This window comes from Pseudoduganella flava, from assembly GCF_007830495.1.
Taxonomy (GTDB): domain Bacteria; phylum Pseudomonadota; class Gammaproteobacteria; order Burkholderiales; family Burkholderiaceae_D; genus Rugamonas; species Rugamonas flava.
The window spans coordinates 573,535-630,126 of the sequence record NZ_VLKW01000003.1 but is presented as its reverse complement, the minus strand read 5'-3'; the positions used below and the strand labels follow the sequence as shown (position 1 = coordinate 630,126).

Genomic DNA, 56,592 nt, shown 5'->3' with positions numbered 1-56,592 from the left:
GTCGCCACCACGGTGATGCAATACCAGGTGATCACGACGGGACGCCGGCTGTGGCAGAAGGATGCCCAGGGCGCCCTCTACGAGTGCGCTATCCTCAGCGACAAGACGGAACTCGACAGTGCCCGCGCGGCGCTGCTGGCGGACATCCGGGAAGACGGGAGGGTGTATGGCAAGTCCGGTACCTGATGAAGTCATTCTGAACAAGGCCGCGACCATCGAGCGCTGCGTGAGCCGGGCGCGCGAAGAGTATGCGAAGGATCCGACGACGTTCCAGACCGACTACACGCGACAGGATGCGGCCATTCTCAATATCCAGCGCGCTTGCGAGGCAGCGCTGGACTGTGGCCAGCACATCATCCGGCGCGAACGGCTTGGCGTGCCACAGAGCTCGCGCGACGTGTTCCGTCTGCTGGCGGAGGCCGGGTGGATCGACCCCGCGCTGGCCGGCGCGATGCAGAAGATGGTCGGCTTTCGCAACATCGCGGTACACGACTACCAGACCTTGCAACTGCCGATCACCGTCGCCGTCATCCGCGATCACCTCGACGACTTCCTTGCATTCACGCAGCGCATGCTGACGCACGGCTCGGCCACCTGACGGCCTACCTCCGCAATACCTTCTCCACCCGCGCACAGCGCAACCGGAACGCATCCGGCATCCCCGACCCCAACAAAGGCCGCAGGTACAGCCGGAATGCATCCGTCACGTCCGTGCCGGAAGATGCGATGAACTCATCCTCCATCGTGCGCGTCTTGCCTGCGACGGCGTTCAACGGCAGCAGCTCGTAATCGGCAGAATAGAAGCCCGTGCGGCGGATCGCCACCGAGCCGTCGCGGTCGCCCCAGAACGCGTACTGCACGGCCTTTTCGCCCACTTCCCGCGCCTCGCGCTGGTCCACGTCCGATACGCAACCGATGAACGAGCGTTGCAGGTAGCCGAATGTGTCGCCGCGCACGCGCTTGATGCCCAGCTTCGCGCGGATCTCGTCGCACAGCAGGTCCGCCAGCGCGCCCGTGCCCGAGAGCTGCACGTTGCCGTGCGCATCGTGCTCCAGTTCCTTCGCCAGCAGGGTGGCGATCGGCGCGCCGCTGGCATCGTGGACGCCTTCCGAGACGGCGATCACGCAGCGGCCATGCCGCTCGTACGTGGCCTTCACGTCGGCCAGGAAGCGTTCGATGTCGAAGGTCCGCTCGGGCACGTAGATCAGGTGGGGGCCGTCGTCCGGGAACTTCTTGCCCAGCGCGGCAGCAGCGGTCAGGAAGCCCGCATGCCGGCCCATCACGACGCCGACGTACACGCCGGGCAGCGATGCGTTGTCCAGGTTCGCGCCGGCGAACGCCTGCGCGACGAAGCGGGCGGCGGACGGGAATCCGGGCGTGTGATCGTTGCCCACCAGGTCGTTGTCGATCGTCTTCGGGATGTGGATCGCGCGCAGCGGATAGCCGGCCGCGCGGGCCTGCTCGCTGACGATGCGCACCGTGTCCGACGAGTCGTTGCCGCCGATGTAGAAGAAGTGTTCGATCTGGTGCGCGCGCAGCACGTTGAAGATCTCGGCGCAGTATTTCTCGTCCGGCTTGTCCCGCGTCGAGCCCAGCGCCGACGACGGCGTTGCGGCCACCAGTTCCAGGTTGTGGCTTGTTTCCTGTGTCAGGTCGACGAAGTCCTCGTCGACGATGCCGCGCACGCCGTGCAGCGCGCCGTACACCCGGGTCACGTCGCGAAAGCGCCGCGCTTCGAGCGCCACGCCCACCAGCGACTGGTTGATGACGGCGGTGGGGCCGCCTCCCTGTGCCACCAGAATCTTGCCGGAACCCATAGCAACCTCCTGTCGGATGAGAGCCCACAGCTTACCCCTTTTTTGCCCTTCATCGTGGCTTCATGTGGCGCTCAGCCGGCCTTCATGTGGCGCCGTCAGCATCGGCCGCATCGCTATTGACCGGAGACTGTATGACTTGCACATCGAATGCGGCGGCGGCCTGCCTGCTGGCCGCCCTGCTGACCGCTTGCGGCGGGAACGGCATCAATCCCCCGTCCGGCTCCCGCTACCAGGCCACGATCGCCCGCACCGCCTACGGCATCCCGCACATCGAGGCGGCCGACGAGGCCGGGCTGGGCTTCGGCATCGGCTATGCCTACGCCCAGGACAACTTCTGCCTGCTGGCGGCGGAGATCCTTACCGTCAGCGGCGAGCGGTCGCGCTGGTTCGGCGCGGACGGCGCCACGTCGGAGAATCTGGAACTGGCCGTTAACAACCTCGACTCCGACTTCTTCTTCCGCCAGATGAACGACGATGCCGCCGTGCTGCGCGCCTGGAACGCGCAGCCGGCCGAAGTGCAGGCGCTGATGCGGGGCTATGCGGCCGGCGTGAACCGCTACGTGGCCGACAAGGGCATCGGCACGCTGCCGGAAGCCTGCCGCAACGCCCGTGGGTGCGCCCCGTGACGACCATGGATCTGGTGCGACTGACGCGCCGCATCGCGCTGACGGCCATGAGCTGGATCGGTCCGATCGGCAGCGCACCGCAGCCGGGTACCGCGACATTGTCCCGCACCAGCGGCAGGCGCGCCTCCCGCGCGCCGCGTGTCAGCGCCAGCAATGCGATCGCCATCGGCGCCGACGCCAGCGCGGACGGCCGCGGCATGCTGCTGGGCCAGCCCCACCTGCCGTGGGGCGACGCGCTGCGCTTCTACCAGCTGCACCTGACGATCCCCGGCAAACTGGATGTGATGGGTGCCACGCTGCCGGGCCTGCCCGTCGTCGGCATCGGCTTCACGAAGGAGTTCGCGTGGACGCACACCACCGACACGTCGGCCCACTTCACGGCGTATGCACTGCAGCTGGACCCGAGCGATCCCACGCACTACCTCGTCGATGGCCAGCCGCGCGCACTGGTGCGCCGCACGCTCGCCGTGCCGGTGAAGAATGCCGACGGCAGCACCGGCACGCGCACCCGCACGCTGTTCAGCACGGAGTATGGCCCGCTGGTCGCCGTGCCCGGCTTGCTGGAGTGGACGCCGACGACCGTGTATGCGCTGCGCGATGCGAACATGGACAACGACCGCGTCGTGACGCAGTGGTACGAGATGAACAAGGCCCGTTCGCTGGCGGAGCTGAAGGAGGCGAACCTGCGCGTGGCCGGCAACCCGTGGAACAACACGATCGCGGCGGACCGCGCCGGCAATACGCTGCTGATGAACGTGTCGCCGATCGCCAACCTGCCGGACGACGCCCTGGCCGGCTGCCTGCTGCCTCAGTACGCGCCGCTCGCACCGGAAGGGCTGCACGTGCTGGACGGCAGCCGCTCGGCCTGTGCGTGGCGCGATGAAGCGGGGGCGCCGCAGCCCGGCACGGTGCCGGCAAACCGGCTGCCCGTGCTGGAGCGGCGCGACTTCGTGCAGAACGCGAACGACAGCGCGTGGCTGTCCAACCCGGCCGCGCCGCTGACGGGCTTCCCGGCGCTTGTGTCGCGCGATGGCGTGCCCCAGGGCGCGCGCACGCGGCAGGTGCTGGCCGAACTGCCGGAGCGCCTGCGCCAGCACCGCCTCACGCTGGACGACCTGCGCGACCTGGCACTGAACGACAAGGTCTATCTCGCGCCGCTGCTGTTGCCCGACCTGCGCGCCTGGTGCGCCAGCGGCCCGGCACAAGCGGAAGTCACGGCCGGCTGCGCCGCGCTGTCCGCGTGGAGCGGCGACGCCGGCTTCGACGCCAATCTCGGCCTGCCTTATTTCGCCGGCATCATGACCGCCGAGCTGCCGGAGAACACGTGGGGCGTGCCGTTCGACCCGCGCGACCCGGTGCACACGCCGCGCGGCCTGAACTGGCGCGACGATGCGGTCGCCGCAGCGCTGGCCAAGGCACTGGCCAGCACCGTGCAGCGCTACGACGCGGCGGGGGTGCCGCGCAGCGCGAAGTTGGGCGACTTCCAGGTCAGCCGGCGCGGCGGCGCTGCGATACCAATCCACGGCGGCCTGGGTGAGCTGGGCATCCTGAACGCGATCGATGTGGACCCCAACGGGCAGGGCGGGCAGTTCGAAGTGAGCGGCGGCACCAGCTACCTGCAGGTGGTGGGTTTCGACGATGCCGGTCCGCGCGCGCTGGCATTGCTGACGTACTCGCAGTCGGCCGACCCGAGCTCGCCGCACCACAGCGACCAGACCCGCCGTTTCTCGAAGCGCGAATGGATCGCGCTGCCGTTCACGGCGGCCGAGATCGCGGCCGATCCGCAATTGCGCAAGGAGGTGATTGTCGAGAAGTGAGGTGACCCGCACGGCGCCGCGCGCGGGATCTGCGGCACGGTGCCCCGCGTGTCGCTGGGCACCTGGCTGCGGCGGCCGTTACTTCTGCGCCGCGGCGCCGATGTTCCGGTCCAGGAAGCGTTCCACGCGGTTCCAGAAGTCGTATTTGTTCTGCGGCAGCGACCAGCCATGCCCTTCGTCTGGATACTGCACCCACTCGACGTCGCGATTGGTCTTCGTTACGGCGGAGCGGAACTTCAGGCCGTGATCGAGCGGCACGCGCTGGTCCACGCCGCCGTAAGCCAGCAGCAGCGGGCGGCTGATGCGGTCGGCCAGGTACAGCGGCGACGTGGCCTGCAGCTGCGCGGCATCCTTCTCGCGGTCGCCGACCAGTTGCGGCAGGCCGTAGCGCTTCCAGTCGTCGCTGGCATCGGAGGCGAAATTCCAGCCGGCCGAATACAGCAGGTTCAGGTCCGTCACGCCCACCCAGTCGATCGCGCACTTGAACAGGTCCGGCTCGCGCGCCACGCCCATCAGCGCCGCGTAGCCGCCATAGCTGGCGCCGGCGATGCACACGCGGTTCGCATCGACGGTGCCGCGACCGATCAGCCAGCGCGCGCCGTCCGTCACGTCGTCCTGCATCGCCAGGCCCCACTGGCGGAAGCCGGCCTTGAAGTGCTTCACGCCGAAGCCCATGCTGCCGCGGAATTCCGGCTCCAGTACCGCGTAGCCGCGCGTGGCCAGGAACTGGCTTTGCGGGTTCCACTCCCAGCTGTTACCGCGTACGTACGGCCCGCCGTGCACCAGCACGACCAGCGGCAGCTTCTGTGCGGGGCGGCCCGGCGGCAGCGTCAGCAGGGCCGGGATCGTCATGCCGTCGCGTGCCTTGTACTGCACCCATTGCTGCGTGCCCATCTGCTTCGGCTCGATGCCAGGTTGCGTGTCGCCCAGCTTCACGGCCTGTTTCGTCGCCATGTCGTACACGTAGTAGGCCTTCGGGAAGCGGTCCGAGTAGGCGGTGACGAGCACGTTCTGCGTCGTCGCGCGGGCCGGCACCGTGATCACGTTGACGGTGGCCGGCAACAGCTTGTCGATGTCCGCCTGCACGGCCTTCATGCCTGCGTCGATCCACTCGACGCCCAGCGCATCGGTGCGCAGTTCGATGCCGAGCAGCTTGCCCCGGCCGAACACCAGCTTGCCGTCGAAGTCGAAGCCGGGCGTGTTGACGATCGGCTCGGCCGCCAGCTTGCCCGTCTTGACGTCGAGCGCGAACACGGCGCTGGTGTCACCGCGGTTGGCCTTGACGTACAGCGTGCCGTCGGGGCCGAATGCCAGCGGCGTGAAGGCGCCGGGCGATACGCCGTAGCTGGGAAACGCCGCCAGCTTGCGCCAGTTGCCCGTGTCCGCGTCGAGGATGTGGATCTCCGTCATGCCGTCTTCGAAGCGCACGGCCAGGCGCGGCTGGCCCGCGTAGTCGAGCATCCATTTCATCGCGTGGCCCGGTCCTGGCACCTGCGTGGACGATGCCGATTTCGTGTCGACCTTCACCAGCGACATCGCGCTCCAGGCCCGGCGCGAGCTGTCGAGCTCTCCGCGCAGCATGTAGGCGGCGTTGGAATCCTGCGGCCCGCGCTCCTCGAGGATGAAGTGGTTCCAGTCCAGCATCGTCGGGCGCACGCGGCTGCCGGTGACCGGCACGGCGCCATGCACGTCGGCCAGCTGGCGTGGGTTCGCGCCGTCGGCGTCGACGGCGAACAGGCCCGCAGCGAGCGTGCGGTCACCCTGGCCGACGGAGCGGTCGACCGTGTTGAACAACAGCCGTTGTTCGTTCACCCACTGCACGACGTTGATGTCCAGGTCGGGGAAATGGGCCACGATGGCGGGCGGCCGGTTCGCACCGGGTTCGAACACGACGAGCTTGGCGCGGGCGCCGTTCATGGCGACCTTCATCGCGACGTAGCGGCCGCCGGGGGACAGCACGGGATCGGCCAGCTTCGGCTCGGCAAAGAACTGCTCGACAGGCGGTGCGGCATGCACTACCGCCGCGGCAAAACTCAGGGACAGCAACAGGAAACGCAGGTATTTCGTCATCGGTCAATCAGGTAGGGCAGGGCCCGCTCTCTCGTTAAAATTATTGTTGCGGCAGTTTGCCGGGGCCCAGGTTGCGCTCCAGGAAGCGCTCCACCCGGGTCCAGAAATCGAAGCGGTTTTCAGGCAGCGACCAGCCGTGGCCTTCCTGCGCGTATTCCACCCATTCGACGTTCTTGTTGGTGGCCTGCACCGCGTCGCGGAAGCGCACGCCGTGTGCGCGCGGCACGCGTCGGTCGGCGCCGCCGTGGGCCAGCAGCAGCGGCTGGCGCAGCCGCGCGGCCTGTTCGACGGGCGACGTGGCAGTCAGCTGGGCCGCGTCCTTCTCCAGGTCGCCGATCAGCTGCGGCATGCCGTAGCGGAGGTATTCGGCCGGCATGTCGGACGCGTGGAACCAGCTCGTGCCGTACATCAGCTTGATGTCGGCCACGCCGGCCCACGCGATCCCGCAGCGGAACAGGTCCGGGTCGCGGATCAGGCCCATCAGCGTGGCATAGCCGCCATAGCTGGCGCCGGCGATGCAGATCCGCTGCGGATCGGCGATGCCCTCGGCGATCGCCCAGCGCGCGCCGTCGGCCACGTCGTCCTGCATCGCCAGGCCCCACTGTTTCAGGCCGGCCGCGAAGTGCTTGTTGCCGTAGCCGGTGCTGCCGCGGAAGTCGGGCTCCAGCACGGCGTAGCCGCGCGACGCAAGGAACTGCCGGTCGGCCGACCAGCCCCACACGGCGCCGCGCACCCACGGGCCGCCATGCACCAGCACCACCATCGGCAGCTTGTCATGGCGCGTGGCGCCCGGCGGCAGCGTCAGCAGCGCAGGGATCGGCAGGCCGTCGCGCGCCGTGTACTGCACGTTGTCCTGCGTGCCCATCTTCTTCGGATCGATGCGCGGATGCGTGTTGCCCACCTTGGTCAGCGCGCCCGTGTCACGGTTGTAGACGAAGTAGACGGCCGGCTGGCGATCCGAGTAGGTGCGCACCAGCACGAACGGCGTCTCCGGCCGGCGCGGCAGGTCGATCAGGTTGACCATGCCGGGCAGCTTCCGGTCGACGGCTTCCTGCAGCGCCTTGGTCTCCGGCGTCAGCCAGGCCGTGTCCTCGGCGTCGCCGATGTAGCGGATGCCGGCGAGCTTGCCGCCGCTGAAGATCAGGTGGCCGGAAAAATCGTGCCGGTCCATCGTCAGCAGCGGCTTCGGATACGGCTTGCCGGCGGCGATGTCGAACATGTACAGGGCCGCCTTGTCGCGCCCTTCGTTGGCGGACACGTACAGCTGCCCGTCCGGGCCGAAGTCCAGCGGCGCGAAGCCGGCGGCGTGGTCGATCCAGGCGTTGGTCGTGTTCAGCGCGCGCCATTTGTCGCCTTCCAGCAGCCACACGGTGCTCTTGCCCTGGTCCAGCGTCATCGCCATGCGGGGCTGGCCTTGCGCGTCCAGCAGCCAGCGTTGTACGTAGCCTGGTTCGGAGACTTCCATGCTGCGGCCGTTGCGCGTGTCCAGCCGCAGCAGCTGGATCGACCGCACGCTGCCGCCGGTGGCGAAGTCCACGCTCTGCACATAGACGGTGTCGGAATTCTGCGCGCCGTGCTGCGGCAGCATGTAGGTGTGCCACGGCAGCAGGTCGCGGCCGCCGCCGGCGCGGATGAAGTGGCCGTTGCGCTCGGCCAGCTCGCGGGCATGCTGGCCGTCGCGGTCCACCGCGTACAGGCCGGGAGCGGAACGCACCTGGCCTGGCGCCAGGTCCTTGTCGGTGCTGTCGAACAGCAGGCGCTGGTCGCTGATCCACTGGAAGTGGCCGATGTCGCCATCCGAGAAGCTGGCGACGATCTTCGATTCGAACGTGGCAAGGTCGACGACGCCGAGCCGGTCGTGACCGCCGGCGGCGCTGACCTTCGCGGCCAGGTAGCGGCCGTTCGGGGACAGCTGGGCGCCGCCGAATTCGGCGTTGTCGAAAAAGGCTTGCACGGGTGGCGGCGCGCTGGCGGCGTTGCCGGAGCAGGACACGAGGATGCCGGCGGCAAGCAGCGCCGCGGACAGCAGGGCTGGAAGGGACATGGCGATTGGTGAAAAAGGGGAGCGCCGAACTTAACACATTGCAACGTCCAGCTTTCTCACCAAATGTCACAACGTCAAGAATCTTTACCGGACGGTATCTCCGACGAGCGGATGTGTCGTATCAATGCCGCACGCCGGGCGTCCGGCGGCGGCGTCAGCAGGCTGACGAGCACCAGCGCGGCGATCCCGGCCGGCACGCCGAACACGCCGGCCGAGATCGGCGCGATGTTGAACCATTGCGCCGCGGCCGTGCCGCCCAGCACCGGGTTCGTGTGCAGCATGTAGAACTGGCAGACGGCAAAGCCCGTCGCCATGCCCGCCAGCGCGCCGTAGTGGTTGGCGCGGCGCCAGAACACGCCGGCCACCAGCACCGGAAACAACGTCGATCCCGCCAGCGAGAACGCGGCGCCGACCAGCGACAGGATGTCGCCCGGCTTCGTCGATGCCGAGTACGCGGCGATGAACGCGACGCCCAGCAGGATCAGCTTCGAGATCGTCACGCGCTTCTGCGTCGACGCCTTCGGGTCGACGATCTTGTAGTACACGTCGTGCGACAGCGCGTTCGAGATCGCCAGCAGCAGGCCGTCCGCCGTCGACAGCGCGGCAGCGAGGCCGCCCGCCGCCACCAGGCCGGAGATCACGTAGGGCAGGCCGGCGATCTCCGGAGTGGCCAGCACGAGCACGTCGCCGTCGATCGCGATCTCGGCCAGCTGCACGATGCCGTCGCCGTTCACGTCCGTGATGCTGATCAGCGGGTTGGCCTTGTCCACGCTGGCCCAGTACGACACCCACGTGGGCAGGTCGCTGAACGCGCTGCCCACCAGCGCCGTGTAGACGTCGTACTTGACCAGCACCGCCAGCGCGGGGATCGTCAGGTAGATCAGCAGGATGAAGAACAGGGTCCAGAACACGGACATGCGGGTCTCGTCGACGGACGGCGTCGTGTACGACCGCATCAGGATGTGCGGCAGCGCCGCCGTGCCCAGCATCAGGCAGAACGCCAGCGCGAGGAAGTTGCGGCGCTTGATGTCCGACTGCTCGCGGGTCGCGCCGGGGAACGGCGTCGCGTGCGGCGTGATGGGGCGGGCGCGCTTCAGGTTCTCGTCGCGCTCGGCGCTCCAGATCGTCACGGCTTCGTCGGCATTCTTCGGGTAGGCGATCAGCGCCCATTCGGCGGCGCGGATCTCCAGCAGCGACGCGTTGCGCAGCCGTACGTTGTCAAGGTAGTGCTGCAATTCCGCGCGGCCCGCTTCCCACGAATCGGGCAGGCCGTTCAGGCGCCGCTGCACCTGCTCGGCGCGCTGGCGGAACACGTCGCGCACGGCGCTTTCCTTGTCGTCGACGGCCAGCGCCGCTTCGCGGGCGGACAGTTGCGGCAGCAGCTTGCCGTAGGCGACCTGCGGGATCGGATTGCCGCTGTGCTTGGCCGACAGCCACATCGCCGGAATCAGGAACGCGACGAGGATGATGATGTACTGCGACACCTGCGTCCACGTGATCGCGCGCATGCCGCCCAGGAACGAGCAGACGAGGATGCTGGCCAGCCCGAGGAAGATGCCGACCGAGAAATCGACCCCCGTAAAGCGCGATGCGATCAGCCCCACCGCATAGATCTGCGCGACGACGTAGGTGAACGACACGAGGATCGTCGCCGCGACGGCGCACAGGCGCACGGCGCGGCCGTCGCCCGGGCCGCCGTAGCGGGCCGCGAGGAAGTCGGGGATCGTGTACTGCCCGAGCCGGCGTAGATATGGCGCGATCAACAGCGCCACGAGGCAGTAGCCGCCCGTCCAGCCCATCACGAACGCCAGGCCGTCGAAGCCGTTCAGGTACAGGCTGCCGGCGAGGCTGATGAAACTCGCGGCCGAGATCCAGTCGGCCGCCGTCGCCATGCCGTTGTACAGCGCCGGCACGCGCCGTCCCGCCACATAGTATTCGGACACGCTGGACGTGCGCGCCAGCACGCCGATCGTGGCATACAGCACGATCGTCGCGAACAGGAACATGTAGCCGATCCACACCCGCGGCATGCCTTCGTTTTCCAGGATCGCCAGCGCGAGCAGGAAGCCGGCGAAGCAGGCCGCGAAGATCGCGTAGTAGCGCGTCAGGCGCTGGAAGAACGGGCGGCCGGTCTTCAAGCGCGCTCCCGCCGTTCCAGCCGGCGCATGCGCCACGCGTAGATGCCGATGATGGCCAGGTAGGCCAGCGACGCGCCCTGCGCCGCCAGGTAGAACGACAGCGGCCAGCCGAAGATCGTCAGCCCGGCCAGCTCGCGCGCGAAGTACACGGCGCAAAAGCCGGTGGCGATCCACGCCACCAGCAGCACGGCCGTCAGGCGGCGCGTGGCGCGCCAGTAGCCGCCAGGTTGCGGGTCGTCGGGTTGGTCAGCCATAGTGCGGTGGCTCCTCTTCTGCCGCGGCGGGCTGCGGCGGGAACGTCAGCCGGAACAGGCTGCCGGGGTATTTCGGGTTGGTGGCGCGCGGGTTGGACAGGATCTCGATGTCAGCGCCATGCTGCTGGGCGATCTCGCGCACGATCGCCAGCCCCAGGCCGCTGCCTTCGGCGCTGCTGCCGAGGATGCGGTAGAAGCGCTCGAACACGTGCACGCGCTCGGCCGGCGGAATGCCGGGGCCCGTGTCCTCGATTTCCAGCACGGCGCAGTCGCCGTCGGCCACCGCGGCACTGCGCACGCGCACCGTCACGCTGCCGCCGTGGGGCGTGTAGCGCAGCGCGTTGTCGATCAGGTTCGACAGCAGCTCGCGCAGCATCAATGGATTGCCTTCGATGAGCACGGGCGCTTCCGGCGCCTCGTAACCCAGGTCGATGCGGTAGTTGAACGAGGCCGGCACCCAGTCGCGTACGGCGTTGCGGGCCAGCTCGGCGAGGTCCAGCGCTTCGAACGCGCTGCCGGCCTGCGGCTGGTTTTCCGCGCGGGCCAGCGCCAGCAGCTGGTTGACGAGGCGCGTCGCCGCCTCCGAGCTTTTCGCCAGCTGTTCCAGCGAGCGGTGGATCTCCTGCTGGTCGGTCTGGCGCAGCGCCAGCTCGGACTGCATGCGCATGCCCGCCAGCGGCGTCTTCATCTGGTGCGCCGCGTCGGCGATGAAGCGCTTCTGCATGTCGATCGATTGCGACAGCCGCGCCAGCATCTCGTTGAGCGAACGGACCAGCGGCGTGATCTCCTCGGGCACCTGATTCGGCGCGATCGGCGACAGGTCGTCCGAAGGCCGCGCGCGGATGCGCTCCTGCAGCTCGGCCAGCGGCAGCAGGCCGCGCGACAGCGCGAACCACACGAGGCCCAGCACGATCGGCAGGATGATGAACTGCGGCAGGATCACGCCCTTGATGATCTCGTTGGCGAGCTTGGCGCGCTTTTCCAGCGTTTCGGCCACCTGCACCAGCGCGAGCCGGGCAGGGCGCTGGCTGTTCTCTTCCAGGTTCACGTACGCATACGCGATGCGGATCGGCGTGCCGTGCAGGTTATCGCTGCGAAAGCGCACGGCGCCGGGGCGGGTGGTGTCGTCTTCAGGCTCGGGCTCCGGGCGGGGCAGGTCGCGGTCGCCGTCGATGTAGCCGCCTTGCGGGCCTAGGATCTGGAAGTAGATGCTGTCGACGTCGTCCGCGCGCAGGATGTCGCGCGCAGGGCCGGGCAGGCGCACGGCCTGGCCGTCGACCTCGCGCACCTGCTGCGCCAGCACGGTGACGGAGTCTTCCAGTGCGTGGTCGAACGGCTGGTTGGCGATCGACTTGGCGACCAGATAGGTGATCGCGATGCTCATCGGCCAGAGCAGCAGCAGCGGCGCCAGCATCCAGTCGAGGATCTCGCCGAACAGCGAGTGCTGGATCTCGCCCTCGCCGTCTTCTTCCAGCGTGGGCTGCCACGGCGCGGCTTCGGACTGCGCGGCGTCGGGCTGTGCGCCGTTCACTTCGCTTCGGCCGCGGCGGCGCTGGAATATTTTTCGAGGCAGTAGCCGAGGCCGCGCACGGTGGCGATGCGCACGCCGCCCACCTCGATCTTCTTGCGCAGCCGGTGCACGTAGACCTCGATCGCGTTGTTGGAGACTTCCTCGCCCCATTCGCACAGGTGGTCGACCAGCTGTTCCTTCGACACGAGCCTGCCCGTGCGAGCCAGCAGCACTTCGAGCAGTCCCAGCTCGCGGGCCGACAGGTCCAGCATCTGGTCGTTGATGTAGGCGCTGCGGCCCACCTGGTCGTAAGTGAGCGGGCCGTGCTTGATCAGCGTGGAGCCGCCCCCCTGGCCGCGCCGCGTCAACGCGCGCACGCGCGCCTCCAGTTCGGACAGCGCGAACGGCTTGGCCATGTAATCGTCGGCGCCCAGATCGAGGCCGGTGACGCGCTGCTCGACCGAATCGGCCGCCGTCAGGATCAGCACGGGCAGCAGCGAGCCGCGCGCCCGCAGCCGGCGCAGCACTTCGAGCCCGGGCATCTTCGGCAGGCCGAGATCCAGGATCAGCAGGTCGAACTCCTGCGTGGAGAGGGCCGTGTCGGCCTCCTGCCCATTCTTCACGCAGTCGATGGCGTAGCCGGACTGGCGCAGGGAGCGCGTCAGTCCGTCCGCCAGGACGCTGTCATCTTCGGCTAGTAAAATACGCATCTTGACAATCCGGCATAGGGTAGCGATTTCATTGTACTCAAAACTGTGAGGCAGACTGAAAGCCTCTGCCCGGATTGATACAGCGCTTGCAAAAAGCACTGGATACATATACAGTATCGGCTATCGAACAATTGTGCGTGTCACCTGAGGCGAAAGATCATGATCGACGACAAGAAAGCGGCAGTACCTGCATCCGAAAAAGCCAAAGCGCTCGCCGCTGCGCTGGCTCAGATTGAAAAGCAGTTCGGCAAGGGCACCGTGATGCGCATGGACGCTTCCGCCCCTGTCGAAGAAGTACAGACCGTGTCCACCGGCTCGCTGGGCCTGGACATCGCACTGGGCGTCGGCGGCCTGCCACGCGGCCGCGTCGTCGAGATCTACGGCCCGGAATCGTCGGGTAAGACGACGCTGACCTTGCAGACGATCGCCGAAATGCAGAAGCTCGGCGGCACCTGCGCGTTCATCGACGCGGAACACGCGCTGGACGTCACGTATGCGCAAAAGCTGGGCGTGAACCTGCACGAGCTGCTGATCTCGCAGCCGGACACGGGTGAACAGGCCCTGGAGATCTGCGACGCGCTGGTGCGCTCCGGTTCCGTGGACATGATCGTCGTCGACTCCGTGGCGGCACTGACGCCCCGCGCCGAGATCGAGGGCGACATGGGCGATTCGCTGCCGGGCCTGCAAGCCCGCCTGATGTCCCAGGCGCTGCGCAAGCTGACGGGCACGATCAACCGCACCAACACGCTGGTCATCTTCATCAACCAGATCCGTATGAAGATCGGCGTGATGTTCGGCAGCCCGGAAACGACGACGGGCGGTAACGCGCTGAAGTTCTACGCCTCCGTGCGCCTGGACATCCGCCGCACCGGCTCGATCAAGTCCGGCGACGAGGTGATCGGTAACGAAACGAAGGTCAAGGTCGTCAAGAACAAGATCGCGCCGCCGTTCAAGGAAGCGCACTTCGACATCCTGTATGGCGAAGGCACGTCGCGCGAAGGCGAGATCATCGACCTGGGCGTGGAAGCGAAGATTGTCGAGAAGTCCGGCTCGTGGTACAGCTATAACGGCGACCGCATCGGCCAGGGCAAGGACAATGCCCGCACGTTCCTGCGGGAGCGTCCGGCACTGGCCCGCGAGATCGAGAACAAGGTGCGTGCTTCGCTGGGCGTGCGCGAACTGCCGCCGGCAACGGAAGACGGCGAAGCGCCGGCACCGAAGCTGAAAGCGGTCGACTGATCTCCCTGCCGCAGGGCCCGGCTGGCGGCTGATGCCGCCCGGGGCCGGCCCCGGCAGCCATACCGAATCCGGCTTGTCGCCACCGACCGCTTTGCGGCGGTGGCGATTCTTTTTTCACCCCCATGTTTTTCGATAGGTCACGATGCCCTTGCCACCTCCCAGCCTGAAAGCCCGCGCACTGCGCCTGTTGTCCGCCCGCGAACACAGCCGGCTGGAGCTGGGCCGCAAGCTGGCGCGCTATGCGGAAGAGGGCGACGACGTCGAAGCGCTGCTGAACTGGCTGGAGCAGAACAAGTGGCTGTCGGAAGAGCGCTTTTCCGAATCGCTGATCCACCGCCGCGCGGCCCGTTACGGCAACAGCCGCATCGTCGCCGAACTGCAAAGCCACGGCATCGGCGGCGAGCAATTGCAGGAACTGAAGGCGGGCCTGGCCGAGGACGAGGTGGCGCGCTGCTGCGAGGTATGGCGCCGCAAGTTCAACGGCAAGGTGGCGGCAGATGCCGAAGAGCGCAGCAAGCAGATGCGCTTCCTGATCGCTCGCGGGTTTTCGCAGAAGGCAGTGAGGGCGGCGATGAAGGGTGTGGATCTGGAAGACGAGTTCGGCGGGGTCTGATCCGCCCGGTTCTGTCTGCCGGAGTCTGGCGTTCTCTGCCTTTGGAAATATCAGATATTCACGGCGCAAAGTGCGGCACTCCTTGATCCCGCACAAAACAAAGTATGATCGACCCGACGGTCGTACGACGACTTTGCTATCCACTGCCTGTCCTGTGTGCTACACTTTTGCAGTTTTATGCAGCACCGCGGGTGCGGTGGTTGTCCGTAGAAGCTGCGGCAACGTACGATCAGTACATGGCTGCTTACTAATTTGGCCGCATACGCGGCATCGGTGTTATGTCCCTGTCAATTCCAGTCTGCCGACGTGCGCTCGCGCGCACCCTAGACATCCGAGCGTTCGCACGCATGGATGGTCAGCGGAGCGTTGACGGCCTCGACACCGACATCAAAGTCAACGACACCCTGCTGGCTTCCGGCTTGCGCGAAGGCGGACAGCCCCTGCAAGTTCTCCGGCTGCAGAGCAGCGCCACCCAGAGTAACCGCTCCACTCCATACAGCACGACGCCAACGGCGGCGCCCGTGTTGCGTGGCCATGACCCACGCTGGGCGGCCCATGCCGCCACGACAGCCCAGGTGCCGCACGACTGAAGTAGCAGCAACATTAACCCATTTCATATTCAGCATCAGAAGGGAAGCCAGCATGAAGATCCATGAGTATCAAGGCAAAGAAATCCTCCGGAAGTTCGGAGTGACGGTACCGCGCGGCATTCCGTGCATGTCCGCGGACGAGGCAGTGAAAGCTGCCGAAACGCTGGGCGGCTCGGTCTGGGTGGTCAAGGCACAGATCCACGCCGGCGGCCGCGGCAAAGGCGGCGGCGTCAAGGTCGCCAAGTCGCTCGAACAGGTGCAGGAATATGCCAACCAGATCATGGGCATGCAGCTGGTCACGCACCAGACCGGTCCGGAAGGCCAGAAAGTCCGCCGCCTGCTGATCGAAGAAGGCGCCGACATCAAGAAGGAACTGTACGTTTCGCTGGTGACCGACCGCGTTTCGCAGCGCGTCGTGCTGATGGCATCCTCCGAAGGCGGCATGGACATCGAGGAAGTCGCCGAGTCCCATCCTGAGAAAATCCACAACGTGATCATCGATCCGGCCACCGGCCTGACCGACGCGGATGCCGACGACGTCGCCCGCAAGATCGGCGTACCGGAAGGCTCGATCGCCGCTGCGCGCGCGAACCTGCAAGGCCTGTACAAAGCGTACTGGGAAACGGATGCATCGCTGGCCGAAATCAACCCGCTGATCCTGACCGGCGACGGTAAAGTGATCGCGCTGGACGCCAAGTTCAACTTCGACTCGAACGCCCTGTTCCGTCATCCGGAAATCGTCGCGTACCGCGACCTGGACGAAGAAGATCCGGCCGAAGTGGAAGCGTCCAAGTTCGACCTGGCTTACATCTCCCTCGACGGCAACATCGGCTGCCTGGTGAACGGCGCCGGCCTGGCAATGGCCACGATGGACACGATCAAGCTGTTCGGCGGCGAGCCGGCCAACTTCCTGGACGTGGGCGGTGGCGCAACGGCCGAGAAAGTGACCGAAGCCTTCAAGATCATGCTGAAGAACCCGGGCCTGAAGGCGATCCTGGTGAACATCTTCGGCGGCATCATGCGCTGCGACGTGATCGCCGAAGGCGTGATCACCGCATCGAAGGCCGTTTCCCTGAAAGTGCCGCTGGTCGTGCGCATGAAGGGCACGAACGAAGACCTGGGCAAGAAGATGCTGGCCGATTCCGGTCTGCCGATCATCTCCGCCGACACGATGGAAGACGCAGCGAAGCAGGTTGTTGCCGCTGCAGCCGGTCAAGCTTAATTAAGGAACCAACATGTCTATTCTGATCAACAAAGACACCAAAGTCATCACCCAGGGCATCACCGGCAAGACCGGCCAGTTCCACACCCGCATGTGCCGCGACTACGCGAACGGCAAGAACGCCTTCGTTGCAGGCGTGAACCCGAAGAAGGCCGGCGAAGACTTCGAAGGCATTCCTATTTTCGGTTCCGTGAAGGAAGCCGCATCGGAAACCGGTGCAACCGTTTCCGTGATCTACGTGCCGCCGGCAGGCGCCGCCGCCGCGATCTGGGAAGCCGTTGAAGCCGAGCTGGAACTGGCGATCTGCATCACCGAAGGCATCCCTGTCCGCGACATGATGGAAGTGAAGGACCGCATGGCCAAGGCCGGTTCGAAGACCCTGCTGCTGGGCCCGAACTGCCCAGGCCTGATCACGCCTGACGAAATCAAGATCGGCATCATGCCGGGCCACATCCACAAGAAAGGCCGCATCGGCGTCGTGTCCCGTTCGGGCACGCTGACGTATGAAGCCGTCGGCCAGCTGACCGCACTGGGCCTCGGCCAGTCGTCCGCTGTCGGTATCGGTGGTGACCCGATCAACGGCCTGAAGCACATCGACGTGATGCGCATGTTCAACGACGATCCGGACACGGACGCCGTCATCATGATCGGCGAAATCGGCGGTCCTGACGAAGCCAACGCCGCACGTTGGATCAAGGACAACATGAAGAAGCCGGTCGTCGGCTTCATCGCTGGCGTCACCGCGCCTCCGGGCAAGCGCATGGGCCACGCCGGCGCGCTGATCTCCGGCGGTGCCGACACCGCGGAAGCCAAGCTGGAAATCATGGAAGCCTGCGGCATCAAAGTAACGAAGAACCCGTCGGAAATGGCACGCCTGCTGAAGGCAATGCTGTAATCGGCAACTTTGTTCGATAATAACGGGGGCTTTTCGAAGCCCCCGTTTTTCATTTGGAGACGACGTTGAGGAGAGGCGTTTGGCGAAGATCCTGATTTCCCGTGACGGCGTACTGGAACGCACCGTGCAGCTCACGAAAGAGCGCATGACGATCGGCCGCCACCGCCACAACGACATCGTGCTGGAACACCCCACCGTCAGCGGCGAACACGCCGCGATCACGACGATCCTCGACGACTCGTTCCTCGAAGACCTGTATTCGACCAACGGCACGTTCGTCAACGGCCACCGCGTCGGCAAACATTTCCTGCAGCACGGCGACCAGGTCAAGCTGGCCAAGTACCGCATCGAATTCGTCGCCGACGGCATCCGCCCGATCAGCGGCGCACCGGCCGTGCCGATGACGCCGCCGGCGGCCCACATCGAAGTCCTCAACGGCAGCAACGCGGGCCGCAAGCTGGAACTGAACAAGCCGCAGACGAGCCTGGGCCGCACCGGCGTGCAGGTCATCGTCATCAACCGCACGGACGCGGGCTACGCCGCCGCCCACACGGACGGCGAGCGCGTCCCGCTGCTGAACGGCGCCCCGCTGGGCAAGCTGCCACAGCCGCTGGCGGACGGCGACGAGCTGGACCTGTCCGGCACGCGGATGGCATTCCGGCTGGGCTGACAAAAAACGTCAGCTGACCGTTTTTGCAGGCCGATGTGACAATTTGTGAGAGTTCATGTGACAAAAAACGTCAGCGCAAGCGCGCTGAACAGCGGTTTTCTGGGCTTTTCAGGGCCTAACAGCGCGTAAACCGGGCTGGCACGGCGATTGCAATACCTGATGCATCCCAACCCGTTTCGTTTTTTACTGAAGGAGCAACACCATGAAATCCATGAACCAGAAGGCCCAAGGCGGTTTCACCCTGATCGAACTGATGATCGTTGTGGCGATTATCGGTATTCTGGCGGCTGTGGCGATTCCGGCGTACCAGAACTATGTGAAGCGCGCTGCGTACGCTGAAGTCGTAAGCCAGATTAGCCCGTATAAGCTGGCCGTTGAAGAAGCATTCCAGAACGGCGTTGCACTGGCGGACATGGATGCTGCGACGAATGCTGGCGCCGCGACCAACATCCCGGCCACTCCGACGACGTCCACGACCGGCGTGTTCAACAGCCTGGCAGTTGCCGATGGCGTGATCACCGCTACGCCGAACGCCGTGAAAGGCATCGCAACGACCGACACGTGCGTCCTGACCCCGACCGCTACCGGCGGTGCAGCAGGCTCGGGCACCGAGCGCCTGGGCTGGGCATATTCCGGCGCCTGCGTAGACAAAGGTTACGTGAAGAACTGATCCCCGACCTGATCGGAGTGACGAAGCCCGGCCGAGTGCCGGGCTTTTTCTTATACGATCTTCTGGCGATCGGCGATCAACGCCTGATAGGTCAGGTTCTGCAGCATCATGTAATGCGCTGGATCGAGATCGATGAACTGCAAGCCGTAGGCGAACTTCCCCTCCGCGCCATTGACGTTGCGGATCGCCGCTTGGGTGCTGATCATCACCTGCCGCTTGTCCGGCTCCGTCAGCAGCGTGAACTGCACCGTCACCTGTTGCGCCTCTTCCGGCAGCTGCCGTTTCGATTCCAGCAGCGCCCCCGAGACGCTGAGGTTGACGAGGAACCCGGACAGCTCGAACTCCTCGCCCTTCACATGCGCCGGAATATCGACTTTCACCCGCATCGCCGTGCGCAGGTTCGTGCCCTGAATCTCGACGGGGAACGTCACGTGGGCATAGAGCAGGGGACGCCCGAAAACCCGCTCGACGACCGCCGCGAACGAGCACACGTTCACGCCGGAGAACACGCGCAACGTGATCTTGTCGCCCTCGCGCAGCGCGATTGGCGCGCCCTGGTCCATTGGGATCTTGACGATCAGGTACTCGTCCTTGATCCAGCCGATGACGGTGGAAAAGTGCTGGATGGGGCGCAGGGTACGATGCGTGATGAACTGCAAGCGAGTGCCCACTTGCAGATTCATCTGTTCGAAAGTGTAGAGCTGGGGAGCGGGCTCGCGTGGCAAAGCGCCAGTCATCAGTTGCCTGTATTAGATGTTGACCTATTACTATTATAGAGGGCTACTCATCTGTAAGCCGCATAAGTTGCATTCGATTCAATTAATCCTAATGAGTGCAGAACCCGTAAGGCCACTGGATGGACCGACAATATATTATTGACAAGTGTCACGTCTGGACGGTAGATTGTCAGCAGCTTCCCCTGCTTTCTGAGCGCGAGGACGATCATGTCGAAACAGGTTTTGGTAACGGCCGCTTTTCTCGGAGCGCCCCTTGTAGTGCAGGCTGGCGTAGCAGACGTTTGGGTGACGTACACCGGTTTTTATGATGCCATTTCGGGGATCTATCTGCCCGACAGGCAATTGGTAGCACATGCGGTGGTGGACGACCTCGATAACAATGGCAGGTACAGTCTGAGCGAAGTAAGGGATTTCAGTTTCGCTGGTTACGGAATGGATTTTTCTATGCCGTGCGAGTGGCAATACCGTAGCCGCGCCTGCCTCACCAATTTTGCCTACACGCCTAACGGCGAATTCACTTTCGCGGGTTACACATCAACCGACCCTCGGGACAACATTAGCTACTACTCATACCGCTTCGCAAGCGGAGAATCCTTCACTGGCGGCCGTAATTATTGGGACACGTGGGTGCCGACCGATTTACGCTGGACTGAGCATACGCAGATTTCGATCTCGGCTGTGCCCGAACCTGCCGCATATGCGATGTTGGGCATCGGTGCGTTCACATTATTAGCTTTCCGACGGAGCTTTCGAGTGTTGGCGAGAAAGCTCCGATGTGTTTAAGCATAAGGGGAGCGCTTTCCGAGCAAGAGAGTTAGCCGTGCTTCGTTAAGCCGACCAATCCCCACTCTTCCCCCCATGCTTCTCGGTAACCCGGATCTCGGACATCACCATCCCCCGATCGACAGCCTTGCACATGTCATAGACAGTCAGCAGCCCCACCTGCACAGCAGTCAGCGCCTCCATCTCCACCCCAGTCTTCCCATAAGTCTCGACCTGAGCCCGGCAATGCACGGACGAAGCAGCCTCATCCGTCTCAAAATCGACTGTCACGCGGGTCAGCGCCAGCGGGTGGCAGAGCGGAATCAAATCGCTGGTCCGCTTCGCCCCCATGATCGCGGCAATGCGGGCGATGCCCAGCACGTCACCCTTCTTCGCGGTTCCCGATAGAATGATGGCCAGCGTTTCGGGCTTCATCCGGATGCTGCCGGTGGCAACGGCGATGCGGTGGGTTTCGGCCTTGGCGCCGACGTCGACCATATGGGCCTGGCCGGCGGTATCGAAGTGGGTGAGTTCGGACATGCGGGTGAATACGATCTACTGAATGAATGAACAGGTATCATAGCACCGTGAACGCACCTCGAACTCTCAAGCGCCAGCTGCTGCCGGCCCTCGTCGCGCTGTCGATCGGCACCGCGCCGCCCGCGGTCCTGGCCCAATCGCCAGCGACGTACAGCGGCACCGTGAGTGGCACCCCCGGCGGCTCCGTCAGCGGCACCGCTCTCGCCAGCGTGCCCTCGATCACGCCCAGCCTGCCGAACCTCGGCGACACGTCGCGCGAGGCGCTGTCGCCGATCACCGAGCGCAAGCTGGGCGAGGAGATCATGCAGAGCATCCGCTTCAACCAGGATTACCTCGACGATCCCCCGATCGTCGAGTACCTGAACAACCTCGGCAACAACCTCGTCGCGGCGCGGCCCGGGGCGCGGGGCGATGCGAACTACGATTACTTCTTCTTCTGTGTGCGCGATCCGCAGCTGAATGCGTTCGCGCTGCCGGGCGGCTTCATCGGCGTGCACTCGGCGCTGTTGCTCGCGGCGCAGACGGAGTCCGAGCTGGCCTCCGTGCTGTCGCACGAGATCGGCCACGTCGCGCAGCGCCACATCGCGCGCCAGCTGGGCGAGCAGAAGACGGATGCGCTGATTCCGCTGGCCGCGATGATCCTTGCCGCGCTGGCCGCGAAATCGAGCCCCGATGCGGCGATGGGCGTGATGATGGGCGGGCAGGGCCTCGCCATCCAGCGGCAACTGAATTTCGGCCGCGAGGCCGAGCGCGAGGCGGACCGCGTCGGCTTCCAGATCCTGACGGCCGCCGGCTATGAAACGAGCGGCATGGTCGCGTTCTTCCAGCGCCTGCAGAACGCGACGCGGATGTACGACACGTCGATGCCGTGGCTGATGAGCCACCCGCTGACGACCGAGCGCATCGCCGATATCCAGGCGCGCGTGCGCGAGCATCCGACCAGGCAGCGCGTCGATCCGCTGGACTTCTTCCTCGCGCGGGCCCGCGCCCGTGTGCTGCAGGACCCGACGACGAAGGGCTACGCGGAATCCGAGGAATTCTTCCGCAACCTGATGGCGCAGCAGAGCCGGCACCAGATCGCCGCCGGCCAGTACGGCATGGCGTTCCTGGCGCTCAAGCGCGGCGATCATGCCGGCGCGCAGACGTGGCTCGACAAGAGCCGCGCGACCGTCCACCAGCCGCCGGCGCCCGGCGCATTCAGTTCGCCGCTGCCGAAAGGGCTGGCCGAGAGCATGTTTGCGTACACGTCGCTGGAGATCAAGGTCGACCAGGAGAACAAGCCGGACGTTCTCGCGCAGGCGATCAAGGAAGGGCTTGACGCGCATGCGAAGTTCCCGCTGTCGCGCGGCATCGTCTGGCAGTATGCGGATGCGCTGATCAAGGGCGGCAAGCCGCAGGAGGCCGAACGCTTCCTGCGCGACCAGATCCAGCAGTACCGCGCGGAGCCGGAGCTGCAGGACTTGCTGGCGCAGGCCTATTCGAAGATGGGCATGCTCGCGTTGCAGCACATCGCGCTGGCCGAATCGTATGCGCTGCTGGGCGGCACGCAGGCCGCGCTGGACCAGCTCCAGCTGGCGCGCAAGTCGCCCGATGCGTCGTTCTACGAGCAGGCCGTGATCGATGCGCGCGAGCGCGACTGGCAGGCCAAGCGCCGCGAAGCGATGGGCGACAAGAAGAAGGACAAGGATTATTCCGGCGCGTCGTTCTCCGTGAAGGCGGGCACGACGGAGTCGACGGACCCATTCGGCCGCAAGACGGAGCGCGACTGCGACACGGCGAAGGCGGCGCCAGCCGATCCCTTCCGGCGTGTCGATCCACTCCTGCGTCGCGATCCGCTGGACGCCGCCTGCCGCTGAGGCTGCGATGCAGGCGGATCTCTTCGGCCACGCGGACGACGAAGCGATCCCCGGCCTGCGTTACGAGCCGGACTTCCTGAGTGCGGCCGAAGAGCGCGAACTGCTGGCCATCATCGCGACGCTTCCTTTGCAGCCGGCGCAGTACAAGGAGTACGAGTCGCGCTGCCGCATCATCAGCTACGGCGGGCTGTACGACTTCAACACGAACACCGTGCAGCCGACTTCGGCGATCGATCCCCGCTTCCTCCCGCTGCGCGAACGCGTGGCGCAGTGGCTCGGCATCCCCGCGGGGGAGCTGGAACATCTGCTGATCACGGAATATTCTCCCGGCACGCAACTGGGCTGGCATCGCGACGTGCCGCAGTACGAGACAGTGGTCGGCATCTCGCTGGGCAGCGCCGCCACGATGGGCTTCCGGCGCTTTCCGCCCAGCCCTGTCACGAACCGCCAATCGGTGAAGCTGGAACTTGCGCCCCGCTCGATCTACAGGATGGAAGGCGCGGCCCGGTGGGAGTGGCAGCACTGGGTGCCGCCAGTGAAGGAACCGCGCTGGTCGATCACGCTGCGCACGAAGCGCTAGGGCGCGACGGGCGCGCGCACGAACCCGAAGCGTGCCGGCACTTCGTCACGTGCGATGCGTTGCAGTGCGATGTTGCGGCCAGCCAGCGGCAGGGCAGGGGCCGTGCCGGCGCCTCCTTCGATCCACGCCAGCAACGCCTCATCCGCCACCGGCTTGCCGCCGGCCTCCAAGGAAGCCAGCACCTGCGCCGCATCGCGGTCGTCCAGCTGCGCGACGATGTCACCGGCCTGCAGGATCAACTCGCCCGCTTCCGTGATGAACGCCGCCTCGACATCCTCCAGCGGCGCGCCGGTATGCAGCACGAAGCCGTGGGCCGGATCGGTTCGGGCGACGAACGGCGTCGTCTCCAGATTCAGGTAGACGCGCTGCGGGCCGTTCTGGAAGTACCAGCAACCGCGCTCGTCATGCTGGTAGTTGCGGGCGATGAAGCCGACGAGGGCTGCGTTGGTCAGCTTGTCGCCGGGCCGGTTCAGGTGCTGCGCGCGCTCGTCGCGCATGCGCCAGTTGCCGCGCGCGTCCAGTGCCAGCCAGCCGTAGCAGTACGGCACGTTCGGCCATTTGGCCATTGCTTGTTTGACGATATCGTCCATGGCTCAAGCTTGGCACAGCGTCGCCGTCTGCGGCGCGCCGATGCTCCTGCCTCCCTCCAGAAAATGCATCATCCGGCGCGGCAGCCATTGCAAGGTGCCGGGCAGCCGGCCCGTCGCGAAGCCCACGTGGCCGCCCTGTGCAGGGTAATCGAGCACCACGTGTGACGACGCCTTGCGGGGCAGGTGGACGCCGGGCAGGAACGGGTCGTTCAGCGCGTTCAGCACGAGGGTCGGCACCGTGATGTCCTCCAGCACGTGCTTGGCGCTGGCGCGGTCCCAGTAATCCTCGACGTTGCGGTAGCCGTGCACGGGCGCCGTGACGATATTGTCGAACGTGTACAGGTCCGGTGCGGCGAGCATCGCGTCCACGTCGAACAGGCCCGGGTAGCGCTTGTGCTTGGCCGCGCATTTCGGCTTCAACGTTTGCAGGAACATGCGCTGGTACAGGCGGTTGAAGCCGCGCGACAGCGCTTCGCCGCCGCGCGCCAGGTCCAGCGGGGCGGAGACGGCCACGGCGGCGTCGACGAATTCAGCCTGGTGCTGCGATTCGCCCAGCCAGCGCAGCAGCACGTTGCCGCCCAGCGAAACGCCGCACGCGTAGAACTTGCCGGTGGCGCGGGGATGCAGCCGGCGCAGCACCCAATCCGCCTCGCCCGAGTCGCCCGAGTGGTAGAAGCGCGGTGCCAGGTTTGCCTCCCCCGAGCAGCCACGGAAATGGGGGAAGGCACCGGACCAGCCCAGCTCCGTCAGCTCCTTGCCCAGCGAGCGGCAGTAATGGCTGGCGGACGAGCCTTCCAGCCCGTGGAACAGCACGACGAACGGCTTGCCGGGCTCGCCGTCGATGAAGTCGATGTCGATGAAGTCGCCGTCCGGCGTATCCCACCGCTCGCGGCGAAAGCGTACGTCCGGCCGCGGCAGGCAGGTGGCCGGGTAGATCGTCTGGAAGTGGCCGTTGGGCAGCCAAATGGGGGCGGAGTAGTTCATGGTCAGTCTCTAACCAAACCCCAGAAGCGACCCCCGGGGTCAGACCCGGCGGGTCTGACCCCAGCATTTGCCTCGGGGTGAAAGCACGATGTCGTGTTGCCAGCTTTTGACCCAAGAAACGAAGGGCTGGGGTCAGACCCAAAAGGGTCCGACCCCTTAATGCAACACCTGCCCCCGCCCATCCTGCGGCACCGGGCCCGGCGCCACCGATACATGGTGGACGGCGATGCGCCAGCCCTTCGGCGTCTTCAGGTAGACGTTCGTGGCGATCAGGTGGGCCGGTTCGCCCGTCGCGGAGGTGGTGCCCTCGACCACAGTATGCACGGAAGCCATCAGGTTGTGCATCTCATGCAGCCGCGAAGGCAGGATGTGCAGGCCGCCCGGTTCCAGGATCAGCTGCCACGATTCGCGGATGGCGCGGTGGCCGAGCAGGCGTGGGCCGTTCGGGTGGACGCAGACGATTTCCTCGTCGTCCGCCCACAACGCCATCAGCGCGTCGATGTCGGCGCGGTTCAGGGCGTCGTAGAAGGCGGCTTCGACCTCCGCGGGGCTGCCGATGTGCTGCTTTTTCGTCATCGTGCCTCCGCGCTGACGGGAGCGATCAGTGATGACCGACGACGGTGCCCGGCTTGACGCGATAGGTGGTGCCGCAGTAAGGGCACTTGGCTTCGCCGTTCTTGCCGAAATCCAGGAACACGCGAGGGTGCGAGGACCACAGCGGCATGGCCGGGTTCGGGCAGTATGCCGGCAGATCCTTACCTTCGAGTTCGACTGGCGTGGTGGCTTGGGTCATCTTCTGGTGCTCCGCAGTTCAAAAAGCACGATTTTAACGGATTCGGGCAGCATGCAATAATCGCCAGTACAATGTCGCGCTTCACGTACGATGTTATCGACGAAGGCATCGACGAAGTAATCGACCCCCAGGCCGCCAGCGAAGTTTTCAATGTGTGGCAACGACACCACACGAAACCCATGAGCGACCCGCAAGACTTTGCTGCCCACGATGAAGCCGCCTGGCGCGACGGCGTCAAGACGGGCTTGCCGACGCTGTTCGGCATCGGCGCGTGGGGCGTCGTCGTCGGTGTCGCGATGATCAAGTCCGGCCTGACGCTGCCGCAAGCCCTCGGCATGACGTTGCTGGTGTTCGCCGGCACCGCGCAGCTGGCCTCGCTGCCGCTGATCGCCGCGAACGCACCCGTGTGGGTCGTGTTCGCCACGGCGCTCGTCGTCAACCTGCGCTTCGTGATCTTTTCCGCGCTGCTCGCACCCCATTTCGGCTCGCTGCCCTGGTACAAACGGCTGGGCCTCGGTTTTGTGTCCGGCGACATTTCCGTTGCGCTGTACCTGCAGCGCTATCCCGACCCGGCCCCGGCGCCGGGCAAGCTGTCCTACCTGAAGGGCTTGCTGTACCCGAACTGGGCCGCGTGGGAAATCGGCTCGCTGATCGGCGTCTTCCTCGGCAACGTCGTGCCCACCGAGTGGGGCCTGGGCTTTGCCGGCACCCTGGCCATCATCTGCGTGCTGGTGCCGATGGTGAACAGCCGGCCGGCGCTGTGGGGCGTGCTGGTTGCCGGCGTCGTGTCCGTGCTGGCCGCGGACCTGCCGTACAAGCTGGGGCTGCTGGCCGGCGTCGTCGTCGGCATGCTGACGGCGATGGCGATCGAGGAAACGGGCGACAAGCTGGCCGAGAAGCGCAAGCTGAAAGAGAATAAAGGAAAGGCGGGTCATGTCTGACCTCGAGATCTGGCTCGTCATCATCGCGCTGGCCGTCGCCACGGCGATTACGCGCAGCGGCTTCTGGCTCGTCGGCCACAAGGTCGTCATTCCGCGCCGGGTGCAGGAAATGCTGCGCTACGCACCGTCGTGCGCGCTGGCCGCGATCATCGGCCCTGACCTGCTGCTCGATGGCGGCCACGTCCACCTGGACCTGGGCAATGCCAAGCTGCTGGCCGGCATCGCGTCGTTTGCGTGGTTCGCGTGGCGCCGCCGGATGCTGGAGACGATCGTGTTCGGCATGCTGTTCTTCACGGCCTTGCGACTGTTGCATTTATTCTAATCTTCGCGATGGCACCCCCGGGCATGCGGTAAAATAATGCACTTTCTACCACTGACCCCTTTGGAAGCCATGCACTTCATTCGTCTCCAGGATCTGATCGCGCAAAACGCGCTGCAAGGCAAGCGGGTATTCATCCGCGCCGACCTCAACGTGCCGCAAGATGATGCCGGCAACATCACCGAAGATACGCGCATCCGCGCTTCCGTCCCGGCGATCCGCGACGCGCTGAAAGCCGGCGCCAAGGTCATGGTCACGTCCCACCTGGGCCGCCCGACCGAAGGCGAGTTCAAGCAGGAAGACAGCCTGGCGCCCGTCGCCGCGCGCCTGTCGGAACTGCTGGGCCAGCCGGTCGAACTGAAGCAGAACTGGGTCGACGGTGCCGGTCTCGAGAACCTGCAGGACGGCCAGGTCGTGCTGCTGGAGAACGTGCGCGTCAACAAGGGCGAAAAGAAAAACGCCGACGAGCTGGCGCAGAAGATGGCCAAGCTGTGCGACGTGTACGTCAACGATGCGTTCGGCACCGCCCACCGCGCGGAAGCTTCCACGCACGGCATTGCCAAGTTCGCGCCGATCGCCGCGGCCGGCCCGCTGCTGGCCGCCGAACTGGATGCGCTGGGCAAGGCGCTCGGTGCGCCGGCCCGCCCGCTGCTGGCGATCGTCGCCGGCTCGAAGGTGTCCACCAAGCTGTCCATCCTGAAGTCGCTGGCCGACAAGGTCGACAACCTGATCGTCGGCGGCGGTATCGCCAACACGTTCATGCTGGCCGCCGGCCTGAAGATCGGCAAGTCGCTGGCCGAACCGGATCTGGTCGAGGAAGCCAAGGCCATCATCGACCTGATGGCCAAGCGCGGCGCGCAGGTGCCGATCCCCGTCGACGTCGTCTGCGCGAAAGAGTTCTCGCCGACGGCTGCCGCGACGATCAAGGACGTGGCCGACGTGGCGGACGACGACATGATCCTCGACATCGGCCCGCAGACGGCCAAGCAGCTGGCGGACCAGATCGCCGCGGCCGGCACGATCGTGTGGAACGGCCCGGTCGGCGTGTTCGAGTTCGACCAGTTCGGCAACGGCACGAAGACGCTCGCGATGGCGATCGCCGGCTCGAAGGCGTTCTCGATCGCAGGTGGCGGCGATACGCTGGCGGCGATTGCAAAATACGCCATTACCGATAAAATTGGTTATATCTCCACCGGCGGCGGCGCCTTCCTCGAATTCCTGGAAGGCAAGACCTTGCCGGCGGTGGAAGTGCTGGTCTCTCGCGCCTCCCAGGGCGGGAAGCAGTAAATCGAAGAAGCGCAGCGCACCGTCGCTGCGCTTTTCTCTTTGAACGTCACTTTGCAAGGAATGCTCAATGTCCCGTGGCACTAAAATCGTCGCAACCATCGGCCCCGCATCCACCGACCTCAACGTCCTGATCCGGATGATCCGGGCGGGCGTGGACGTGATCCGGCTGAACTTCTCGCATGGCAAGGCACAGGATCACATCGACCGCGCCAACCTCGTGCGGCAGGCGGCGGCGGAGTGCGGGCGGGAAGTGGCAATCATGGCCGACATGCAGGGTCCGAAGATCCGCGTCGGCAAGTTCGAAGGCGGCAAGATCGACCTGGCCAACGGCGACAAATTCATCCTCGATGCGAAGTGGGGCGAGAACGGCGAGCTGGGCAACCAGGAGCGCGTGGGCCTCGACTACAAGAACCTGCCGAACGACCTGCGTGCCGGCGACCTGCTGCTGCTGAACGATGGCCTGATCGTGCTGACCGTGGACCGCATCGTCCAGCATGAAATCTTCACGACCGTGAAGATCGGCGGCGAGCTGTCGAACAACAAGGGCATCAACCGCCAGGGCGGCGGCCTGACGGCGCCGGCGCTGACGGCGAAGGACATGGAAGACATCAAGACGGCGATGAGCTTCCAGGCCGACTACCTGGCCATCTCGTTCCCGAAAAGCGCCACCGACATGGAAATGGCGCGCCAGCTGGCGAACATCGCCGGCGAGCCGTACGGCCACAAGCCGCAGATGATCGCGAAGATCGAGCGCGCCGAAGCGATTCCGGCGCTGCAGGAAATCCTGAACGCCTCCGACGGCATCATGGTCGCCCGCGGCGACCTGGCCGTGGAAGTGGGCAACGCCGCCGTGCCGGCGCTGCAGAAGCGCATGATCCGCATGGCGCGCGAATCGAACAAGATCGCCATCACGGCCACGCAGATGATGGAATCGATGATCTTCAATGCCGTGCCGACGCGCGCTGAAGTGTCGGACGTCGCCAACGCCGTGCTGGACGGCACCGATGCCGTGATGACGTCCGCCGAAACGGCGTCGGGCCGCTACCCGGTCGAGACCGTCGAGATGATGGCCGCCGTCTGCGTCGAGGCCGAGCAATCCGAATACAACAAGCGCGATGCGGACTTCCTGAACGTGCGCTTCACGCGCATCGACCAGTCGATCGCCTACGGCGCGCTGTTCACCGCGCACCACCTGCCGGTGAAGGCGATCGTGGCGCTGACCGAGTCCGGCTCCACGCCGCTGTGGATGAGCCGCCACAACATCGACACGCCGATTTTCGCGCTGACCCCCAGCATCACCACGCAGCGCAAGGCTTCGCTGTACCGCAACGTGCGCGCCCACTACCTCGTCCAGCAGGGCAACAGCACGCAGGTGCTGAAGCAGGTCGAGGACCTGCTGCTCCAGCAAGGCATCGTGAAGAAGGGCGACACGATCGTCGTCACGTGGGGCGAGCCGATGGGCAAGGTCGGCGGCACCAATGCGCTGAAGATCGTCAAGGTGGGGCAGCTGAGCTAAGGTTTTCAGGCGCGCAGCCCGCCACAAGCGGGCTGCGCGCCGCACAGGTTTTTATTTGATTGGAGTACTACCATGTCCCTCGTATCCATGCGTCAACTGCTGGACCATGCCGCCGAACACGGCTATGGCCTGCCGGCATTCAACGTCAACAACCTGGAACAGGTGCAGGCCATCATGGCCGCCGCCGACGCCGTCAACAGCCCGGTGATCATGCAGGCTTCGGCCGGCGCCCGTAAGTATGCGGGCGAGGCGTTCCTGCGCCACCTGATCGACGCCGCTGTCGAAGCCTACCCGCACATCCCCGTCGTGATGCACCAGGACCACGGCCAGTCGCCGGCCGTCTGCATGGCCGCGATCCGTTCCGGCTTCACGTCCGTGATGATGGACGGCTCGCTGGAAGCGGACGGCAAATCCGTCGCCAGCTACGAGTACAACGTGCAGGTGTCGCGTGAAGTCGTCAAGTTCGCGCACTCGATCGGCGTGACCGTCGAAGCGGAACTGGGCGTGCTGGGTTCGCTGGAAACGATGAAGGGCGACAAGGAAGACGGCCACGGCGCGGACGGCACGATGACCCGCGAGCAGCTGCTGACCGACGTGAACCAGGCCGCCGACTTCGTCGCGCAAACCCAGTGCGACGCACTGGCGATCGCGATCGGCACGTCGCACGGCGCCTACAAGTTCACCCGCAAGCCCACCGGCGACATCCTGGCGATCGACCGCATCAAGGAAATCCACGCGCGCATTCCGAACACGCACCTGGTGATGCACGGTTCGTCGTCGGTGCCGCAGGACCTGCTGGCGATCATCCGCGAATTCGGCGGCGACATGAAGGAAACGTACGGTGTGCCCGTCGAGGAAATCCAGGAAGGCATCCGCCACGGCGTTCGCAAGATCAACATCGACACGGACATCCGCCTGGCGATGACGGCCGCGATCCGCAAATACCTGTTCCAGAACCCGTCCAAGTTCGACCCGCGCGACTACCTGAAGCCGGCGCGCGAGGCGGCGGTGGAGATCTGCAAGGCCCGTTACCTGTCGTTCGGCTGCGAAGGCATGGCGTCGAAGATCAAGCCGATTCCGCTGGAAAAGATGGCGGAACGCTACAAGGCCGGTGAACTGGCTCAAATTGTGAAGTAAAATCTCGTATTTCCGAGCTTTGGCTCGGCCTACTCGGCCGGCGGGCGGGAAGATTTCCCCCCGCCGGCTTTTGCTTTATCAAGACTCGTCCCTCTATGAAAAGCCTTTACCAGTCCACTATTTCCTCCCTGCCACTGCTCGGCCGCGGCAAGGTTCGCGACAACTACGCCGTCGGCGACGACAAGATCCTGATCGTCACGACCGACCGCCTGTCCGCCTTCGACGTCGTGATGAACGAGCCGATCCCGGGCAAGGGCATGGTGCTGAACCAGATGACCGACTTCTGGTTCGAGAAGCTCGGCCACATCGTGCCGAACCACCTGACCGGCGTCTCGCCCGAGTCCGTCGTGGCACCCGAGGAAGTGGAGCAGGTGAAGGGCCGCGCCGTCGTGGCCAAGCGCCTGAAGCCGATCCTCGTGGAAGCCGTCGTGCGCGGCTACATCATCGGTTCGGGCTGGAAGGATTACCAGGCCACGGGCAGCGTCTGCGGCATCCAGTTGCCGGCCGGCCTGCGCCAGGCGGACAAGCTGCCGGAACCGCTGTTCACGCCGGCCGCGAAAGCCGACCTGGGCGAGCACGACGAGAACATCAGCTTTGCCGACATGGAGCAGCGCATCGGCTCCGAGCTGGCCAACAAGATCCGCGACATCAGCATCCAGCTTTACAAGACGGCTGCCGACTACGCGGCCACGCGCGGCATCATCATCGCCGACACGAAGTTCGAATTCGGCCTGGACGACAACGGCGTGCTGCACCTGATGGACGAAGTGCTGACGGCCGATTCGTCGCGCTTCTGGCCGGCCGATTCGTATGCGCCGGACATGTCGCCGCCGTCGTTCGACAAGCAGTTCGTGCGCGACTACCTGGAAACGCTGAAGGACTGGCAGAAGACGCCGCCGGCGCCACCGCTGCCGGCTGACGTCATCGAGAAAACGCAGGCGAAATACTTCGAAGCGATCGAGCGCCTGACGGGCGAGAAGCTGAAGGTCTGAAGCATGAGTGAACAGAACAAGCCGCTCGTCGGCGTGATCATGGGCTCGTCGTCGGACTGGGACGTGATGCAGCATGCCGTGTCGATGTTGAAGCAGTTCGGTGTGCCGTTCGAGGCGCAGGTGATTTCCGCGCACCGCATGCCGGACGAGATGTTCAAGTACGCCGAAACGGCCCGCGCGCGCGGCCTGCGCGCGATCATCGCCGGCGCCGGCGGTGCCGCGCACCTGCCCGGCATGGTGGCCGCGAAAACCATCGTGCCCGTGCTGGGCGTGCCCGTGCCGTCGAAGTACCTGCGTGGCGAGGATTCGCTGCTGTCGATCGTGCAGATGCCGAAAGGCGTGCCCGTGTCGACGTTCGCCATCGGCGAAGCGGGTGCCGCGAATGCCGCGCTGACTGCGATCGCCATTATCGCCACCACCGACGACGCGCTGGCGTCGCAACTGGATGCATTCCGCGCGCAGCAGACCGCTGCCGCGCAAGCCATGACCCTGCCTGTCAATGAGTGATACGAAGTCGCATTTAATCCCTGCCTTGCCATCGGCCGACCCGCAGACGTGGCTCGGCGTGATGGGTGGCGGCCAGCTGGGCCGCATGTTTGCGCAAGCCGCCCAGAGCATGGGCTACCACGTAGCCGTGCTGGAGCCGGCCGACGATTGCCCCGCCGGCCAGGTGGCGCAACGCCTGGTGAACGCCGGCTATGAAGACACGGCCGGCCTCGATGCGCTGGCCGCGCAGTGCGTGGCCGTCACCACCGAATTCGAGAACGTGCCGGCGGACAGCCTGTCGCGCCTCGCGCAGTACGTGTTCGTCGCACCTAACGCCCATGGCGTGTCGGTCGCGCAGGACCGTATCGCCGAGAAGTCGTTCTTCGTGGCGTGCGCTGGCAAGTCCGGCGTGATGCCGGCGCCGCACAAGGTCATTGCATCGCATGCGGACGTCGACGCGATCGCCGACGACCTGCTGCCGGGCATCCTGAAGACCGTGCGCATGGGTTACGACGGTAAGGGCCAGGTACGCGTGAAGACGCGTGACGAGGTTCGCGCCGCGTTCGACGCGATGGGGCAGGTCACGTGCCTGCTCGAGAAGATGCTGCCGCTGGCATACGAGGTGTCCGTGCTGACGGCACGCGGGGCCGATGGCGAATCCGTCGTCTACCCGATCGCCGAGAACGTCCACCGCGACGGCATCCTGTTCACGACCACCGTGCCGGGCCCGAACGTGTCCGCCGCTACGGCGACCAAGGCACAGGATGCGGCACGCGCGATCGTCGCGGAGCTGGGCTATGTCGGTGTGCTGTGCATCGAGTTCTTCGTGCTGACCGATGGCACGCTGGTCGTCAACGAAATGGCACCGCGGCCGCACAACAGCGGCCACTACACGATCGACGCGTGCGTGACGAGCCAGTTCGCGCAGCAGGTGCGCGCGATGGCGCGGCTGCCGCTGGGCGATGTGCGCCAGCATTCGCCGGCCGTGATGCTGAACATCCTGGGCGACATCTGGTTCGATGGCGAGAGCGTCACCGAGCCGGCGTGGGACCAGGTCGTCGCGCTGCCCGGTGCGTGCCTGCACCTGTACGGCAAGGACGATCCGCGCCGTGGCCGCAAGATGGGCCACGTGACGTTCGTCGCGCCCACGCTTGAAGAAGCGCAGGCGCAGTTGCAGGCCGCCTGCCGTATCCTGGGAATTCCGCAGTGAGTCTTACCACAGCATCGCAAGCGATCCTCGACGCCGCCGCGCAGCTGGAAGCGGGCGAGCTCGTGGCATTCCCCACCGAGACCGTCTACGGCCTCGGTGCGGATGCGGAGAACCCGGCCGCGGTGGCGAAGATCTACGCCGCCAAGGGCCGGCCGCAGGACCACCCGGTGATCGTGCACGTGGCGCCCGGCGCCGACCTCGATTACTGGGCCGCGGACGTGCCGGACGAAGCGCGCCAGCTGGCGCAGGCGTTCTGGCCCGGCCCGCTGACGATGATCGTCAAGCGTAACGCCCACATCCCCGATGCCGTGTCCGGCGGGCAGGACACGGTGGGCATCCGCTGCCCGTCGCATCCGGTCGCGCAGGCGCTGCTGTCCGCGTTCAAGGGCGGCAAGGGCGGCGTCGCCGCGCCGTCCGCCAACAAGTTCGGCAACGTCAGCCCGACGACGGCGCAGCACGTGCTGGACGAATTCGGGCCGGATGCGATGACCGTGCTGGAAGGCGGGTCCAGCGACGTGGGCATCGAATCGACGATCGTCGACCTGTCCCGCCTGGCCACGCATGGCCCCGTGCTGCTGCGCCCCGGCCACATCACGGCCGCGCAGATCGCCGCCGTGATCGGCGCGCTGCCCGCCGCACCGGACCAAGCGGCGCCGCGTGCATCGGGCACGCTGGAATCGCATTACGCGCCGAAGGCACCGGTGGCGCTGGCCGATACGGCCCGCCTGGCGGGCCTGGTGACGACGCTGGCAGCGCGCGGCCGCCGCGTCGCGCTGATCCACTACTCGCCGCTGCTGACGCAAGCCGCGGCCCACCATCCCTTGCCCGCCGACCCGGCCGGCTATGCCTACGGCCTGTACGCCGCGCTGCGCGCGATGGACCGTGCCGACGTCGAGTTGATCCTCGTCGAAACCCCGCCGCAGGACGACAGCTGGCTGGGCATCAACGACCGCCTGCGCCGCGCCGCGTTCGGCTCTGCTGGCGTGATCGACCGCTTCCTGCAATCCTGACTGCAGAGCTGGTGTCCCCTGGTGCCGGGCAGCCGGGGCACTGCCCCGGCGGACACAGGCTCATCCACGTGTCCAGCTCAGCTCGTGTCTCTGGTGCCTGGCAGTGGGACCGTGGTCCCACGGGGCACAGGCTCATCCATATCTCCAGCTCAGCTCGTGTCTCTGGTGCCTGGCACTAAAGAGACACAGGCTCATCCACGAGTCCAGTTCAGCTCGTGTCTCTGGTGCCTGGCACTAAAGAGACACAGGCTCATCCATATCTCCAGCTCAGCTCGTGCTGCGCCGCAGCGTGTTGTTTTTGCCAAATTTCCCTTGTGCTCACAGGAATAACGCTGGCATATTAGTCGCACGGCAATAAGCACGTCCGTTCGGAACGAACGAGAACATTACACAGGAGACGCAATGCACTACACCAAACTCGCGCTGGCCGTGATGGCCGGCGCCGTCCTTGCCGCGTGCGGCGGCGGCAGCGGCAGCCCGCAGGGCGGGGCCCAGGTCAACAAGGTCCAGTTCGCTTCGCAGGTCAGCTTCGGCGACAGCCTCTCCGACGTCGGCAGCTACAACGTCGGCACGGTCAAGGCGCTTGGCGGCGGCAAGTTCACGATCAACGGCGACAACACGGCGACGAATGCGGCGCTCACCGGCAAGAACTGGACGGAGCTGATGGCCGCGCAGTTCAACCTGCCGGCACCATGCCCCGCGCAGACGGGGCTGGAAGGCGACGCGTCGAAAGGCTTCTCGGTCCCCGTCACCAACTTCCCGAACTGCTATGGCTATGCCCAGGGCGGCGCACGCGTGACGAATCCTGTCGGCGCCGGCCACCGCCTGACGGGCAGTGCGCTGGGCGCGCTGACGGTGCCCGTCGTCACGCAGGTGAAGAACCACCTGGCGAAGACGGGCGGCAAGTTCAAGGGCGACGAGATCGTGTTCGTGATGGCCGGCGGTAACGACGTGCTCGTCAACCTCGCGCAATTGCAGGCCGGTGCGACGGCAGCCGGCACGACGGCGGGCAAGACGGCATTCGCCACCAGCCTCGCCACGCAGCTGGCGGGCGGCGCGACCAATCCCGCCACGGCGGCGCAGGCGATCGGCCTGGCCATCGCCACCGAGAGCGCACGCAGCGGCAGCACGGATGCATCGATCGTTCAGGCAGCCGTCACCGCGGCAGTCCAGGCCGGCAACGTCGCCGCCGCGTCGGCGGCCGTGTACGGCCCGATGGTGACGACGGCGCAAACGGCCGCCACCACCGCGGGCCAGAAAGCGGGTGCGGACTACGCCGCGGCGCAAGCGCCGGCGATGGTGGCCGCGCTGACGACTGCCGGCGCCGAACTGGCCGCCCTCGTGAAGACGCAAATCCTCGGCAACGGTGCCAACTACGTCGTCGTCAACAACCTGCCGGACGTGGCGAACACGCCGGCCGGCCTGTCGAAGGATGCCAATACGCGCGCGCTGATCGACAAGATGGTGCAGGGCTTCAATGCGCAGCTGACGTCCAGCCTGTCCTCGGAAAGCAAGGTGGTGATCGTCGACGTGTACGCCGTCAGCCACGACCAGGCGACCAATCCCGGCCCATATGGCCTGACGAACGTGACCGAGCCGGCGTGTGACCTGACGTCGCCGAAGAACCCGCTGGGCAGTGCGCTCGGCTGCACGGCCGCGAGCCTGAAGTCCGGCGACGTCAGCCACTACTCGTACGCGGACGACGTCCATCCGTCGCCGTTCAACAACCTGCTGCTGGCACGCTATGTGTCGAAGGCGCTGGTGACCAAGGGCTGGCTGTAAGCGCACACGGACAAGGAGAACACATGAAGAACAACGTCAATATGGCGGGCAAGCTGGCGCTGGCCGCCGCGCTGGGCATCGGACTCGGTGCGGCAACGACTGCCGCGGCGCAGGGCAAGGGCGACTGGACCGTGAAGGTCGGCGTCAACAAGATCACGCCGAAGGTGGAGAGCGGCGATGTCTCGGCGCCGGCGCTGCCGGGAACCAAGGCGGACGTCGGTCCTGACACGAAGCCGATCCTGAACGTGGCCTACTTCGTCACCGACAATATCGTGGCCGACCTGGCGCTGGGCACGCCGTACCGGCACAAGCTCTTCGGCGCCGGCTCGATCCAGGGCACGGGCGAACTGGGCACGGCGGACGTGCTGCCGCCCACGCTGTTCGCGCAGTACCGCTTCTTCCGCCCCGAGGCCGTGTTCCGGCCCTACGTGGGCCTGGGCGTCACATATGCGTACTTCCGCCGCGAGCGCGGCTCGGCGCAGCTCACTTCCGTGCTGAACACGGGCGGTCCCGCATCGACGTTCTCGCTGGAGGCGAAATGGGCGGCGAGCGTGCAGCTGGGCGCGAACTTCAAGCTGAACGAGCGCTGGTCGATCGACGGCGGCGTCGTCAAGACGAAGCTGAAGACGACGGCCACCTACTCCACCGGCCAGACCCAGCCCATCCGGCTCGACCCGGTGGCGATCAACGTGGGCGTCGCATTCAAGTTCTAGTCTCGCCGCACCATGCGAAAGCCGGCCGCGTGCCGGCTTTTTTGTTTTGGACAGCGGCGCCATGCGCGGGCCGCCTTCGTTATACTCTGCGGCTACCGTGGCAACCTGGAGGTGGCATCGCATGCCCCGCAAACCGTTAGCGTTCCTGACCGAGGATGGCATCGTCGGCGCGATGATGTGCGCCCATGATTGGTCGGATTCGCCGCTGGGCGCGCCCGAGACATGGCCGGCGCCGCTGCGCACCGCCGTCGGCCTGATGCTCAGCTCGAAGTTTCCGATGTTCGTCGCGTGGGGGCCGGAGCTGACGTTCCTGTACAACGACTCCTATGCGGAGATCCTCGGCCAGAAGCACCCGCGCGCGCTGGGGCGGCCGTTCCGCGACGTGTGGGCCGAGATCTGGCCGGACATCTGGCCGATCATCGAGCAGGCGATGGCTGGCCGCGCCACCTATCACGAGAACCTGCCGCTGACGATGCAGCGCAAGGGCTACGAGGAGCAGACCTGGTTCACGTTCTCGTATTCGCCGGTGCGCGACGAGGACGGCCACGTGGCCGGCATGTTCTGCGCCGTGACGGAGACGACGGAACAAGTGCTGGCGACGCGCCACCGCGCCGAGGAGATCGAACGGATGCGCGGCCTGTTCCAGCAGGCTCCCGGCATCCTCGCCGTGCTGCGCGGCCCGCAGCACGTGTTCGAGATCGCCAACGATGCCTACCTGCGGCTGATCGGCCGCGAGGACGTCGTTGGCCGCGCCGTCGCCGAGGTGCTGCCGGAAGTGCGCGACCAGGGCTTTCTCGCACTGCTGGACGAGGCCTACCGCGGCGGCGAACCGCACGTGGGCTACGAGATGCCGGTGCTGCTGCGGCGCGGCGGCGACGCATCGCTGGAACAGCGCTTCGTCAGCTTCATCTTCCAGCCCACGCGCGACCACCGCGGCGCCGTCTCCGGCATCTTCGTCGAGGGCAGCGACGTTACCGATGCGGTATTGGCCGCGCGGGCAATGCGCGAAAGCGAGGAGGGCATGCGCCAGCTGGCCAACACGATGCCCCAGCTGGCGTGGATGGCCGACCCGGATGGCGTGATCTTCTGGGTCAACGACCGCTGGTTCCAGTTCACCGGCGCCACGCCCGGCGAGGAGCTCGATGGCGGCTGGACCAGCTTCCTGCACCCCGAGGACCTGCTGCAGCTGCTGGCGACGTGGTACGACGCGGTGCAGACGGGCCAGCCGTACGAGGCCCGCGCGCGCATGCGTTCGGCCACCGGCGAGTACCGCAACTTCCTGCTGGTGGCGGCACCGCTGCGCGACGCCCTGGGACGCATCGTGCGCTGGTTCGGCACCAATACGGACGTGACGCCGATCGAGCGCGCGCAGCAGGAGCTGCAGGAAGCCAATACGCGCAAGGACGAATTCCTGGCGATGCTGGCGCACGAGCTGCGCAACCCGCTGGCGCCGATCGCCACCGCCGCCGACCTGCTGCGCGTGGCCGGTGCGGACCCCGAGCGCGTGAAGAAGACGAGCGCCGTCATCACGCGCCAGGTCGAGCACATGACGAAGCTCGTCGACGACCTGCTGGACGTGTCGCGCGTGACGCGCGGTCTCGTCACACTGCGGCGCGAAACGCTCGACTTCAATGCGATCGTCGCCGAAGCCGTCGAGCAGGCCGCGACGCTGATGCAGGCCAAGCACCACCGCGTGACGGTCGAGCTGCTCGAGCCCCCCGCATGGGTCGACGGCGACCGCACGCGGCTGATCCAGGTGGTGTCGAACCTGCTGAACAATGCGGCGCGCTACACGCCGGAAGGCGGCATCGTCGCGGTGCGGGTGACCGCGGATGCGGACACGGTGTACGCCAGCGTCGAGGACAACGGCATCGGCATCTCCGCCGCGCTGCTGCCGCACGTGTTCGACCTGTTCACGCAGGCCGAGCGCTCGCCGGACCGCTCGCAGGGCGGGCTGGGACTAGGCCTCGCGCTGGCGAAAAGCCTCGTCGAGCTGCAAGGGGGCGGCATCAGCGCGGAAAGCGCCGGGGTGGGGCAGGGGAGCCGCTTCACGGTCCGGCTGCCGCGCATCGAGCGACCGGCCAGCGTCGCGACCAGCCACGCGTTGCCCGAGCCGGCGGGCGGCGCCCTGCGGCGTCATCTGATGATCGTCGACGACAATGCGGATGCGGCGCAGATGCTGGCGCTGCTGCTGGAATCGGCCGGTCACTCGGTGGCGGTATGCAGCGACGCGCAGGCAGCGCTGGACGGCGTGGTGGCCAGCCCGCCGGCGCTGCTGTTCGTCGACATCGGTTTGCCGGGCATGGACGGCTATGAACTGGTGCGGCGCCTGCGCAAGCTGCCTGAAACGGCGCGCGCCTGCATCGTCGCGGTGACGGGATACGGCACGCCGCAGGACCGGGCGCGTGCACTGGAGGCGGGCTTCGACGAGCACCTCGTCAAGCCGGTGCAGGCCAGGGCGCTGCAGGGGATTCTGGCGCGGTTGACGGGGTAGGGCTGGGCAGGGCCCGGCCCTGCATGGCCGGGCCGCTCGGCAGGCGCGGAGCAGTGCTCCGCGAAACCCCTGCCTCGCTATTGGAATGCCTGGATCCCCGTTTGGGCGCGGCCCAGGATCAGCGCATGGATGTCGTGCGTGCCTTCGTAGGTGTTGACGACTTCCAGGTTCACCATGTGGCGGATGACGCCGAATTCGTCGGAGATGCCGTTCCCACCCAGCATGTCGCGGGCGACGCGGGCGATGTCGAGCGCCTTGCCGCACGAGTTCCGCTTCATCATCGATGTGATCTCGACGGCGGCCGTGCCGTCGTCCTTCATGCGACCCAGCCGCAGGCAGCCCTGCAGGCCCAGCGTGATGTCCGTCTGCATGTCCGCCAGCTTCTTCTGCACCAGCTGGTTCGCCGCCAGCGGCTTGCCGAACTGCTTGCGGTCCAACACGTACTGGCGCGCCGTGTGCCAGCAGCTCTCGGCCGCGCCCAGCGCGCCCCAGGCGATGCCGTAGCGGGCCGAGTTCAGGCACGTGAACGGGCCCTTCAGGCCGCGTACGTCCGGGAACGCGTTCTCCTCGGGGCAGAACACGTTGTCCATCACGATCTCGCCGGTGACGGAGGCGCGCAGGCCGAACTTGCCGTGGATGGCCGGGGCGGACAGGCCCGTCATGCCCTTCTCGAGGATGAAGCCGCGGATCGCGCCTTCGTCGTCCTTGGCCCAGACGACGAACACGTCGGCCACGGGCGAATTGGTGATCCACATTTTCGAGCCCGTCAGCGCGTAGCCGCCGGCGACCTTCTTGGCGCGCGTGATCATCGAGGCCGGGTCGGAACCATGGTTCGGTTCCGTCAGGCCGAAGCAGCCGATCCATTCGCCGGTGGCCAGCTTCGGCAGGTATTTCTGGCGCTGCGCTTCGGTGCCGAATTCGTAGATGGGCACCATCACGAGCGACGACTGCACGCTCATCATCGAGCGGTAGCCGGAATCGATGCGCTCGACTTCGCGGGCGATCAGGCCGTACGACACGTAGTTCAGGCCGGGGCCGCCGTATTGTTCCGGGATCGTCGGGCCCAGCAGGCCCAGTTCGCCCATCTCGCGGAAGATCGACGTGTCCATCCGCTCGTGGCGGAACGCCTCCAGGATGCGGGGTGCCAGCTTGTCCTGGCAGTACGCGGCGGCGGCGTCGCGCACCATGCGCTCGTCGTCGGTCAGCTGCGCGTTCAGCAGCAGCGGATCATCCCAGTGGAATTGGGCGCGGGTCTGGCTCATCGATGTCTCTCTGGTTGTTGTGTACCGAAGCGATTCTAAAGCCGCCCGCCTGGCGCGGCTTTTCAAATGGCGACACCGATTTGCGCTTTTTACACGACCGGCGCGTGCAGCCCGCCCAGCCGGCCGCCATGGAACACGAGCGGCTCGCGCGGGTTGAATTCGCAGTGCTCGACCTCGCCGACGAAGATCACGTGATCGCCTTCCGGATAGCGGCTGCGGTTATGGCACTCGAACCACGCCGTGCAGCCCTTCAGCACGGGAAGGCCGGTGCGCGACAGCTCGAACTCGACCTGGCCGAACGGATCCTCCGTGCGCGTCGAGAACAGCTTTGCGAGGTGGGCCTGGTCCGCCGCCAGGATATTGATGACGTAGTGCGAGTTGCCGGAAAAGATAGGCATCGACGACGCCTGCGACTTCAGGCTCCACAGCACCAGCGGCGGGTCCAGCGACACGGAATTGAACGAGCTGGCCGTGAGGCCGCGATAGGTGCCGTCCGCCAGCCGGGTGGTGATGACGGTGACGCCGGTGGCGAATTGCGACAGCGCCTGCCGGAAATGCACGCTGTCGAAGGCGGGCGAGGCGGCGCGGGGGAAGCTGGTATTCATGGAGGCATTATGCCAAAGATTTGTGGCGCCGCTCCCATCGGCAAATTGTTGTGTGAATAATCCGTGGCTGTATAGTACTGGGACCTCAACCATGCCAAGCGACACACGATGAATCTGTCCCGCACCTTCACCCGCTTCTTCGAGTCCGAAAAATCCGGCGGCATCGTGCTGATCGTATGCACGATCGTGTCGCTGCTGCTGGCCAATTCCGCGTTCGGCCCGGCATGGCTGGGCTTCTGGCAGCGCGAGGTGGCGGGGCTGACGGTGGAGCTGTGGGTCAACGACCTGCTGATGGCGATCTTCTTCCTGTTCGTCGGCCTGGAACTGGAGCGGGAGCTGTACAGCGGCGAGCTGTCGGACTGGCGCAATGCGCTGCTGCCGATCTGCGCGGCCGCCGGCGGCATCGTCGTGCCGGCGGCGATCCACGCAGCGTTCAACTACGGCACGCCGACGCAGGGCGGGGCGGGCATTCCGATGGCGACCGACATCGCGTTCGCGCTTGGCGTGCTGGCGCTGCTGGGCAGCCGCGTGCCGGCCAGCCTGAAGATCTTCCTCACGGCGCTGGCCGTGATGGACGACCTGGGGGCGATCATCGTCATCGCCGTCTTCTACACGGCCCACGTGTCGCTGCCTTACCTGCTGGGCGCACTGGCGGTGTTCGCGCTGCTCGTGCTGTGCAACCGGAAGCTGCGCATCATGGCGCTGTGGCCTTACCTGCTGGGCGGGGCGCTGATGTGGTTCCTGATGCTCAAATCGGGCGTGCACGCGACGATCGCCGGCGTGCTGCTCGCGTTCGCGATTCCGTACTCGGCGCGCGACGAGGACACCGCGTCGCCATCGCACCGGCTCGAGCACATGCTGCATTACCCGGTCGCGTTCGCGATCCTGCCGATTTTCGCGCTGGCCAATACGGGTGTCGTCATCGCCACCGGCTGGCAGCAGAACCTGCTGGCGCCGAACAGCGTGGGCATCATCGCCGGCCTCGTGCTGGGCAAGCCCGTCGGCATCGTGCTGCTGTCGTTCGCCGCCGTCGCGCTGGGGCTGTGCCGGCTGCCGCAAGACCTGGGCTGGCGCCACGTGCTGGGCGCCGGCATGCTGGGCGGGATCGGCTTCACGATGTCGATCTTCATCACGAACCTGGCATTCCCCGGCCAGGCCGCCGCGATCGACGCATCGAAGATCGCGATCCTCGCCGCCTCGGTGCTCGCCGGCCTGGCCGGCTTCCTGTGGCTCCGCGCGGTACCACGCGCACCACACTAACGGCAGGGACTGTCCCTCGATCTTGGAAATATTTCCTGAATCGAGGGACAGTCCCCTGTGCGGCGCACGCCACACTTTCTCCCGTTTCGCCGGCTGGAGCGCCTGCTGGCCACGAAAACGCGGGTTTTTCGCAACAAAAGTGTTGCTTGAAATTTGGGGACTGTCCCTCGTTTTCGGAAATATTTCCAAAAATGAGGGACAGTCCCTCGAATTTGGAAACATTGCCGGTGGACGACGGCGTTTTGCCGTTTGCGTTACAGTAGGCATCAGACAATGACAGCGAGGATCAAATGGCGCAGACCGAGATCGCCGTGCTGGGCGGCGGGTGTTTCTGGTGCACGGAGGCTGTGTACCTCGAAGTGAAGGGTGTGACGAAGGTGGAGTCGGGCTATACGGGCGGCCAGCAGCCGGACCCGACGTACGAGCAGGTGTGCGCCGGCACGACCGGGCACGCGGAAGTGGTGCGGCTCGAGTTCGATCCCGACGTGATCAGCTACCGCGACATCCTCGAGATCTTCTTCACGATCCACGACCCGACGACGCTGAACCGGCAGGGCAACGACGTCGGCACGCAGTACCGCTCCGTCATCTATTACCAGTCGCCGGAGCAGGAGGCGACGGCGCGCCAGGTAATGGCCGAGATGGCGCACGTGTGGGATGCGCCGATCGTCACCGAGATCGCGCCGGCGCAGCCGTACTACAAGGCCGAGGACTACCACCAGAACTACTTCGCGCAGCACCCGCTGCAGGGGTACTGCGCGTTCGTCGTCGGCCCGAAGGTGGCGAAGTTCCGCAAGATGCATGCGCAGCGGCTGAAGTGAAGCGCGGCAGGGTCAGGAAGGAGTACCGACCTGCATGCCGGTACCGCTGAGCCGGCAGGGAGCGTTGCTCCCTGAAATCCCTGCTCAGCCCCGGCGGGTCTGACCCAAGGTTTTTTGGGGTTGGCATGAGCCGTGGCAGACCAGGACAAACCCAAGATACAAAGTCTAGGGTCAGACCCGGCGGGTCTGACCCTCGTACATATAGTCCCGCGACCACGGCAGCCCGCGCGGGTGCCGCCCCGCCTTCCCGCACACGATCTGGTACAGGCTGATCCAGTCCTGGTCGAACGCATACGAGCAGCCGGCCAGGTACACGTGCCAGATCCGGAAGCGCTTCTCGCCGGCCAGCTCCTTGGCCTTGTCCGCCTTCGACTCGATGTTGTCCGTCCAGATCGCCGTCGTGCGGGCATAGTGGCGGCGCAGGTTTTCCACGTCGTAAGCTTCCAGGCCGCCTTGCTGCATCGCCTTCAGCACCGCGCCGATGTGCGCCAGCTCGCCGTGCGGGAACACGTATTTCTCGATGAATTCGCCGCCGCCGTACGGGGTCTCGCCGTTGTCCGGGTCCGTCGACGTGATCCCGTGGTTCATCGCCACGCCGTCTTCGGCCAGCAGCCGGTTGATGATGCCGAAGTACTCCGGCAGGTGCTTCAGGCCCACGTGCTCGAACATGCCGACGCTGGTGATGCGGTCGAATGTGCCGCGCACGTCGCGGTAGTCCTGCAGCCGGATCTCGATGCGGTCGGCCAGCCCTGCCGCCTTGACGCGCTCGGTCGCCAGCGCGTGCTGGTTTTCCGACAGCGTGATGCCGACGACGCGGGCGCCATACTTGCTCGCCGCGCGGATCGCCAGCGCACCCCAGCCGCAACCGATGTCGAGCAAGGTCTGGCCCGGCTGCACGCGGATCTTCGTGAGGATGTGGTCGATCTTCTTCAGCTGGGCCGTTTCCAGGTCCTCGTCGCCGCGCTCGAAATAGGCGCAGGAGTACACCATGTTCGGGTCGAGGAACTGCTGGTAGAACTCGTTGGAGACGTCGTAGTGGTAGCGGATCGCCTCCGCGTCCTTCTTGCGGTCGTGCGTGAACGTGCGCACGATGCGGGCCAGCCTGCCGTCCGCCTTCAGCGTGCTTTTCGCCAGCGCATTGACGATGTTGATCATGTCGTGCGCGGCGCCCTTCACTTCGATGTCGCCCTCGACGTACGCGGTGCCGAGGTTCGACAGGGAGGGCGTCAGCAGATAACGCGCGGCCGACGCCTGGGGAAGGCGGATCGTCACGCGCGGCGCGTCATTGGAAAAGTCGATCTTCTGCCCGTTCCACAATTCCAACCGCAGTGGCAGCTTGATCTGGCTGGTGACGCCTTCCACCCAGGCGGTGAGTCGATTTTGTACAAACAAGATAGCCTCCGGTCAGTACTACACGAAATAAAAGCTACTTCGAGTCGACTGCTGCCCGGCGGCTCTCCCCCTATGGCTGGATTCTCAGCTTCGCCCAGCTCCCATCCGCCTGCAGCGCATACACGATCCGGTCATGGAAGCGCGAAGCGCGTCCCTGCCAGAACTCCACACGCTCGGGCACGAGGCGATAGCCGCCCCAGTGCGCCGGCCGTTGCGGCTTGGCGCCACTGGACGCTTCCACCGCAGCATAGTTCGCTTCCATGTCGGCCCGGCTGCCGATCGGCGCGCTCTGTGACGAGGCGATCGCCGCCAGCTGGCTCTTCACGGGGCGACTGTAGAAGTACGTGTCGCTTTCCGCGGCCGATGTTTGTTCCACTCGTCCCTCGATGCGTACCTGGCGCTCCAGCTCCGGCCAGAAGAACAGCAGGGCGGCATGCGGGTTTTCGGCGAGTTGGTGGCCTTTCTGGCTCTGGTAATTGGTGTACCACGTGAAGCCGCGCTGATCGAACTGCTTGATCAGCACGATGCGCGACGATGGCCGGCCGTCCTGGCCGACGGTGGCAACGCTCATCGCGTTCGGCTCGTTCACCTGCGCCTTCATCGCCTCGTCGAACCACTTGGCGAACTGGGCGACGGGACTGTCCAGCGTGTCTTCCTCCGACAGGCTGGCGCGGCCGTAATCCATGCGCAGGTCGGCCAGCGCAATGCCGCCCGCGACGGCGGGGGGCGCAGCGCCATCCAGCGCCGAACTTGCCGGGGCGATGCCGCGGCGGCGCTGCATCGCTTCGCCCAGCACCTGCATCTGGGTCGGGCTGAACAGCCGCTTGGCCATCGGCGCAATGTGGCCTTCCTCGATCTCCATGTGCGCGCTGTACATCTGTACGAAGCGCGCCACGTCGTCCGGCGACAGTGCGCTGTCGCTGCGGTTGGCAATCTTGTTCAGCTGCGAATTGATTATATGCCAAGCGCTATCCATCTGCTGGTGCTGGGCCAGAATCTCCGGCCGCAGCCGGCGCACCGTCTCGAGATCGGCGCCGACGGCAGTCGATTCGAGCATCGGCAGCAGGTCCACCTCCTCGTCCGCATGGTGCAGGTGGGCGGCCGTGTTGAAGTATTTTTGCACCGCCTGGGCCGCCTGCTGAGCTGCCGCGTCGGCGCCATGCTCGGGCAGGTGCTGCAGCAGTTTCTGCAGCGTGGACAGCTGTTTACGGATCTTGTCGTGGCAGTGTTTCAGCACGGCGATCGGCTGGTCGAAGCCGGGCGCGGAGGACAGCAGGGAGTCGGTCATGGCAGCATCCTTGGTTCAGATCGGCCGATTGTAGAATAATCCTTCGGGCCGCGTCCGTTAAAATGGGCGGATGAACGACATCGCAGAACACGACATTGATTTCGACCGCCGCTTCGGCGGCATCGCCCGGCTGTACGGCGACCTGGCACTGGCCCGCTTCCGCGCCGCGCACGTCTGCGTGATCGGCGTCGGCGGCGTCGGCTCGTGGGTCGTCGAGGCGCTGGCGCGCAGCGCGATCGGCCGGCTGACGCTGATCGACCTCGACAACGTGGCCGAATCGAACATCAACCGCCAGATCCAGGCGCTGACCGATACGGTCGGCATGGCGAAGGTTACGGCGCTGACGCAGCGCATCGCCCAGATCAACCCGTATTGCAAGGTGACGGAGATCGAGGATTTCGTCACGCCGGACAATCTCGACGAGATGATCGGCGCCCACGACTACGATTACGTGATCGACGCGATCGACAGCGCGAAGGCGAAGACGGCACTGGTGCATTACTGCCGCAGCCGCGGCCTGCGCCTGATCACGATCGGCAGCGCGGGCGGCCAGACCGACCCGACAAAGATCGAGGTGCGCGACCTGGCGAAGACGGAGCAGGAGCCGCTGTTGAAGAAGGTGCGCCGGCGCCTGCGCAGCCAGTACAACTACCCGCCGAACGGCAAGAACAAGTTGAACGTGGACGCCGTGTTCTCGATGGAGCCGCTGAAGTTCCCCGACACGGGCGACGTGTGCGAAGTCGATGCCGACGACGCGCCGCCGGCCAAGCCCGGGCTCACGGGCATCAACTGCGCCGGCTTCGGCTCGGCGATGGTGGTGACGGCCACGTTCGGCCTGATCGCGGCGGGGCATGTGCTGAAGAAGCTGGCGGAAGAGGTTAATCCACAAGGGGCCGATGACGGCGTTTGAACCCAACGGCAGACCCTGGGGTCAGACCCGGCGGGGTGGAGCGGGGGTTTCGGCGAGCACCGCTCGCCGCCAGCGTAACGGCGATGGCTTGCAAGCCATCGCTCCTTCCTGACCTTCGCATCTGCCTTTGGTTTTTACAAGCGCTGTCATACGCTGGCTAGAAAGGCACATACCTCCCGTCCGGCAGCGATTCGACCAGCACCGCTTCGCGCACGTTCCACACGACGGGCGCTGGCGGCGCATCGGGCGGTGCTTCCTTCGCCTCGCGCGCCAAGGTCACGTGCGGCTTGAACGAGCCATGCGTGGCGGCCGAAAAGCCGGCCGCGCCGAGCCGGCGCACCAGGTCGTCGTGCAGCGCCACCAGCTCGGCCGGCACCTGCGTCATGCCGGCCCACGCGATGCGCGGCCGGGCGAAATAACCGTAGCAATCGAAGACGAGCCGCACAGGCGGCACGGCCAGCGCGGCACGGATGTCCAGCAGCGCCGGCACGCCGGCGGCCGGCAGGTGCCCCAGGAAGGCGAGCGTCAGGTGCAGTTTCGCCGGCGGCGTCAGGCGGCCTTTCACATCGGCCTGCAGCGCGGCCAGCGCCGCGCGCTCGGCATCGCCAGGCCACAATGCAAAGAACAGCTTGCGGGTCGCAGTGCCTGTCACCGCGCTTTCGGGCGTCCGGTCCGGTTGATTTGCTATCATGATGCCGCCTCAAAAACACCAGTACAGAAAGAATACATGATGACCCGATTCCCGTTTGTCCTGTCCGCCCTGCTGTGCGCGGCCACGTTCGCGCACGCCCAGACCTCGACCGAAGCCCCGGCGCAGAACGCCGCGCAGGCGCCTGCCCCGGAAGCGCCGCCGGTGCCCGGTTCCGCCACGATCGGCCCGGCCGCGGACAAGCTGATCGTCACCGACAACAAGGTCGGCACCGGTACGGAAGCGATCACGGGCAGCACCGTGGTCGTGCACTACACGGGTTGGCTGTACCGCCCGCTGGCGAAGGGCCACAAGGGCCGCAAGTTCGACTCGTCGCGCGATCGCGGCGAGCCGCTCGACTTCCAGCTGGGCGCCGGCCGCGTCATCAAGGGCTGGGAGCAGGGCGTCGTCGGCATGAAGGTGGGCGGCAAGCGCACGTTGATCATCCCGTCCGACCTGGCCTACGGCGCGCGCGCGATGCCCGGCATTCCGGCCAACTCGGCGCTGATCTTCGACGTGGAACTGCTCGACGTGAAATAAGCGGCGGCGTTACACTGGTCTCCCATCCTTCCCCGGGAGACCTGCGATGAACGTTGCGAACGATGTCACTGCGCTGATCGGCAATACCCCGCTGGTCCGCATCAATCGGTTACATACAAGCGGCCTGGCCCAGGGCGCGCCCGCGCAGCTCCTGGCCAAGCTCGAGTTCTACAACCCGGCCCACAGCGTCAAGGACCGGATCGGCCTGTCGATGATCGCCGCTGCGGAAAGCGCGGGGCAGATCCGGCCCGACACGATCATCCTCGAACCCACCAGCGGCAACACCGGCATCGCGCTGGCGATGGTGTGCGCCGCGCGCGGCTACCGTTGCACGCTGGTGATGCCCGAATCGATGAGCCGCGAGCGGCGCATGCTGCTGCGCGCGTATGGCGCCGAGCTGGTGCTGACGCCGGCATCCGAAGGCATGCTCGGCGCGATCCGCCGCGCCGAGGAGATGGCGCAGTCCGATCCGCGCTACCTGATGCCGCAGCAGTTCAACAACCCCGCCAACCCGGAGGTCCACCGGCGCACGACGGCCGAGGAGATCTGGCGCGACACGGACGGCAAGGTGGACATCCTGGTGGCCGGCGTCGGCACCGGCGGCACGATCACGGGCGTGGGCGAAGTGATCAAGGAGCGCAAGCCGTCGTTCCAGTGCATCGCCGTGGAACCGGAAGCGTCGCCGATGCTGTCGAAAGGGACGAAAGGGCCGCACCCGATCCAAGGCATCGGCGCCGGCTTCGTGCCCGCCGTGCTGAACACCCATATCTACGACGAGGTGATCGCCGTGACGGGCGACGCGGCGTTCGACTACGCGCGCCGCGCCGCGCGCGAGGAGGGGCTGCTGGTCGGCATCTCGGCCGGCGCCGCGCTGTGGGCCGCCGTGCAGGTGGCACGGCGGCCGGAGAACGAAGGGAAGGTCATCGTGACGATCATCCCGTCGTTCGGCGAACGCTATCTGTCGACACCGCTGTTCGCCGGCCTGGCCGATCAGTGAGGGTGGGCATGGCCGTGGTCGTGGCCATGGTCATGGTCATGGCTGTGATCGTGATCGTGGCCATGATCCTGCTCCTGGGTGGACTCCTGCGTGGACTCCTTCAGGCAGCACGCATGGGCCGTCGTGCCCTGTTCAGTCTGCAGCGTGCTGTGCTGGATCGCGAATTCCTCGCGCAGGCCGCGCGCGATGTCGTCCATCGCCACGTCGCCCGGATACCCGCCGGGCATCACCAAGTGCGCCGTCAGCGCCGTTTCCGTCGTGCTCATCGACCAGATGTGCATGTCGTGCACGTCCGTCACGCCGGGGCGGCCGCGCAGAAACTGCTCCACCTTGCGTGAATCCACATTGCCCGGCACGGCGGCCAGCATCATCCGCAGCGATTCCTTCAGCAGCGACCACGTGCCCGCCACGATCATCACGACGATCGCCAGGCTGACGACGGGGTCGAGCCAGCTCCAGCCCGTGGCCATCACGACGAGGCCGGACACCAGCACGCCCAGCGAGATCGCCGCGTCCGCGGCCAGGTGCAGGTAGGCGCCGCGGATGTTCAGGTCGTCCTTGCTGCCGGCCATGAACAGCAAGGCCGACACGCCGTTGACGACGATGCCGATACCGGCCACCACCGAGACTGTCGTGCCGTGCACGGCGACGGGGTGCATCAGCTGCAGCGCCGCTTCCCACGCGATCGCGCCGCACGCGCCCATCAGCAGCATGCCGTTGAACAGCGCGGCCAGCATCGAGCTGCTGCGCAAGCCATACGTGTAGCGGCGCGACGGTTGGCGCTTGGCCAGGATCGCCGCGGCCCATGCCAGCATCAGGCCCAGCACGTCGGACAGGTTGTGGCCCGCGTCCGCCATCAGCGCCGTTGAATTGGCCAGGAAGCCGTAGACGAATTCCACGGCGACGAACACCGCGTTCAGCGTGATCGCGATCGCGAAGGCGCGCCCGTGGTTGACGGGATCGCCGTGGTGGTGATGGTGGTGGCCGGCGTGATCGTGGCCGTGCCCGTGGTGGTGATGGCCGCTCATACGTCGCCTCCGGTCGATGGTTCGGCGATGTGCTCGAGCATATCGCGCAGGACACCGCTGATGTGCGCATCGGCGGTCGAATAAAACACCTGCTTGCCCTGCCGCTCGGCCTTGACGATGCGGGCGGCGCGCAGCAGGCGCAGGTGGTGGCTCACCAGCGAACTGGACAGATCGAGCGTGGCGGCGATCTCGCTGACGGCGATGGGCGCGGCCACGCAGGCGAGCACGATGCGCAAGCGGGTCGGATCGCCCAGCAGGTGGAACAGGTCGGCAAGCTGGGCAACCGACTCTTCGTGGATCGACGGAGGCATCGTTGTCCTTGTGAGCAACGTTTGAATAGATATTCATATGTTAGTCGTATCGGAACAACGGCGCAACTCGTCTTTTCCATTTCCGCACGGCATGAATGTTATGATCCGTAATCGGAAAATTTCTTCTTGGAAACATGATCCAGCCCAGCGGTAACAACTCGATCGATGCGCTTGCCTACGCCAGCTGGAACAGCAAGCTGGGTACGGCGACGACGCTGACGTATTCGTTCCTGACGACGTCCCCGGCCAACGCCACCTCGGAGGACAAGTACGGCTTCACGCCGATGACGGCGACGCAGCAGGATGCCGTACGCACGGCGCTGGCCACGTGGTCCGCGGTGGCCAACGTGACCTTCACGCAGGTGGGGAGCGGCGGCCAGATCCAGCTGGGCGTGAATAACCAGGGCACGACGAGCGGGGCGTACGCGTATTACCCGAACCCGGGCAGCTCTTCCGCGCTGTACCTGAACAACACGAACTACAACGCCGTGTTCACGCCGGGCACCTACGGCCCGAACGTGCTGATCCATGAACTGGGGCATTCGCTGGGCTTGAAGCACCCGGGCGACTACAACGCGGGCGGCGGCGGCACGCCGGGCCCTTACCTGCCGGCGGCCACCGATAACCGCGACTACAGCATCATGTCGTATCACGACGGCGCCAGCTGGTCCATCAACGGCAAGTACTCCGTGACGCCGATGGTGTACGACATCATGGCGATGCAGTACCTGTACGGCGCGAACAAGAGCTACCACGTGGGCAACGACGTGTATGCGTTCGCCAGCGCCGCGGCGCCGCAGTGCGTGTGGGACGCGGGCGGCATCAACACCTTCGACTTCTCCGGCTGCGTGGGCCGCACGCTCATCAACCTGAACCAGGGGCAGTTCAGCGAAACGGCCAAGGGCCTGCACAACGTATCGATCGCGTACGGCGTCAGCGTGCAGCAGGCGATTGCCGGCGCGGGCGGCTCGACGATCGTCGGCAACGACCTGGGCGACACGCTCACCGGCGGCGGCGGCGTCGACGACGTCTACGGCGGCACCGGCAACGACAATATCGCCGGCGGCGCCGGTAACGATACGCTGCGCGGCGGCGCCGGCAACGACCGGCTCGACGGCGGCACCGGTACCGACTCGCTGGCCGGTGGCGCAGGCAACGACGAATACGTCGTCGACAACCTGGGCGACGTGATCGACGAGACCGTGGCCGGCAGCGGCGGCACCGATACCGTCGTCACGACGCTGGGCAGCTACACGCTGGGCGTGGCGCTCGAAGCGCTGCGCTTCACCGGCAGCGGCGCGTTCACGGGCACCGGCAATGCGCTGGCCAACGCCATCACTGGCGGTACCGGCGCCGACCTGCTCGCCGGCGGCGCGGGCGACGACACGCTGACGGGTGGCGGCGGCGCCGATACGCTCGATGGCGGCGACGGCAACGACACCGCCGTGCTCGCGCTGGACCTTGCGAGCGTCACGCGGACGCGCGTGGGCATGACCGAACTGCAGCTGACCAACACATCGACAGGCGTCACGATCGTGCTGCGCAATATCGAGACGGTCGTGCTCAACGGCGTGTCGAAGAGCTTTGCCGAAGCAACCGGTTCGCTCGGCACCGCCGGCGCTGACCTGTTGAACGGCACGGACGCCGCCGACACGCTCGAAGGCGTCGGCGGCAACGACACGCTCGTCGGCGCGGCCGGCGACGACCGCCTCGACGGCGGTGCCGGCAACGACCGCGTGGAAGGCGGCGCGGGCAACGACACGATGCTCACCGCCAGCGGCACCGACACGCTGATCGGCGGCGATGGCGACGACGTCTACGTGATCACCGCGGGCAGCGCCGTGATCACCGAGCTGGCCGATGGCGGCCATGACCGCGTCGAGACGGCGCTGGCGCGCATCACGCTGGCCGCCGAGGTGGAGGACTTGCAGTACACCGGCACGGCCGCCTTTGCCGGCACGGGCAACGCCGCGGCCAACGCGATCAGGGGGCAGGGCGGCAGCGATACGTTGTCCGGCCTGGCCGGCGACGACGTGCTGCACGGTGGCCTCGGCAACGACAGCCTGCTGGGCGGCGACGGTGCCGACAGCCTGTACGGCGACGGCGGCCGCGACACGCTCGACGGCGGCGCGGGCACCGACGTCGCCTACGTGGCGGGCACGCTGGATGCCTACCGCGTCACGCGCCCGAACGCAACGGACATCGTGCTGACGGAGAAGACGACCAGCGTCGCCATCACGTTGCGCGGCGTGGAATCGGTGGACTTCAACGGCGCCGTCGTGGCGTGGGCGGACCTCGTCAAGGGCATCGTCAGCAGCGGCAACGACGTGCTGCCCGGCACCAGCGGCAACGACACGCTGGACGGCCAGGCGGGCGACGACACGATGACGGGCCTGGCCGGTGACGATACGTATGTCGTGGCCTCGGCTGGCGACGTGGTCGTCGAAGCGGCCGATGGCGGCACGGATACCGTGCGCTTCGCAGTGGTCAACGGCACCTACACGCTGGGCGAGAACGTCGAGAACGGCATCGTCACAGGTGGCGGCGCGGCCCGGCTGACGGGCAATGCGGCCGCCAACCAGCTGACCGGCAACAGCGCCGCGAACACGCTCGACGGCCTGGACGGCAACGACAGCCTGGACGGCGGCGCCGGCAGCGACAAGCTCGATGGCGGCGCCGGTAACGACACCCTCATCGGCGGGGCAGGCGCGGACACGCTGACAGGCGGCGCTGGCGACGACACCTATGTAGTCGATGTGGCGGGCGACGTCGTCATCGAAAACGATGGCGGCGGCCACGATCGCGTACTCACGACAGCTGCCACCTACACGCTGGCGCAATACGTGGAAGACCTGGCCGGCAGCACGGCGGGCCGCGCCTACCGGCTCACGGGTAACGCCGGCGACAACGCGATCGACGGCAACAACGGCAACGACACCTTGACGGGCGGCGCCGGCAACGACACGCTGGGTGGCTTCGCCGGCAAGGACAGCCTGCTGGGCGGCGACGGCGACGACCGCCTCGAAGGCGGCAGCGGGTCCGACACGCTCGACGGCGGCGCCGGCAACGACACGGCCGTGTTCACCGCCGCGCTGGCCGACTACGTGCGCTCGCGCCCGACCGCGGACGACCTGAAGCTGGTGCACAAGACGACGGGCGACGTCGTCATCGTGCGCAATACGGAAACGCTCGTGTTCGACGGCGTGTCGTACTCGCTGGCCGAGCTGCGCAAGGGCCTCGTCAGCGTCGGCGACGACGACCTGACGGGCACCATGGGTGCCGACACGATCGATGGCCTGGCCGGCGCCGACACGATGGTGGGGCTTGCCGGTGACGATACGTACGTGATCGGCGCCGTGCAGGACGTGATCGTCGAGGCGGCTGGCGCGGGCACGGACACGGCCAGCATCACGATCGCGACGGCCCTGTACAGCTACACGCTGGCGGCCAACGTCGAGAACGCGGTGGTCAAGTCCAGCACCGCCGGCACGGTAATCGGCAATGCGCTGGCCAATGTGCTGACGGGCGGCGCGGGTGCGAACACGCTCGACGGCGCGGACGGCAACGACAGCCTCGATGGCGGCAGCGGCAACGACAGCCTGCTGGGCGGCACGGGGAACGATACGCTGGTCGGGGGCACCGGCGGCGACACGCTGGCCGGTGGCGCGGGCAACGACGTGTATGTGGTCGACAGCACGCTCGACAAGGTGATCGAAAGCGTGGACGGCGGCATCGACGTGGTGCGCACCGCCCTGTCGGCATGGACCTTGGCGGCCGACGTCGAACACCTCGACTACACGGGCAACTCGGCGTTCACTGGCACGGGCAATGACCTGGCCAACCGCATCACAGGCGGCATCGGCGCGGACCGGCTGACGGGCGGCGCAGGTGCCGACACGCTCGTGGGCGGCCTGGGCAACGACACGTTGACGGGCGGTGCGGACGCCGACACGTTCGTGCTGCGCGCCGATGCGGGCAGCGACACGGTGACGGATTTCGCGACGGGCATCGACCACCTGCTGGTCGACGTGTCGGTGCGCGCGATCGGCAACGGCGACGCGGTGCTGGACCATGCGGCGACGATCGCCGGGCCGGGCGGCTTCGGCACGGATGCGGAACTGGTGATCGTGACGACGGATGCCACCACGCTGACGACGGCCAAGGCGGCCGCGCTGATCGGCGCGGCCGACACGGCGTACACGGTGGGGCAGACGGCGCTGTTCGCGATCGATAACGGCACGACGACGGCGCTGTACCGCTTCGTCGCCGCCAATGCGGATGCGGTGGTGGCCAGCACGGAACTGGTGCAGATCGCCCAGCTGACGGGTGTGACGGCCGCCAGCGACTACGCGTTCACGGTGTAAGAACCGGCGTTACGGCTTCTGCATCTCGGCCAGCACGGCGGCGCGGGTCTTCGCGTCCAGCCGCGGCAGCGCGCGGGTCAGGCGTTCGCCGGTGGCGATCGCGTCGATCTGGCTGGCCGTCAGCGGTGCCGGCACCGGCACGGTGACCGGCGGCGCGGGACGGAACCACAGCGCCTGCCCCAGCAGCACCAGCGCAGTACTCAGCACTGCACCCAGCACGGCCGCGCCGCCGGCGATGGCGAGCGTGCGGCGGTCCGCGGGCAGTGCCGGGGGCGCCAGCGCGGCATCGGCCTGCGCGGCGGCCGGCAAGCCGCCGGCATGCCGGGCCCGCTCGGCCAGGTCGCGCGAGGCGACATCGATGCGGTCGACGTGGCGCTGGACGGCGTCGGCCAGCACCGCCTCGTTGAGCGCCACCAGCGCGAAGATCGGATCGTCGACGTCGAGCTTGATGCCGGTTTTTTCAAACACGAGATTGCGCAGCTGCTGGCGGTCCATGGCGATCCTTACCAGTTGACGCGGTCGAGCTGTTCGAACAGGTCGCGGAACACGACCTTGATGCGCTGCTTTTCCATCACGTTGAACTTGTCGCTGGCCTTCACTTCATCGATCGTCATCCGCGCCGTGTTCATTTTCTTGATGTCGGCACCGAACGTGTCGGCATTGCGCTGCGCCAGCACGACGCGGCCGCGCACCCGGCCGGCATGCTCGGCATAGGTCTGCGATTCGACGAAGGCCTTGCCGGACGCCGATTGCAGCAGGCCGAAGTGCTCGTTCTCCCACAGTACGAGGGGAACGTCGGTGGACTTGGCCGTCGACACGAAGCCCATCGCCGTATCGTGCAGCGTATCGCCGCCGCCGACGATCGTGTGGATGTACACCTTGCGGCCGGAATCGGCCAGCAGGTCGAAGCAGTGGTTCTCCAGCAGGTAGGCCAGCAAGGGGCTGAACGTGTTGGCGCCGTTGTCGATCACGCAGTTGCCGTCCTCCTCGAGGATGTCGATCATCAGCGCGTCGAAGCGCTTCGGGTCGATCGTGCGCGCCTCCGTCATCACGGGGATGTGCTGCACGTCCAGCGCCTTGTAGCGCGAGAAGGTCGTGTTTTCCTGGTCCGTGTCGTAGCAGCGCAGCGGGGCGTCGCCTTTCGCCTGCAGCCATTGCGCGAGAATGGTCGAGACGAGCGTCTTGCCGATGCCGCCCTTGCCCTGCAGGATGAAGTGAACCGTGTTTTGCATCTGTTTGCTCCCGAAATATCTTATTGTGTCGGCGGCCCCGTCAGTGGCCGCTCAGTGGACCCTTAATGGCCCCTTAGTGGCACTGCGCGCTGCCGCTGTCGCGCGGCGGTGGCACGGCGAACTCCGACCAGCCGAGCTCGACTGGCAGGAATGCCCAGTCGTAGCCGTCCTCGCGCAAGGTCAGCCGCAGCACGCCGTGGTGCGTGGCCTGGCGCGACTCGCCCGGCGGCGCCCATGGCCGGAACGGCGTCAGGATCGCCCCGCCCGTGCCGACGACGAA

Annotated in this window: 54 protein-coding genes (2 of these 54 cut by a window edge); 31 read left to right on the top strand and 23 right to left on the bottom strand. The window is 66.3% G+C overall.

What is annotated here, in order from left to right; all coding sequences use genetic code 11:
- Positions 1-186: the final stretch of a type VII toxin-antitoxin system MntA family adenylyltransferase antitoxin gene (mntA, locus tag IP92_RS10995; RefSeq protein WP_145874574.1), read on the top strand. The gene continues 231 nt to the left of window position 1, outside the view; only the last 186 of its 417 coding nucleotides appear in the window; the start codon falls outside the window, past its left edge; it ends in the stop codon at positions 184-186.
- Entirely contained in the window at positions 167-598 is a 432-nt protein-coding gene (gene hepT / locus IP92_RS10990; RefSeq protein WP_145874573.1) for a type VII toxin-antitoxin system HepT family RNase toxin, read from the top strand. Before mntA ends, hepT begins: the two co-directional genes overlap by 20 nt.
- Before the next feature lie 4 nt (positions 599-602).
- Here hepT and IP92_RS10985 read toward each other — a convergent pair whose 3' ends face one another.
- On the bottom strand, positions 603-1,817 hold the full coding sequence (locus IP92_RS10985; RefSeq protein ID WP_145874572.1) for a 6-phosphofructokinase: 1,215 nt from the start codon (positions 1,815-1,817) through the stop codon (positions 603-605).
- Between the two features lie 131 nt (positions 1,818-1,948).
- On the opposite strand from IP92_RS10985, the gene IP92_RS30185 reads away from it, so the two are divergent.
- Positions 1,949-2,443 carry a penicillin acylase family protein gene (locus IP92_RS30185; protein ID WP_199271943.1) on the top strand — a complete coding sequence of 165 codons (495 nt, stop codon included), beginning with the start codon at positions 1,949-1,951 and terminating at the stop codon, positions 2,441-2,443.
- Positions 2,444-2,448: 5 nt separating this feature from the next.
- A complete protein-coding gene (locus tag IP92_RS10980; protein WP_229418735.1) occupies positions 2,449-4,260 on the top strand; it encodes a penicillin acylase family protein in 1,812 nt (603 codons plus the stop codon).
- A 78-nt stretch (positions 4,261-4,338) separates the two neighbouring features.
- Here the strand turns inward: IP92_RS10980 and IP92_RS10975 are convergent, their stop codons facing one another.
- The 6 genes from IP92_RS10975 to IP92_RS10950 form a co-directional block, all read right to left on the bottom strand.
- Positions 4,339-6,330 (bottom strand): S9 family peptidase, encoded by a 1,992-nt coding sequence (locus IP92_RS10975; RefSeq protein WP_145874571.1) that lies wholly within the window; start codon positions 6,328-6,330, stop codon positions 4,339-4,341.
- Between the two features lie 40 nt (positions 6,331-6,370).
- Positions 6,371-8,374 carry an alpha/beta hydrolase family protein gene (locus IP92_RS10970; RefSeq protein WP_145874570.1) on the bottom strand — a complete coding sequence of 668 codons (2,004 nt, stop codon included), beginning with the start codon at positions 8,372-8,374 and terminating at the stop codon, positions 6,371-6,373.
- A 74-nt stretch (positions 8,375-8,448) separates the two neighbouring features.
- Positions 8,449-10,512 (bottom strand): sodium:solute symporter family protein, encoded by a 2,064-nt coding sequence (locus tag IP92_RS10965; protein WP_145874569.1) that lies wholly within the window; start codon positions 10,510-10,512, stop codon positions 8,449-8,451.
- Positions 10,509-10,766, bottom strand: coding sequence for a DUF4212 domain-containing protein (locus IP92_RS10960; RefSeq protein WP_145874568.1), 258 nt, complete (start codon positions 10,764-10,766; stop codon positions 10,509-10,511). The genes IP92_RS10965 and IP92_RS10960 overlap by 4 nt, the downstream gene beginning before the upstream one ends.
- Positions 10,759-12,297: a sensor histidine kinase gene (locus IP92_RS10955; RefSeq protein WP_229418720.1), complete on the bottom strand. Its 1,539-nt coding sequence runs from the start codon at positions 12,295-12,297 to the stop codon at positions 10,759-10,761. The genes IP92_RS10960 and IP92_RS10955 overlap by 8 nt, the downstream gene beginning before the upstream one ends.
- On the bottom strand, positions 12,294-12,986 hold the full coding sequence (locus IP92_RS10950; RefSeq protein ID WP_145874567.1) for a response regulator: 693 nt from the start codon (positions 12,984-12,986) through the stop codon (positions 12,294-12,296). The genes IP92_RS10955 and IP92_RS10950 overlap by 4 nt, the downstream gene beginning before the upstream one ends.
- A 162-nt stretch (positions 12,987-13,148) precedes the next feature.
- On the opposite strand from IP92_RS10950, the gene recA reads away from it, so the two are divergent.
- From recA to IP92_RS10920, 6 genes are all read left to right on the top strand, one after another.
- A complete protein-coding gene (gene recA, locus IP92_RS10945) occupies positions 13,149-14,225 on the top strand; it encodes a recombinase RecA (protein ID WP_145874886.1) in 1,077 nt (358 codons plus the stop codon).
- Between the two features lie 142 nt (positions 14,226-14,367).
- On the top strand, positions 14,368-14,838 hold the full coding sequence (gene recX, locus IP92_RS10940) for a recombination regulator RecX (RefSeq protein ID WP_145874566.1): 471 nt from the start codon (positions 14,368-14,370) through the stop codon (positions 14,836-14,838).
- 642 nt (positions 14,839-15,480) lie between these two features.
- Positions 15,481-16,650, top strand: a complete 1,170-nt coding sequence (sucC, locus tag IP92_RS10935; protein ID WP_145874565.1) for an ADP-forming succinate--CoA ligase subunit beta — start codon at positions 15,481-15,483, stop codon at positions 16,648-16,650.
- Positions 16,651-16,663: 13 nt separating this feature from the next.
- A complete protein-coding gene (gene sucD, locus IP92_RS10930) occupies positions 16,664-17,545 on the top strand; it encodes a succinate--CoA ligase subunit alpha (protein ID WP_145874564.1) in 882 nt (293 codons plus the stop codon).
- Positions 17,546-17,624: 79 nt separating this feature from the next.
- Entirely contained in the window at positions 17,625-18,215 is a 591-nt protein-coding gene (locus IP92_RS10925) for an FHA domain-containing protein (protein WP_145874563.1), read from the top strand.
- Between the two features lie 202 nt (positions 18,216-18,417).
- Positions 18,418-18,885: a pilin gene (locus IP92_RS10920; RefSeq protein ID WP_199271941.1), complete on the top strand. Its 468-nt coding sequence runs from the start codon at positions 18,418-18,420 to the stop codon at positions 18,883-18,885.
- Positions 18,886-18,935: 50 nt separating this feature from the next.
- On the opposite strand, the gene IP92_RS10915 is transcribed toward IP92_RS10920, so the two are convergent.
- Positions 18,936-19,556, bottom strand: a complete 621-nt coding sequence (locus tag IP92_RS10915; RefSeq protein WP_307724851.1) for a flagellar brake protein — start codon at positions 19,554-19,556, stop codon at positions 18,936-18,938.
- A 273-nt stretch (positions 19,557-19,829) separates the two neighbouring features.
- Between IP92_RS10915 and IP92_RS10910 the strand changes: the two genes are divergently transcribed.
- Positions 19,830-20,405 carry a PEP-CTERM sorting domain-containing protein gene (locus tag IP92_RS10910; protein WP_145874561.1) on the top strand — a complete coding sequence of 192 codons (576 nt, stop codon included), beginning with the start codon at positions 19,830-19,832 and terminating at the stop codon, positions 20,403-20,405.
- A 45-nt stretch (positions 20,406-20,450) separates the two neighbouring features.
- Here the strand turns inward: IP92_RS10910 and moaC are convergent, their stop codons facing one another.
- Positions 20,451-20,924 (bottom strand): cyclic pyranopterin monophosphate synthase MoaC, encoded by a 474-nt coding sequence (gene moaC, locus IP92_RS10905; protein ID WP_145874560.1) that lies wholly within the window; start codon positions 20,922-20,924, stop codon positions 20,451-20,453.
- A gap of 47 nt (positions 20,925-20,971) precedes the next feature.
- Here moaC and IP92_RS10900 point away from each other — a divergent pair, with 47 nt between their 5' ends.
- Together IP92_RS10900 and IP92_RS10895 are read left to right on the top strand one after the other, a co-directional pair.
- The gene (locus tag IP92_RS10900; RefSeq protein WP_307724850.1) at positions 20,972-22,780 is read left to right on the top strand and encodes a M48 family metalloprotease; all 1,809 of its coding nucleotides are present in this window, start codon (positions 20,972-20,974) and stop codon (positions 22,778-22,780) included.
- Positions 22,781-22,787: 7 nt separating this feature from the next.
- Positions 22,788-23,360, top strand: a complete 573-nt coding sequence (locus IP92_RS10895) for an alpha-ketoglutarate-dependent dioxygenase AlkB (RefSeq protein WP_145874558.1) — start codon at positions 22,788-22,790, stop codon at positions 23,358-23,360.
- On the opposite strand, the gene IP92_RS10890 is transcribed toward IP92_RS10895, so the two are convergent.
- The 4 genes from IP92_RS10890 to IP92_RS10875 form a co-directional block, all read right to left on the bottom strand.
- Positions 23,357-23,950, bottom strand: coding sequence for a DUF2946 family protein (locus IP92_RS10890; protein WP_145874557.1), 594 nt, complete (start codon positions 23,948-23,950; stop codon positions 23,357-23,359). The genes IP92_RS10895 and IP92_RS10890 overlap by 4 nt on opposite strands.
- A 3-nt stretch (positions 23,951-23,953) precedes the next feature.
- Positions 23,954-24,934 carry a YheT family hydrolase gene (locus IP92_RS10885; RefSeq protein WP_145874556.1) on the bottom strand — a complete coding sequence of 327 codons (981 nt, stop codon included), beginning with the start codon at positions 24,932-24,934 and terminating at the stop codon, positions 23,954-23,956.
- A 156-nt stretch (positions 24,935-25,090) separates the two neighbouring features.
- On the bottom strand, positions 25,091-25,510 hold the full coding sequence (locus IP92_RS10880) for a YybH family protein (RefSeq protein WP_145874555.1): 420 nt from the start codon (positions 25,508-25,510) through the stop codon (positions 25,091-25,093).
- 25 nt (positions 25,511-25,535) lie between these two features.
- The gene (locus IP92_RS10875; protein ID WP_145874554.1) at positions 25,536-25,727 is read right to left on the bottom strand and encodes a zinc-finger domain-containing protein; all 192 of its coding nucleotides are present in this window, start codon (positions 25,725-25,727) and stop codon (positions 25,536-25,538) included.
- A 179-nt stretch (positions 25,728-25,906) separates the two neighbouring features.
- On the opposite strand from IP92_RS10875, the gene IP92_RS10870 reads away from it, so the two are divergent.
- The 12 genes from IP92_RS10870 to IP92_RS10815 all read left to right on the top strand — a co-directional run bounded on the left by IP92_RS10870 (position 25,907) and on the right by IP92_RS10815 (position 39,614).
- The gene (locus tag IP92_RS10870; protein ID WP_145874553.1) at positions 25,907-26,668 is read left to right on the top strand and encodes an AzlC family ABC transporter permease; all 762 of its coding nucleotides are present in this window, start codon (positions 25,907-25,909) and stop codon (positions 26,666-26,668) included.
- Complete coding sequence (locus IP92_RS10865; protein WP_145874552.1) at positions 26,661-26,990, top strand: AzlD domain-containing protein; 330 nt, start codon at positions 26,661-26,663, stop codon at positions 26,988-26,990. Before IP92_RS10870 ends, IP92_RS10865 begins: the two co-directional genes overlap by 8 nt.
- 69 nt (positions 26,991-27,059) lie before the next feature.
- A complete protein-coding gene (locus IP92_RS10860) occupies positions 27,060-28,274 on the top strand; it encodes a phosphoglycerate kinase (RefSeq protein WP_145874551.1) in 1,215 nt (404 codons plus the stop codon).
- A 67-nt stretch (positions 28,275-28,341) separates the two neighbouring features.
- The gene (pyk, locus tag IP92_RS10855) at positions 28,342-29,790 is read left to right on the top strand and encodes a pyruvate kinase (RefSeq protein WP_145874550.1); all 1,449 of its coding nucleotides are present in this window, start codon (positions 28,342-28,344) and stop codon (positions 29,788-29,790) included.
- 72 nt (positions 29,791-29,862) lie between these two features.
- Positions 29,863-30,927: a class II fructose-bisphosphate aldolase gene (gene fba / locus IP92_RS10850; RefSeq protein ID WP_145874549.1), complete on the top strand. Its 1,065-nt coding sequence runs from the start codon at positions 29,863-29,865 to the stop codon at positions 30,925-30,927.
- 95 nt (positions 30,928-31,022) lie between these two features.
- On the top strand, positions 31,023-31,919 hold the full coding sequence (locus IP92_RS10845; protein WP_145874548.1) for a phosphoribosylaminoimidazolesuccinocarboxamide synthase: 897 nt from the start codon (positions 31,023-31,025) through the stop codon (positions 31,917-31,919).
- A 3-nt stretch (positions 31,920-31,922) separates the two neighbouring features.
- The gene (gene purE, locus IP92_RS10840; RefSeq protein WP_145874547.1) at positions 31,923-32,426 is read left to right on the top strand and encodes a 5-(carboxyamino)imidazole ribonucleotide mutase; all 504 of its coding nucleotides are present in this window, start codon (positions 31,923-31,925) and stop codon (positions 32,424-32,426) included.
- On the top strand, positions 32,419-33,615 hold the full coding sequence (locus tag IP92_RS10835) for a 5-(carboxyamino)imidazole ribonucleotide synthase (protein WP_145874546.1): 1,197 nt from the start codon (positions 32,419-32,421) through the stop codon (positions 33,613-33,615). The genes purE and IP92_RS10835 overlap by 8 nt, the downstream gene beginning before the upstream one ends.
- Positions 33,612-34,625 carry an L-threonylcarbamoyladenylate synthase gene (locus tag IP92_RS10830; RefSeq protein ID WP_145874545.1) on the top strand — a complete coding sequence of 338 codons (1,014 nt, stop codon included), beginning with the start codon at positions 33,612-33,614 and terminating at the stop codon, positions 34,623-34,625. Before IP92_RS10835 ends, IP92_RS10830 begins: the two co-directional genes overlap by 4 nt.
- Positions 34,626-35,027: 402 nt before the next feature.
- Positions 35,028-36,407 carry an SGNH/GDSL hydrolase family protein gene (locus tag IP92_RS10825; RefSeq protein WP_145874544.1) on the top strand — a complete coding sequence of 460 codons (1,380 nt, stop codon included), beginning with the start codon at positions 35,028-35,030 and terminating at the stop codon, positions 36,405-36,407.
- A 23-nt stretch (positions 36,408-36,430) separates the two neighbouring features.
- Entirely contained in the window at positions 36,431-37,120 is a 690-nt protein-coding gene (locus IP92_RS10820; RefSeq protein ID WP_145874543.1) for an OmpW/AlkL family protein, read from the top strand.
- Positions 37,121-37,241: 121 nt separating this feature from the next.
- Positions 37,242-39,614: a hybrid sensor histidine kinase/response regulator gene (locus IP92_RS10815; protein WP_158206737.1), complete on the top strand. Its 2,373-nt coding sequence runs from the start codon at positions 37,242-37,244 to the stop codon at positions 39,612-39,614.
- Positions 39,615-39,691: 77 nt separating this feature from the next.
- On the opposite strand, the gene IP92_RS10810 is transcribed toward IP92_RS10815, so the two are convergent.
- A complete protein-coding gene (locus tag IP92_RS10810) occupies positions 39,692-40,876 on the bottom strand; it encodes an acyl-CoA dehydrogenase (RefSeq protein ID WP_145874541.1) in 1,185 nt (394 codons plus the stop codon).
- Positions 40,877-40,965: 89 nt separating this feature from the next.
- Entirely contained in the window at positions 40,966-41,481 is a 516-nt protein-coding gene (locus tag IP92_RS10805) for a flavin reductase family protein (RefSeq protein ID WP_145874540.1), read from the bottom strand.
- Between the two features lie 108 nt (positions 41,482-41,589).
- On the opposite strand from IP92_RS10805, the gene nhaA reads away from it, so the two are divergent.
- Entirely contained in the window at positions 41,590-42,741 is a 1,152-nt protein-coding gene (gene nhaA / locus IP92_RS10800; RefSeq protein ID WP_145874539.1) for a Na+/H+ antiporter NhaA, read from the top strand.
- A gap of 290 nt (positions 42,742-43,031) precedes the next feature.
- Positions 43,032-43,562 (top strand): peptide-methionine (S)-S-oxide reductase MsrA, encoded by a 531-nt coding sequence (gene msrA / locus IP92_RS10795; RefSeq protein WP_145874538.1) that lies wholly within the window; start codon positions 43,032-43,034, stop codon positions 43,560-43,562.
- Between the two features lie 171 nt (positions 43,563-43,733).
- On the opposite strand, the gene IP92_RS10790 is transcribed toward msrA, so the two are convergent.
- A complete protein-coding gene (locus IP92_RS10790; protein ID WP_145874537.1) occupies positions 43,734-44,954 on the bottom strand; it encodes a class I SAM-dependent methyltransferase in 1,221 nt (406 codons plus the stop codon).
- A 70-nt stretch (positions 44,955-45,024) separates the two neighbouring features.
- Positions 45,025-46,242 (bottom strand): pyridoxamine 5'-phosphate oxidase, encoded by a 1,218-nt coding sequence (gene pdxH / locus IP92_RS10785; RefSeq protein ID WP_145874536.1) that lies wholly within the window; start codon positions 46,240-46,242, stop codon positions 45,025-45,027.
- 70 nt (positions 46,243-46,312) lie between these two features.
- Between pdxH and tcdA the strand changes: the two genes are divergently transcribed.
- Complete coding sequence (gene tcdA, locus IP92_RS10780) at positions 46,313-47,152, top strand: tRNA cyclic N6-threonylcarbamoyladenosine(37) synthase TcdA (protein ID WP_145874535.1); 840 nt, start codon at positions 46,313-46,315, stop codon at positions 47,150-47,152.
- Positions 47,153-47,309: 157 nt separating this feature from the next.
- On the opposite strand, the gene thpR is transcribed toward tcdA, so the two are convergent.
- Positions 47,310-47,843, bottom strand: coding sequence for an RNA 2',3'-cyclic phosphodiesterase (gene thpR, locus IP92_RS10775; RefSeq protein ID WP_145874534.1), 534 nt, complete (start codon positions 47,841-47,843; stop codon positions 47,310-47,312).
- A gap of 39 nt (positions 47,844-47,882) precedes the next feature.
- Between thpR and IP92_RS10770 the strand changes: the two genes are divergently transcribed.
- Both IP92_RS10770 and cysK read left to right on the top strand, forming a co-directional pair.
- The gene (locus tag IP92_RS10770; protein ID WP_145874882.1) at positions 47,883-48,380 is read left to right on the top strand and encodes an FKBP-type peptidyl-prolyl cis-trans isomerase; all 498 of its coding nucleotides are present in this window, start codon (positions 47,883-47,885) and stop codon (positions 48,378-48,380) included.
- A 46-nt stretch (positions 48,381-48,426) separates the two neighbouring features.
- Positions 48,427-49,377, top strand: a complete 951-nt coding sequence (gene cysK / locus IP92_RS10765; RefSeq protein WP_145874533.1) for a cysteine synthase A — start codon at positions 48,427-48,429, stop codon at positions 49,375-49,377.
- Here the strand turns inward: cysK and IP92_RS10760 are convergent.
- Together IP92_RS10760 and IP92_RS10755 are read right to left on the bottom strand one after the other, a co-directional pair.
- Positions 49,371-50,405 (bottom strand): cation diffusion facilitator family transporter, encoded by a 1,035-nt coding sequence (locus IP92_RS10760; RefSeq protein WP_145874532.1) that lies wholly within the window; start codon positions 50,403-50,405, stop codon positions 49,371-49,373. The genes cysK and IP92_RS10760 overlap by 7 nt on opposite strands.
- Complete coding sequence (locus tag IP92_RS10755; protein WP_145874531.1) at positions 50,402-50,716, bottom strand: ArsR/SmtB family transcription factor; 315 nt, start codon at positions 50,714-50,716, stop codon at positions 50,402-50,404. The genes IP92_RS10760 and IP92_RS10755 overlap by 4 nt, the downstream gene beginning before the upstream one ends.
- 134 nt (positions 50,717-50,850) lie before the next feature.
- On the opposite strand from IP92_RS10755, the gene IP92_RS30420 reads away from it, so the two are divergent.
- A complete protein-coding gene (locus IP92_RS30420) occupies positions 50,851-55,080 on the top strand; it encodes a M10 family metallopeptidase C-terminal domain-containing protein (protein WP_145874530.1) in 4,230 nt (1,409 codons plus the stop codon).
- A 9-nt stretch (positions 55,081-55,089) separates the two neighbouring features.
- On the opposite strand, the gene IP92_RS10745 is transcribed toward IP92_RS30420, so the two are convergent.
- The 3 genes from IP92_RS10745 to IP92_RS29880 all read right to left on the bottom strand — a co-directional run.
- Complete coding sequence (locus tag IP92_RS10745) at positions 55,090-55,575, bottom strand: hypothetical protein (protein ID WP_145874529.1); 486 nt, start codon at positions 55,573-55,575, stop codon at positions 55,090-55,092.
- An 8-nt stretch (positions 55,576-55,583) separates the two neighbouring features.
- Positions 55,584-56,312 carry a P-loop NTPase family protein gene (locus IP92_RS10740; RefSeq protein ID WP_145874528.1) on the bottom strand — a complete coding sequence of 243 codons (729 nt, stop codon included), beginning with the start codon at positions 56,310-56,312 and terminating at the stop codon, positions 55,584-55,586.
- A gap of 73 nt (positions 56,313-56,385) precedes the next feature.
- Positions 56,386-56,592 carry the 3' portion of a metallophosphoesterase family protein gene (locus tag IP92_RS29880; protein WP_158206736.1) on the bottom strand. The gene runs 627 nt beyond the window's last position, so 207 of the gene's 834 nt are visible here — the last part of the coding sequence; its start codon lies off the right edge, out of view; the stop codon is at positions 56,386-56,388.

Coding starts and splice junctions, on each gene's coding strand:
- hepT (WP_145874573.1), top strand. CDS start 167: ATGGCAAGTCCGGTACCTGATGAAGTCATTCTGAACAAGGCCGCGACC.
- IP92_RS10985 (WP_145874572.1), bottom strand. CDS start 1,817: ATGGGTTCCGGCAAGATTCTGGTGGCACAGGGAGGCGGCCCCACCGCC.
- IP92_RS30185 (WP_199271943.1), top strand. CDS start 1,949: ATGACTTGCACATCGAATGCGGCGGCGGCCTGCCTGCTGGCCGCCCTG.
- IP92_RS10980 (WP_229418735.1), top strand. CDS start 2,449: ATGGATCTGGTGCGACTGACGCGCCGCATCGCGCTGACGGCCATGAGC.
- IP92_RS10975 (WP_145874571.1), bottom strand. CDS start 6,330: ATGACGAAATACCTGCGTTTCCTGTTGCTGTCCCTGAGTTTTGCCGCG.
- IP92_RS10970 (WP_145874570.1), bottom strand. CDS start 8,374: ATGTCCCTTCCAGCCCTGCTGTCCGCGGCGCTGCTTGCCGCCGGCATC.
- IP92_RS10960 (WP_145874568.1), bottom strand. CDS start 10,766: ATGGCTGACCAACCCGACGACCCGCAACCTGGCGGCTACTGGCGCGCC.
- IP92_RS10950 (WP_145874567.1), bottom strand. CDS start 12,986: ATGCGTATTTTACTAGCCGAAGATGACAGCGTCCTGGCGGACGGACTG.
- recX (WP_145874566.1), top strand. CDS start 14,368: ATGCCCTTGCCACCTCCCAGCCTGAAAGCCCGCGCACTGCGCCTGTTG.
- sucC (WP_145874565.1), top strand. CDS start 15,481: ATGAAGATCCATGAGTATCAAGGCAAAGAAATCCTCCGGAAGTTCGGA.
- sucD (WP_145874564.1), top strand. CDS start 16,664: ATGTCTATTCTGATCAACAAAGACACCAAAGTCATCACCCAGGGCATC.
- IP92_RS10920 (WP_199271941.1), top strand. CDS start 18,418: ATGAAATCCATGAACCAGAAGGCCCAAGGCGGTTTCACCCTGATCGAA.
- IP92_RS10910 (WP_145874561.1), top strand. CDS start 19,830: ATGTCGAAACAGGTTTTGGTAACGGCCGCTTTTCTCGGAGCGCCCCTT.
- moaC (WP_145874560.1), bottom strand. CDS start 20,924: ATGTCCGAACTCACCCACTTCGATACCGCCGGCCAGGCCCATATGGTC.
- IP92_RS10895 (WP_145874558.1), top strand. CDS start 22,788: ATGCAGGCGGATCTCTTCGGCCACGCGGACGACGAAGCGATCCCCGGC.
- IP92_RS10890 (WP_145874557.1), bottom strand. CDS start 23,950: ATGGACGATATCGTCAAACAAGCAATGGCCAAATGGCCGAACGTGCCG.
- IP92_RS10885 (WP_145874556.1), bottom strand. CDS start 24,934: ATGAACTACTCCGCCCCCATTTGGCTGCCCAACGGCCACTTCCAGACG.
- IP92_RS10880 (WP_145874555.1), bottom strand. CDS start 25,510: ATGACGAAAAAGCAGCACATCGGCAGCCCCGCGGAGGTCGAAGCCGCC.
- IP92_RS10875 (WP_145874554.1), bottom strand. CDS start 25,727: ATGACCCAAGCCACCACGCCAGTCGAACTCGAAGGTAAGGATCTGCCG.
- IP92_RS10870 (WP_145874553.1), top strand. CDS start 25,907: ATGAGCGACCCGCAAGACTTTGCTGCCCACGATGAAGCCGCCTGGCGC.
- IP92_RS10865 (WP_145874552.1), top strand. CDS start 26,661: ATGTCTGACCTCGAGATCTGGCTCGTCATCATCGCGCTGGCCGTCGCC.
- IP92_RS10860 (WP_145874551.1), top strand. CDS start 27,060: ATGCACTTCATTCGTCTCCAGGATCTGATCGCGCAAAACGCGCTGCAA.
- pyk (WP_145874550.1), top strand. CDS start 28,342: ATGTCCCGTGGCACTAAAATCGTCGCAACCATCGGCCCCGCATCCACC.
- fba (WP_145874549.1), top strand. CDS start 29,863: ATGTCCCTCGTATCCATGCGTCAACTGCTGGACCATGCCGCCGAACAC.
- IP92_RS10845 (WP_145874548.1), top strand. CDS start 31,023: ATGAAAAGCCTTTACCAGTCCACTATTTCCTCCCTGCCACTGCTCGGC.
- purE (WP_145874547.1), top strand. CDS start 31,923: ATGAGTGAACAGAACAAGCCGCTCGTCGGCGTGATCATGGGCTCGTCG.
- IP92_RS10835 (WP_145874546.1), top strand. CDS start 32,419: ATGAGTGATACGAAGTCGCATTTAATCCCTGCCTTGCCATCGGCCGAC.
- IP92_RS10825 (WP_145874544.1), top strand. CDS start 35,028: ATGCACTACACCAAACTCGCGCTGGCCGTGATGGCCGGCGCCGTCCTT.
- IP92_RS10820 (WP_145874543.1), top strand. CDS start 36,431: ATGAAGAACAACGTCAATATGGCGGGCAAGCTGGCGCTGGCCGCCGCG.
- IP92_RS10815 (WP_158206737.1), top strand. CDS start 37,242: ATGCCCCGCAAACCGTTAGCGTTCCTGACCGAGGATGGCATCGTCGGC.
- IP92_RS10810 (WP_145874541.1), bottom strand. CDS start 40,876: ATGAGCCAGACCCGCGCCCAATTCCACTGGGATGATCCGCTGCTGCTG.
- IP92_RS10805 (WP_145874540.1), bottom strand. CDS start 41,481: ATGAATACCAGCTTCCCCCGCGCCGCCTCGCCCGCCTTCGACAGCGTG.
- nhaA (WP_145874539.1), top strand. CDS start 41,590: ATGAATCTGTCCCGCACCTTCACCCGCTTCTTCGAGTCCGAAAAATCC.
- msrA (WP_145874538.1), top strand. CDS start 43,032: ATGGCGCAGACCGAGATCGCCGTGCTGGGCGGCGGGTGTTTCTGGTGC.
- pdxH (WP_145874536.1), bottom strand. CDS start 46,242: ATGACCGACTCCCTGCTGTCCTCCGCGCCCGGCTTCGACCAGCCGATC.
- tcdA (WP_145874535.1), top strand. CDS start 46,313: ATGAACGACATCGCAGAACACGACATTGATTTCGACCGCCGCTTCGGC.
- thpR (WP_145874534.1), bottom strand. CDS start 47,843: ATGATAGCAAATCAACCGGACCGGACGCCCGAAAGCGCGGTGACAGGC.
- IP92_RS10770 (WP_145874882.1), top strand. CDS start 47,883: ATGACCCGATTCCCGTTTGTCCTGTCCGCCCTGCTGTGCGCGGCCACG.
- cysK (WP_145874533.1), top strand. CDS start 48,427: ATGAACGTTGCGAACGATGTCACTGCGCTGATCGGCAATACCCCGCTG.
- IP92_RS10760 (WP_145874532.1), bottom strand. CDS start 50,405: ATGAGCGGCCATCACCACCACGGGCACGGCCACGATCACGCCGGCCAC.
- IP92_RS10755 (WP_145874531.1), bottom strand. CDS start 50,716: ATGCCTCCGTCGATCCACGAAGAGTCGGTTGCCCAGCTTGCCGACCTG.
- IP92_RS30420 (WP_145874530.1), top strand. CDS start 50,851: ATGATCCAGCCCAGCGGTAACAACTCGATCGATGCGCTTGCCTACGCC.
- IP92_RS10745 (WP_145874529.1), bottom strand. CDS start 55,575: ATGGACCGCCAGCAGCTGCGCAATCTCGTGTTTGAAAAAACCGGCATC.
- IP92_RS10740 (WP_145874528.1), bottom strand. CDS start 56,312: ATGCAAAACACGGTTCACTTCATCCTGCAGGGCAAGGGCGGCATCGGC.